The 57,671-nt window shown below is 63.6% G+C and carries 48 protein-coding genes and 1 pseudogene (1 of these 49 running past the window's edge); 17 read left to right on the top strand and 32 right to left on the bottom strand.

The features are described 5' to 3' along the window. Positions 1 to 501: the beginning of a galactofuranose ABC transporter, ATP-binding protein YtfR gene (ytfR, locus tag RIN79_RS15850; RefSeq protein ID WP_309085642.1), read on the bottom strand. Its footprint begins 1,023 nt before the window's first position; the window shows 501 of its 1,524 coding nt (coding positions 1-501); it begins with the start codon at positions 499 to 501; its stop codon lies off the left edge, out of view. A gap of 105 nt (positions 502 to 606) precedes the next feature. Further along, a complete protein-coding gene (gene ytfQ, locus RIN79_RS15845) occupies positions 607 to 1,569 on the bottom strand; it encodes a galactofuranose ABC transporter, galactofuranose-binding protein YtfQ (protein ID WP_309085641.1) in 963 nt (320 codons plus the stop codon). A gap of 254 nt (positions 1,570 to 1,823) precedes the next feature. Here ytfQ and RIN79_RS15840 point away from each other — a divergent pair, with 254 nt between their 5' ends. Both RIN79_RS15840 and RIN79_RS15835 read left to right on the top strand, forming a co-directional pair. Further along, entirely contained in the window at positions 1,824 to 3,005 is a 1,182-nt protein-coding gene (locus tag RIN79_RS15840; protein ID WP_309085640.1) for an acyl-CoA dehydrogenase family protein, read from the top strand. 11 nt (positions 3,006 to 3,016) lie between these two features. After that, positions 3,017 to 5,104, top strand: a complete 2,088-nt coding sequence (locus RIN79_RS15835; RefSeq protein ID WP_309085639.1) for an ATP-binding protein — start codon at positions 3,017 to 3,019, stop codon at positions 5,102 to 5,104. A 30-nt stretch (positions 5,105 to 5,134) separates the two neighbouring features. On the opposite strand, the gene RIN79_RS15830 is transcribed toward RIN79_RS15835, so the two are convergent. Further along, positions 5,135 to 5,797 carry an AMP-binding protein gene (locus RIN79_RS15830; protein WP_309085638.1) on the bottom strand — a complete coding sequence of 221 codons (663 nt, stop codon included), beginning with the start codon at positions 5,795 to 5,797 and terminating at the stop codon, positions 5,135 to 5,137. Positions 5,798 to 5,834: 37 nt separating this feature from the next. Between RIN79_RS15830 and RIN79_RS15825 the strand changes: the two genes are divergently transcribed. Continuing rightward, complete coding sequence (locus RIN79_RS15825) at positions 5,835 to 6,086, top strand: hypothetical protein (RefSeq protein ID WP_309085637.1); 252 nt, start codon at positions 5,835 to 5,837, stop codon at positions 6,084 to 6,086. Between the two features lie 41 nt (positions 6,087 to 6,127). Here RIN79_RS15825 and RIN79_RS15820 read toward each other — a convergent pair whose 3' ends face one another. After that, positions 6,128 to 6,991 carry a transglycosylase SLT domain-containing protein gene (locus tag RIN79_RS15820; RefSeq protein WP_375165950.1) on the bottom strand — a complete coding sequence of 288 codons (864 nt, stop codon included), beginning with the start codon at positions 6,989 to 6,991 and terminating at the stop codon, positions 6,128 to 6,130. 454 nt (positions 6,992 to 7,445) lie between these two features. Between RIN79_RS15820 and RIN79_RS15815 the strand changes: the two are divergent. Both RIN79_RS15815 and RIN79_RS15810 read left to right on the top strand, forming a co-directional pair. Then, a pseudogene (locus RIN79_RS15815) lies at positions 7,446 to 7,598 on the top strand (aldehyde dehydrogenase family protein); the annotation flags it as partial. Positions 7,599 to 7,861: 263 nt separating this feature from the next. Next, positions 7,862 to 8,932 (top strand): Gfo/Idh/MocA family oxidoreductase, encoded by a 1,071-nt coding sequence (locus RIN79_RS15810; RefSeq protein ID WP_309085636.1) that lies wholly within the window; start codon positions 7,862 to 7,864, stop codon positions 8,930 to 8,932. A gap of 6 nt (positions 8,933 to 8,938) precedes the next feature. Here RIN79_RS15810 and RIN79_RS15805 read toward each other — a convergent pair whose 3' ends face one another. Next, positions 8,939 to 10,084, bottom strand: coding sequence for a Gfo/Idh/MocA family oxidoreductase (locus RIN79_RS15805; RefSeq protein ID WP_309085635.1), 1,146 nt, complete (start codon positions 10,082 to 10,084; stop codon positions 8,939 to 8,941). Positions 10,085 to 10,202: 118 nt separating this feature from the next. Between RIN79_RS15805 and RIN79_RS15800 the strand changes: the two genes are divergently transcribed. Both RIN79_RS15800 and RIN79_RS15795 read left to right on the top strand, forming a co-directional pair. Next, positions 10,203 to 11,453, top strand: a complete 1,251-nt coding sequence (locus tag RIN79_RS15800; RefSeq protein WP_309085634.1) for a cellulase family glycosylhydrolase — start codon at positions 10,203 to 10,205, stop codon at positions 11,451 to 11,453. A 69-nt stretch (positions 11,454 to 11,522) separates the two neighbouring features. Then, positions 11,523 to 12,845, top strand: a complete 1,323-nt coding sequence (locus tag RIN79_RS15795; RefSeq protein WP_309085633.1) for an O-antigen ligase — start codon at positions 11,523 to 11,525, stop codon at positions 12,843 to 12,845. Positions 12,846 to 12,914: 69 nt separating this feature from the next. Here RIN79_RS15795 and RIN79_RS15790 read toward each other — a convergent pair whose 3' ends face one another. From RIN79_RS15790 to RIN79_RS15770, 5 genes are all read right to left on the bottom strand, one after another. After that, the gene (locus tag RIN79_RS15790; RefSeq protein ID WP_309085632.1) at positions 12,915 to 13,961 is read right to left on the bottom strand and encodes an L-idonate 5-dehydrogenase; all 1,047 of its coding nucleotides are present in this window, start codon (positions 13,959 to 13,961) and stop codon (positions 12,915 to 12,917) included. Continuing rightward, positions 13,958 to 15,364, bottom strand: coding sequence for a TRAP transporter large permease (locus RIN79_RS15785; RefSeq protein ID WP_309085631.1), 1,407 nt, complete (start codon positions 15,362 to 15,364; stop codon positions 13,958 to 13,960). Before RIN79_RS15785 ends, RIN79_RS15790 begins: the two co-directional genes overlap by 4 nt. A 3-nt stretch (positions 15,365 to 15,367) precedes the next feature. Beyond that, positions 15,368 to 15,940 (bottom strand): TRAP transporter small permease, encoded by a 573-nt coding sequence (locus tag RIN79_RS15780; protein ID WP_309085630.1) that lies wholly within the window; start codon positions 15,938 to 15,940, stop codon positions 15,368 to 15,370. Positions 15,941 to 16,007: 67 nt separating this feature from the next. Further along, entirely contained in the window at positions 16,008 to 16,982 is a 975-nt protein-coding gene (locus RIN79_RS15775) for a sialic acid TRAP transporter substrate-binding protein SiaP (RefSeq protein WP_309085660.1), read from the bottom strand. Positions 16,983 to 17,034: 52 nt separating this feature from the next. Continuing rightward, the gene (locus RIN79_RS15770) at positions 17,035 to 17,757 is read right to left on the bottom strand and encodes a FadR/GntR family transcriptional regulator (protein WP_309085629.1); all 723 of its coding nucleotides are present in this window, start codon (positions 17,755 to 17,757) and stop codon (positions 17,035 to 17,037) included. A 182-nt stretch (positions 17,758 to 17,939) separates the two neighbouring features. On the opposite strand from RIN79_RS15770, the gene RIN79_RS15765 reads away from it, so the two are divergent. Beyond that, a complete protein-coding gene (locus tag RIN79_RS15765; protein ID WP_309085628.1) occupies positions 17,940 to 18,437 on the top strand; it encodes a DUF2165 domain-containing protein in 498 nt (165 codons plus the stop codon). Between the two features lie 84 nt (positions 18,438 to 18,521). On the opposite strand, the gene RIN79_RS15760 is transcribed toward RIN79_RS15765, so the two are convergent. Beyond that, positions 18,522 to 20,432 carry a pyrroloquinoline quinone-dependent dehydrogenase gene (locus tag RIN79_RS15760; RefSeq protein ID WP_309085627.1) on the bottom strand — a complete coding sequence of 637 codons (1,911 nt, stop codon included), beginning with the start codon at positions 20,430 to 20,432 and terminating at the stop codon, positions 18,522 to 18,524. Next, positions 20,429 to 20,821 carry a hypothetical protein gene (locus RIN79_RS15755; RefSeq protein ID WP_309085626.1) on the bottom strand — a complete coding sequence of 131 codons (393 nt, stop codon included), beginning with the start codon at positions 20,819 to 20,821 and terminating at the stop codon, positions 20,429 to 20,431. The genes RIN79_RS15760 and RIN79_RS15755 overlap by 4 nt, the downstream gene beginning before the upstream one ends. Before the next feature lie 516 nt (positions 20,822 to 21,337). Here RIN79_RS15755 and RIN79_RS21610 point away from each other — a divergent pair. Continuing rightward, positions 21,338 to 22,366 carry a DUF2865 domain-containing protein gene (locus RIN79_RS21610; RefSeq protein WP_375165949.1) on the top strand — a complete coding sequence of 343 codons (1,029 nt, stop codon included), beginning with the start codon at positions 21,338 to 21,340 and terminating at the stop codon, positions 22,364 to 22,366. A 185-nt stretch (positions 22,367 to 22,551) separates the two neighbouring features. Here RIN79_RS21610 and RIN79_RS15750 read toward each other — a convergent pair whose 3' ends face one another. From RIN79_RS15750 to RIN79_RS15690, 13 genes are all read right to left on the bottom strand, one after another. Continuing rightward, positions 22,552 to 24,147 (bottom strand): hydantoinase B/oxoprolinase family protein, encoded by a 1,596-nt coding sequence (locus RIN79_RS15750; protein WP_309085625.1) that lies wholly within the window; start codon positions 24,145 to 24,147, stop codon positions 22,552 to 22,554. Continuing rightward, positions 24,144 to 25,241 (bottom strand): Xaa-Pro peptidase family protein, encoded by a 1,098-nt coding sequence (locus RIN79_RS15745; RefSeq protein WP_309085624.1) that lies wholly within the window; start codon positions 25,239 to 25,241, stop codon positions 24,144 to 24,146. The genes RIN79_RS15750 and RIN79_RS15745 overlap by 4 nt, the downstream gene beginning before the upstream one ends. 14 nt (positions 25,242 to 25,255) lie before the next feature. After that, on the bottom strand, positions 25,256 to 26,920 hold the full coding sequence (locus RIN79_RS15740) for a hydantoinase B/oxoprolinase family protein (protein WP_309085623.1): 1,665 nt from the start codon (positions 26,918 to 26,920) through the stop codon (positions 25,256 to 25,258). 10 nt (positions 26,921 to 26,930) lie between these two features. Next, positions 26,931 to 29,003, bottom strand: a complete 2,073-nt coding sequence (locus tag RIN79_RS15735; protein ID WP_309085622.1) for a hydantoinase/oxoprolinase family protein — start codon at positions 29,001 to 29,003, stop codon at positions 26,931 to 26,933. Continuing rightward, on the bottom strand, positions 29,003 to 29,503 hold the full coding sequence (locus RIN79_RS15730; RefSeq protein ID WP_309085621.1) for a GAF domain-containing protein: 501 nt from the start codon (positions 29,501 to 29,503) through the stop codon (positions 29,003 to 29,005). The genes RIN79_RS15735 and RIN79_RS15730 overlap by 1 nt, the downstream gene beginning before the upstream one ends. Next, the gene (locus RIN79_RS15725) at positions 29,500 to 30,306 is read right to left on the bottom strand and encodes an ATP-binding cassette domain-containing protein (protein WP_309085620.1); all 807 of its coding nucleotides are present in this window, start codon (positions 30,304 to 30,306) and stop codon (positions 29,500 to 29,502) included. Before RIN79_RS15725 ends, RIN79_RS15730 begins: the two co-directional genes overlap by 4 nt. After that, complete coding sequence (locus RIN79_RS15720; protein ID WP_309085619.1) at positions 30,303 to 31,193, bottom strand: ABC transporter ATP-binding protein; 891 nt, start codon at positions 31,191 to 31,193, stop codon at positions 30,303 to 30,305. The genes RIN79_RS15725 and RIN79_RS15720 overlap by 4 nt, the downstream gene beginning before the upstream one ends. After that, a complete protein-coding gene (locus RIN79_RS15715; RefSeq protein WP_309085618.1) occupies positions 31,190 to 32,023 on the bottom strand; it encodes an ABC transporter permease in 834 nt (277 codons plus the stop codon). The genes RIN79_RS15720 and RIN79_RS15715 overlap by 4 nt, the downstream gene beginning before the upstream one ends. Continuing rightward, the gene (locus RIN79_RS15710; protein WP_309085617.1) at positions 32,020 to 33,045 is read right to left on the bottom strand and encodes an ABC transporter permease; all 1,026 of its coding nucleotides are present in this window, start codon (positions 33,043 to 33,045) and stop codon (positions 32,020 to 32,022) included. The genes RIN79_RS15715 and RIN79_RS15710 overlap by 4 nt, the downstream gene beginning before the upstream one ends. An 11-nt stretch (positions 33,046 to 33,056) precedes the next feature. Beyond that, complete coding sequence (locus RIN79_RS15705) at positions 33,057 to 34,712, bottom strand: ABC transporter substrate-binding protein (RefSeq protein ID WP_309085616.1); 1,656 nt, start codon at positions 34,710 to 34,712, stop codon at positions 33,057 to 33,059. Positions 34,713 to 34,714: 2 nt separating this feature from the next. After that, positions 34,715 to 35,371 carry a cupin domain-containing protein gene (locus tag RIN79_RS15700; protein WP_309085615.1) on the bottom strand — a complete coding sequence of 219 codons (657 nt, stop codon included), beginning with the start codon at positions 35,369 to 35,371 and terminating at the stop codon, positions 34,715 to 34,717. A gap of 167 nt (positions 35,372 to 35,538) precedes the next feature. Continuing rightward, complete coding sequence (locus tag RIN79_RS15695; protein WP_309085614.1) at positions 35,539 to 36,312, bottom strand: SDR family oxidoreductase; 774 nt, start codon at positions 36,310 to 36,312, stop codon at positions 35,539 to 35,541. A gap of 99 nt (positions 36,313 to 36,411) precedes the next feature. Next, on the bottom strand, positions 36,412 to 37,326 hold the full coding sequence (locus tag RIN79_RS15690; protein WP_309085613.1) for a LysR family transcriptional regulator: 915 nt from the start codon (positions 37,324 to 37,326) through the stop codon (positions 36,412 to 36,414). Positions 37,327 to 37,531: 205 nt separating this feature from the next. Between RIN79_RS15690 and RIN79_RS15685 the strand changes: the two genes are divergently transcribed. The 8 genes from RIN79_RS15685 (at position 37,532) to RIN79_RS15650 (ending at position 49,223) form a co-directional block, all read left to right on the top strand. Next, complete coding sequence (locus tag RIN79_RS15685) at positions 37,532 to 38,341, top strand: alpha/beta hydrolase fold domain-containing protein (protein ID WP_309085612.1); 810 nt, start codon at positions 37,532 to 37,534, stop codon at positions 38,339 to 38,341. Positions 38,342 to 38,389: 48 nt separating this feature from the next. Next, the gene (locus tag RIN79_RS15680) at positions 38,390 to 39,601 is read left to right on the top strand and encodes an efflux RND transporter periplasmic adaptor subunit (protein WP_309085611.1); all 1,212 of its coding nucleotides are present in this window, start codon (positions 38,390 to 38,392) and stop codon (positions 39,599 to 39,601) included. Between the two features lie 131 nt (positions 39,602 to 39,732). After that, complete coding sequence (locus RIN79_RS15675; RefSeq protein ID WP_309085610.1) at positions 39,733 to 42,951, top strand: efflux RND transporter permease subunit; 3,219 nt, start codon at positions 39,733 to 39,735, stop codon at positions 42,949 to 42,951. 205 nt (positions 42,952 to 43,156) lie between these two features. Beyond that, complete coding sequence (locus tag RIN79_RS15670; RefSeq protein ID WP_309085609.1) at positions 43,157 to 44,158, top strand: LacI family DNA-binding transcriptional regulator; 1,002 nt, start codon at positions 43,157 to 43,159, stop codon at positions 44,156 to 44,158. A 44-nt stretch (positions 44,159 to 44,202) separates the two neighbouring features. Next, positions 44,203 to 45,438 carry a sugar ABC transporter substrate-binding protein gene (locus RIN79_RS15665; protein ID WP_309085608.1) on the top strand — a complete coding sequence of 412 codons (1,236 nt, stop codon included), beginning with the start codon at positions 44,203 to 44,205 and terminating at the stop codon, positions 45,436 to 45,438. A 58-nt stretch (positions 45,439 to 45,496) separates the two neighbouring features. Then, complete coding sequence (locus RIN79_RS15660; protein WP_309085607.1) at positions 45,497 to 46,423, top strand: sugar ABC transporter permease; 927 nt, start codon at positions 45,497 to 45,499, stop codon at positions 46,421 to 46,423. Continuing rightward, positions 46,420 to 47,277 carry a carbohydrate ABC transporter permease gene (locus tag RIN79_RS15655; protein WP_309085606.1) on the top strand — a complete coding sequence of 286 codons (858 nt, stop codon included), beginning with the start codon at positions 46,420 to 46,422 and terminating at the stop codon, positions 47,275 to 47,277. The genes RIN79_RS15660 and RIN79_RS15655 overlap by 4 nt, the downstream gene beginning before the upstream one ends. A gap of 20 nt (positions 47,278 to 47,297) precedes the next feature. Beyond that, the gene (locus RIN79_RS15650) at positions 47,298 to 49,223 is read left to right on the top strand and encodes a beta-L-arabinofuranosidase domain-containing protein (RefSeq protein ID WP_309085605.1); all 1,926 of its coding nucleotides are present in this window, start codon (positions 47,298 to 47,300) and stop codon (positions 49,221 to 49,223) included. An 88-nt stretch (positions 49,224 to 49,311) separates the two neighbouring features. Here RIN79_RS15650 and RIN79_RS15645 read toward each other — a convergent pair whose 3' ends face one another. From RIN79_RS15645 to RIN79_RS15615, 7 genes are all read right to left on the bottom strand, one after another. Next, complete coding sequence (locus RIN79_RS15645; protein ID WP_375165952.1) at positions 49,312 to 50,214, bottom strand: ABC transporter ATP-binding protein; 903 nt, start codon at positions 50,212 to 50,214, stop codon at positions 49,312 to 49,314. 47 nt (positions 50,215 to 50,261) lie between these two features. After that, entirely contained in the window at positions 50,262 to 51,299 is a 1,038-nt protein-coding gene (locus RIN79_RS15640; protein WP_309085603.1) for an ABC transporter ATP-binding protein, read from the bottom strand. Continuing rightward, the gene (locus tag RIN79_RS15635) at positions 51,296 to 52,153 is read right to left on the bottom strand and encodes an ABC transporter permease (protein ID WP_309085602.1); all 858 of its coding nucleotides are present in this window, start codon (positions 52,151 to 52,153) and stop codon (positions 51,296 to 51,298) included. Before RIN79_RS15635 ends, RIN79_RS15640 begins: the two co-directional genes overlap by 4 nt. 4 nt (positions 52,154 to 52,157) lie before the next feature. Further along, positions 52,158 to 53,162, bottom strand: a complete 1,005-nt coding sequence (locus RIN79_RS15630; protein WP_309085601.1) for an ABC transporter permease — start codon at positions 53,160 to 53,162, stop codon at positions 52,158 to 52,160. A 74-nt stretch (positions 53,163 to 53,236) separates the two neighbouring features. After that, complete coding sequence (locus RIN79_RS15625) at positions 53,237 to 55,147, bottom strand: ABC transporter substrate-binding protein (protein ID WP_309085600.1); 1,911 nt, start codon at positions 55,145 to 55,147, stop codon at positions 53,237 to 53,239. A 162-nt stretch (positions 55,148 to 55,309) separates the two neighbouring features. Then, entirely contained in the window at positions 55,310 to 56,821 is a 1,512-nt protein-coding gene (locus tag RIN79_RS15620) for an alpha-N-arabinofuranosidase (protein ID WP_309085599.1), read from the bottom strand. Positions 56,822 to 56,969: 148 nt separating this feature from the next. Further along, the coding region (locus RIN79_RS15615; protein WP_309085598.1) for a transcriptional regulator at positions 56,970 to 57,671 on the bottom strand (702 nt) is incomplete at its 5' end.

Genomic DNA, 57,671 nt, shown 5'->3' with positions numbered 1-57,671 from the left:
GACGAGGATCCGGCCGGAAAGGTCGACCGCGCGCGCGATCGCCACGATCTGCTGAACGGCGACCGAATAGGAGGAGAGCTCCCGCGTTACGTCTATGTCGAGGCCGTAGCGGGAAAGCAGCGCCCGCGCCTTCGCATTCAGCTCGCGCACGCTTACCATGCCGAAGCGGCGCGGCTGGCGGCCGAGATAGAGATTTTCGGCCACTGTGAGATTGGGCAGGAGGTTCACCTCCTGGTAAACGGTGCCGATGCCGAGCGCCTGGGCCTCGAATGTGTCGCGCGGATCAAAGGGGCGCCCGTCGAGCAGGATCTCGCCCGAGTCGCGGCGATATGCTCCGGTCAGGCACTTGATGAGGGTCGACTTCCCCGCGCCATTCTCCCCGAGCAAGGCGTGCACCTCGCCCGCCCTCAGGGTGAAATCCACCCGGTCAAGCGCCAGTGCGCCAGGAAAGCTTTTCGTGAGGCTTTCGACGCTGAGCAATGTCCCCTGAGGCTTTTCCACGGCCGGTCCTCCCGCGAAATTTCGCGCGACGCGCGGGCATCAGTTCATCACGAAGGCTGCAAGAAAGAAACAGGCGGGCCCGAAGCCCGCCTGCGGAACGCCGGCCTAGTAGCCGAGGTTCTTCTTTTCCTCGTAAACCTTCTGCGGATCGTCGGCCTGGGTGTAGAGCTTCGATTCGGTCTGGATCCACTTCGGCGGAACGGTGCCGTTGTTGAGATAAGCTTCCAGAGCGTCGAAGGCCGGACCGGCCATGTTCGGCGTGAGCTCGACCGTGGCATTGGCCTCGCCCGCCGCAAGCGCCTGGAAAATGTCCGGCACCGCGTCGATGGAGACGACGAGGATGTCCTCGCCAGGCTTCAACCCGGCTTCCTTGATGGCCTGGATGGCGCCCAGCGCCATGTCGTCATTGTGGGCATAGAGCGCGCAGATGTTCTTGCCACCGCCTTCGGCCTTGAGGAAGCTTTCCATCACTTCCTTGCCCTTGGCGCGGGTGAAATCGCCGGTCTGGCTGCGGACGATCTTGAAGTTCGCCTTGCCGGCGATCGCTTCCTCAAAACCCTTCTTGCGGGCGATGGCGGGCGAGGAGCCGGTCGTGCCCTGGAGCTCAACGATGTTGCACTCCTTGTCGCCGACATTGTTCACCAGCCATTCGCCGGCTACCTTGCCCTCGTGGACGAGGTCCGAGGTGACGGCGGTGAGATAAAGGTCCTCGGAGGCGGCCACGGTGCGGTCGAGCAGGATGACAGGGATCTCCGCATCCTTGGCTTCTTCCAGCACTGAATCCCAGCCGGTCTCAACGACCGGGGCAAGGAAGATCGCGTCCACGCCCTGGGCGATGAAGGAGCGCAGTGCCTTGATCTGGTTTTCCTGCTTCTGCTGGGCATCGGAGAACTTGAGATCGACGCCGCGCTTCTCCGCCTCCTGGCGGGTGACAGTCGTCTCGGCGGCGCGCCAGCCGGACTCGGAGCCGATCTGCGAAAAACCAACCGTCAGGGCCGAAGCCGCGGACGCACCAAGGACGGCCGACGCGAGCAGTGTCGCGCCAGCAAGAGCTGACTTGAAGAGCATGATTTCCTCCCGAATGGACGCTGCGATGCAGCGTTCGTGAACAAATCATATTGTATTACTTTTGTAAAGCGGCGGATTTCATCTCTGGTGCATCGTGACGAAAGGCTGGATTTTTGGAACTGGTACGATCCTAATGGATTAAGCACTCCAGCGGAGGGCCGGCGGTTGGAAAGTGGCTCCCTTACAGATAAGAGATCGGCGGAATTGGCCTACATGCGCGTGCTTACCCGTTTTCAGGTGTAGCCAGGCGGCGCATGAACAAGGAGCGAGCGCGCGTGGAACCACTTCCATCCAGTATTGAAGCCTTGCGTCGGAAAGCAGCCGAATTGTCCGCTTCCGTGATTGCCGTCGACTGCGACGCAGTCGATCACGATGGGAAGTGGCCCGCGCACGGTTTGAAAGCTTTGGCGGATGCAGGGCTGATGGGCCTGCATGTGCCTGAACGCCTCGGGGGCCATGGGCAGGGGCTTCTCGCGCTTGCGGTCGTCACCGAGGAGCTTGGCCGCAGTTGCAGCTCGACCGCCATGTGTTTTGGAATGCATAGCGTGGCCACGAAGGTGCTGGCGACTAAGGCGACGCCGTTTCACGAAGAACACTTTCTCCGGCCGATCGCGGAGGGCAAGCACATCACCTCCCTTGCGCTCAGCGAGCCGGGGACCGGGGCATTCTTCTTCCTGCCGCGCACCCAGTTTCGCGTCGAGGCCGAGGACGTGGTTCTGGATGGCCAGAAGAGCTTCGTGACCAGCGGAGGCCACGCGGATTCCTACGTGATGTCGGCGGTCCCGCCCGGTTCCGAGCTCGACCCGGGCACCTTCACCTGTTTCGTGGTCGAAGGGAACCGAACCGGTCTGCAGTGGCTGCAGGACTGGGAAGGCTTCGGCATGCGCGGCAACAGTTCGCGCGGCGTTCGCCTCGACCAGGTACGCATCCCGAAAGCAAATCTCCTGGGCTCGGAAGGCGACCAGATCTGGTACGTCTTCGAGGTCGTCGCCCCATATTTCATCATCGGCATGTCAGCCGTCTATCTGGGCATAGCGCAGGCCGCGCTGGACCTCACGATCGCCCATCTGAAGGAGCGCTCGCACCAGCACACCGGCGAGAGCCTGAGCAATGTACCGGTCATCGCGCACCAGGTGGCCGAGATGTGGATGCAGGTGCAGCGGTCCCGGCAGCTCGTCCACCACGCAGCTCGGCTGGGCGATGCGGGCGACCCGGAGACGGCGCTGGCGCTCTTCGCCGCCAAGGCGGATATAGCGGAGATGGCCACCTCCGTGACGCAGGAGGCAATGATCCTCGCCGGCGGCCGCGGCTACGGCAAGAACAGCGCCGTCACGCGGCTGATGAGGGATGCCCAAGCCTCGCATGTGATGGCGCCCACGACGCAGTTGCTGAAGACCTGGCTTGGCCGTTCTCTCCTGGGACTACCCCCCTTATAGGAGCACAGATCATGCACGCGGCGCGGCCTTTTCTTGTGCTCTTCATGGGCGAAGCGGCAGATGCGGCCCGGCTTCGCTCCGCCACCGCCGGCATGCCTGACCTAACGCTTGAACCGGCGGACTACGACCCCGCCGCGCCCGAGCGGCTTGAGCCGCGGTTGCGTGCCTCGCTGCCCGATGCGGCCGTGATTGGCCCCAACCTGCCCAATCCGCTGAACCTGGCGCGTCATCTTCGCCAGGTAAGCCCGCGAACGCAGATCGTCTTCCTGCTTCCACCGGAACGCATCGACCGGCTCCGGGCGAGCCTTCCCTTCGTTCCCAATCTGGGCGCATCCTGGACGGTGAGCACCGAAGCCGCGCCGGAGAATATCGCGGCAGTGCTGCGCGAAGCGGCCAGCGCCGCCCGCGAGCGGGCCAATATGGAAACGCTGTTCGGCCGCATAAACCTGCAGCTGGCCGCCGGGGCTCGCACGGCCGAAGGCCAGTTGCGCCGGACACAGCTTGCCATGTCGGAACGCTATCTGGCGACCCTCCTCAGCCAATCGCCGGACGCATTCATCGCCATAGGGGAGGAGGGGAGTCTCATCGCGTGGAACGAAGCGGCACGTCACCTCCTCGGCATCGGTTCCGACGAGGCGATAGGCCTGCCGGCCGTGCAGCTGTTCCCGGAGCAGTCCCGCGAGGAGATCGCGCATCTGATCGAAGCTGCGCGAGGCGACGAGATCATACGCCACCGGGAAATCCCCCTCAGGACGGAGGGCGACAAAGTCCTCGTCCATGGCGAGATCAGCCTGGCGCCTATCCACGACGAGAGCGGCAGGGTTGCCAGCGTCTCGATGACGGTGCGGGACATCACGGCACGCAGGCGCGCCGAAGAGGAGTTGCGCCAGCTCAACCAGACGCTGGCGCAGCGGATCGCGGAGGCGGTGGCAGAGCGCGAGCAAGCGGAAGAAGCGCTGCGTCAGGCGCAGAAGATGGAGGCACTGGGCCAGCTTACCGGAGGCATCGCGCACGATTTCAACAACATGCTGGCCGTGGTGATCGGCTCGCTCGACCTGCTGACCCGGCGCATTGGCACCGACCCGCGGGCGCGCCGCTACGTCGACGCCGCGACGGAAGGAGCGCGCAGGGCCGCTACCCTCACGCAGCGGCTCCTGGCCTTTGCGCGCCAGCAGCCCCTCAATCCCGAGCCCATCGAGGTGAACAAGCTTGTGGCGGGCATGTCGGACCTTTTGGCTCATTCGCTCGGCTCCGATATCCGCCTCGAAACGGTCCTCGCCGGCGGGCTGTGGCGGACCTATGCCGACCCCAACCAGCTCGAGAGCGCCCTGCTGAACCTGGCGGTCAACGCGCGGGACGCCATGCCGGACGGCGGGCGCCTCACGATCGAGACGCAGAACGCGTTTCTCGACGCGCGCTATGCCGCTGCGCATCTCGGCGTCGCGGAAGGTCAATATGTGCTTGTTGCCGTCACCGATACGGGAACGGGGATCCCGCCGGAAGTGCTCGGAAAGGTCTTCGACCCGTTCTTCACGACCAAGGAGGTAGGTAAGGGAACGGGCCTGGGCCTCAGCCAGGTTTATGGCTTTGTGAAGCAGACCGGCGGCCACGTGAAGATCTACTCCGAGCCTGGTCAGGGCACGACGGTCAAAATCTATCTGCCGCGCTACGTCGCCGCGGAAACCGAAGCGGACCAGGAGGAAGCCTCATCAGAGCTTCCGTCCGGCGAGCTCGAGGAGGTCGTGCTCGTCGTCGAGGATGAGCCCGCCGTGCGCCGGTTCAGCGTCGATGCGCTCACCGAACTTGGCTACCGCGTGCTGGAAGCCGACGGTGCCAAGGCGGCCCTTCGCCTCATCGACGCGCATCCGGAGATCGCTCTGCTCTTCACCGATATCGTCATGCCCGACGTCAACGGCCAGAAGCTCGCCAAGGAGGCGCGTTTGCGCCGCCCCGACCTGAAGGTTCTCTTCACCACCGGCTATACGCGCAACGCGGTTGTTCACAACGGGGTTCTCGATCCGGGCGTGGAGCTGATCGCCAAGCCGTTCACCATAAACGAACTCGCCGCGCGGGTGCGGGCTGTGCTGGATTCGCGCTGAACAGGTGACGGCGCAGAACGGCCCGCTGTCTCAGCCAGGCACGCCGAACCGGGACTTGGCGTCTTCGACCAGCTTCGCCTTCTGCACCTTACCGCTGGCGGTCAGGCCAAGTCCGTCGAAAGAGGGCACGATCGCAAAGTGCCGCGGCAGCTTGAAGCCGGCGATCCGCCGCCCCGCCCATTGCGCGATCTCTTCGACCGTTGCTTCCGCCCCTTCCCTGAGAACGATATAGGCCGCGGGCACTTCCATCAGGCGCGGGTCGGGGACGCCGACCACCTGCGCCTGCGCCACCGCGGGATGTGTGACGAAGACATCCTCGATCTCGCTCGGGGAAACATTCTCGCCGCCGACGCGGATGATCTCTTTTATGCGCGACAGGAAGCGTATGCGGCCGTCTGGGCGCATGATGCCCGCGTCCCCGGTGCGCAGGAAGCCGTCGCTGGTGAAAGCCTTGGCCGTCTCTTCAGGTCTGTCGTAATAGCCGACCATGACCGACCATCCCCGCACCTGGATTTCTCCGGACGTTTCGTAACCCAGTGGTGTGCCGCTTTCCGGGTCGGCGATGCGGACTTCGAGCCCCTCGTGGGGCCGCATCCACCCCGCTATTCTTTCCTCGCTCGGATAGGCGTATCCGAGATCGCGACATTTTGCCGCCAAGCCGAGCCGGATCGGCCAGAGCGAAGCTGCGGCCATTGCCGAACTCGCGGCTGCGGGCGGTGGGAGGGCGGTGGTGGGACTGTTCGGCGAAAGCGCCGCGGGCGCTCTGGTCCGGATGCGGATGGCCAGCGACCTGGCGCGGAAGGCCGATCTGTTTGCCTCCGAACTGGGCTTCCATGAGACGCTTGCGGACAGCTATCTGCGCGAGCCGCTTCGCCTGGTGGAGGGAGGTTTCCTCGCGCCTCCTTCGCTGCATCTGGCGTCGAGCATCGATTGGGAAAAGCTGGAGCGACTGGCACAGGCGTCCGAAACATTGCAGGCGTAACCACAGGCGCTGTGGAGCGTCACCTGCGTGAAAGGAGCCGCTCAGTTGTTCCGCAATACGATGCAAGCGCCGCCCGCGCTGCGCAGCCGCTCGCAGGTCTTTTCCGCTTCCGCCCGGCTGTCCGCACCGATGCGCACGGCATAAACGCCTCTGGCACCCCGCGGGGAGCGAGCCCGGCTTACCACAGGCCGGTGATCCGCAAGGACCTCGGGCACCTGCCGGCGCATCCGCTCCCACATGCGGATGGCGACATCGCGCCGGAAATGGCCGGCCACCTGGATGCCCCAGGGCTTGGTGTGAACGCTCGCCATTGCCGTGACGGCGCGCGCCGTCACCGGCAGCTTGCGGCAGGCCTCGTCAAAAGGTTTTTTCGGGTCCAGCGGCGGAACCACGACCTTGACGCCCGGACCGATAAGCTGGTCAGCCGGCGTGCCGACGATGTCGAGGACGTAGTTCTCCGTCTCCAGAGGGAGAAAACCGCCATTCGACAGCCAGCGCGAGACGCGGGATTCGCCGGCATTATATGCAGCCGCGGCGAGGCCGACATTCCCGAACCTGTCCTCCAGTTCCGCCAGATATTCGGCCGCGGCCGGAATGGCCTTTTCGATATCGAACGGGTCCGACAGTCCGCGCAGGCGCGCCGTCCCGGGCATGAACTGCGCGATCCCCTCCGCTCCCTTCGGGCTTACGGCATTCGGATCAAAGAGGCTTTCCTTCCAGATGAGACGCGCCAGAAAGTGCGGGGAGAGGCCTTTTTGGGTGCCGTGATCTTCGATCAGACGGCAGACACGGCTGACCAAGGGCTCCTCCTCGGCTTCGGCGGCGACAATGGGCAGCCGCATACCGGCGAACAGGAGCGCCGCCAGAACCAGGCCTATATATCGTCTTCCTGCCGACAAACGCATCGGAATCGGACGCCTCAGTTGCTGTTTATCTGTAGCCCGTGCAAGCTGCCACACCGTTAACAGGCGCTGCAGCAAACGGCAGCCTTATTATTCATCTAGTCGTCTAGACGACTAGATCATACTCCGGCGGACGCAACTTGTTCGCCTGATTTCGGATCAGCTGCCGGAACGACTGAGGCGCCGGAGCGCTATGGGTGCGCCGCCCAGCCCAGGCCATCTCCACCGGAAAGAGGCAATGGAACGGGGCAGGTACGCAGCCTATGCGCGATGAAAGGATGCTGGCGAGCCCCTCCGTCGCGGTCAGGACGAGGTCGGCGCCCCATAGCCTGCCTCCCTAGCACGTCCCTAACAAAGCTGAACGATGATGACAGGACCGATCGGAAATGTCGATCACACAAGCCAGGCGTGTCGCGTGTTCAAAAGGCGGGAAGGTCCGTCGAATCCCAAAGCCACGCTGCGCCTTGAATGCGGCTCGGCCTGGGTCAACAAGCATGGCGCCATCCAGCCGGATGCACCCTTCGGAGGCATGAAGTCGTCGGGGATCGGCGTCGAGTTCGGTGTCGAAGGCCTGAAGGAATATACTGTGCTCCAGACGGTTTATGTCTAGCCAAGCTCGGCTGGCAGACCGATCGGCCGTCAGGGGGTCAGCGCCCTCGGCCGCGTCGAGGGCGACGGCGACCACAGTGAGGGCACCCATTGGGCAAAATCGCATAACATCAATTATGGAACGGAATTGCTGGTCTTGTGCATGATGTGTCTGTGGAATGCGTGACCGTGCGGGTGCGCTTGCAGCCTCTTCCCAAGCGGAGCAGGAGCTTGAACCCGCGCGCATGAGGCATTAAGCCCGATGCAAGAGGGGCCGATGCCGAGATGAACGAGAGCGCGGGCGATAGCACATCCTTCGGCTGGGGAATCGTCGGAACCGGCGCGATCGCACATCAGTTCGCGGCGGATCTTGCTCACGCCCCCGGCGCGCGGCTCGCCGCCGTCCAGTCACGCTCCCCGGACAAGGCGCAAGCCTTCGCCGAGAGATTCCCATACACGAAGGCCTATGGTGATCTCGACGCGCTCCTTGCCGATCCCGATATCCGTGCCGTCTACATAGCCACGCCCAACGCGCTGCATGCCGAACAGGCGCTGCGCGCGATAGAGGCCGGCAAGCCCGTCCTGATCGAAAAACCCGTCGGCGTGTCGAGCGGGCAGGCGCAGGCGATAGAGAGCGCCGCCCGGGAACAGGGCGTCTTCGCGATGGAAGCGATGTGGAGCCGCTTCCTGCCCGCGATCCGCCATGCACGCGAAATAGTGCTCGCAGGCGCCATCGGCACAGTGAAGAGCCTGCGCGCCGATCTGTCTTACTACCGCCCGCAGGAGCCGGGCAGCCGCTTCTTCGCGCCCGACGGCGGAGGGGCGGCGCTCGATCTGGGCGTCTATCCGCTATCGCTCGCCATCCATTTCCTCGGGCTCCCCGAGCGCGTCTCCGGCGCGTGGCAGGCGGTGCAGACCGGAGTGGATCTGAGGATGCGCTTCGAGCTTTTCTATCCCGGGGCGAAGGCGACCGTCTCGTGCGGGCTGGATCGCACCGGCTCCAACTTGCTTGCCATCGAGGGCAGCGAGGGGACCCTGCAGATCCACGCGCCCTTCCTCAAGGCCCAGCGTATCTCGGTCTATTCCGCGCATCTGCGGCGGCTGCCGCTGCTTCGCCAGGATTTCAGAGGGCTCAACCGAGCGGCGAAGCTGGTGGACCGGATCGCCATGCCCGGCCACAGGCTCGCGGAATTCCCCTTTCCTGGCGGAGGACTTCAGTTCCAGGCCATGGCGGCCATGGAGGCGATCGGCCGCGGCGAGACCTCCTGTCCGGTGATGCCGCTTGCGCAGAGCGCGGCCGTGCTCAGGATCATCGAAACGGTTCGCGCCAACGGGCCGGTGGCCCGCCTCGACTGATCCGTCTCAAAAGCTGCTTTTCATGACATAAGGCTGCTCAAGGTCGCGGGCATTGTTGAGGGCGAGAGCGAGCTCCGTGACATGGAGGGCGCGGCTGCCGCCGAATTCCGGCTGCCGGCCGGCCCTGATGGCGTCTACCTGGGCGGCGATGCCTGCCGCAAAATCGATCTGCGAGGGAAAGGAAGGAAGGACGGGCTTTGCCGCATCGGCGGGATAGGCAAGCCGCCTGCCGGGCGCAGGCTTCCAGGGCAGCGCCTTTCCGAGCCATCCCTCGAAGCGATCCGCCAGGCGCACCGAAACTTTGCGCGCGCCCTCTGCCGGCTCCAGGAAGATTGCGGAGCGGTGGTCCCATAGGTCGCCGACAGTAAGAGTGCCCTCATCCCCCAGAACGGTCAGCGAGCGGTCGCGCGGGGCGGCGAGACCCGAGGTCAGGCGCGCGACGACGCCCGACCGGAACACCAGACATCCTACGGAGAAGTCCGGCCCCAGCATGACCTTGTCCGTGCCGGGGCCCTTGGCCGGAAAAGTGAGCGCGGAGAAGGCCGTCAGCTTCTCCACGGGGCCGAAGAGGGTGGTGAGCCAGGAGAGCGCGTAGCCCGCGTGCTCGAGCGTGCAGCCAACCTCGAATTCGTGCAGGCCCGGCCACTTCGCTCCGGATCGGGACCGCCATGTCTGCCACTTTCCGCGGAAGACCGGCCCGTCCTCCATCTCGGCATAGACGAGGCGCGGCTTGCCGATCTTCCCGGACGAGATCGTCTCGGCGGCCAGCCTGCAGGCAGCGCTGAGCGCATTGGCGGGGGCGCCGGCGAGCGTGAGGTTCCGCTCGGAGGCGAACTCCACCAACTCCTTCGCTTCCTCAAAGCGCATGGCCAGCGGCTTTTCGCAGTAGACGTGCTTGCCGTGCCGAAGCGCCCTGAAGGAGAGCTCGTAATGGAGTTCGGGGGGCGTGAGATTGACGACGATCTCCGGTTCGGGGTCCGTCAGAAGCGCGTCGAGATCGGCATAGGGCCGGACACGATAATAGTCGCAGAACTGACGCAGCCGCTCGCTATCGATATCGAAGGCGCCCGCAAGCTCCACCTGCGGGTGGTTGACCAGCGTCGTTATATAGTAGTCGGCGACGAAGCCCGTTCCCAGCAATGCGACCTTCATCCGTTTTCCTTACTCCGGCCCCTACGCCGCGCGCTGCCTTCGTGCCCGCCAGAATCGGGCATCAGACTTTCCTTTTGATGAACGGTATGACAGGAGTGCTGCAACAAGGCCGAAACCGATGGCATCTGTGCCGGCATCCATCAAGACCTGTCTCCTCGCTTTCGCGCTGCTGCTTTGCGCAGCCGCACCTTCCTCCGCCGCGAGTTTTTCGATGAAGCGGGGCATAAATCTCGACATCTGGACAACCTGGCCCGACGAGGAACGCTGGGGCGAAGAGGATGTCCTGCTGCCTTTCCCGGAATGGCGCCAGAGCTTGAAGGAAAGCGACCTGCAGGCCTTGAGGGAGGCTGGCTTCGACTTTGTCCGCATTCCCGTCGACCCCTCCCCTTTCCTCTCCGAGAAGACCACCGGCTCCCGGGACAAGCTGTTCGCCTCTGTTCTGGAATCGGTCCGCATGGTCAACGGAGCCGGGCTGAAAGCCGTCGTCGACATGCATCTCTTCCTGGCCGGCGGCAACCGCTCCATCGGCATGGCCGAGGTGATGGACGATGCGGGGATGTTCGACCGCTATGTGGATGTGGTCCGCCTGATGGGGGAGACCCTGTCCGGGGAAGATTCCTCGCTGGTCGCCTTCGAACTGATGAACGAGCCGGTGATCGACTGCGATGAAGACGGCACCAATCTCTGGCCGGAGCGCTTGAGGCGCCTCTACACGGCTGCCCGGAGCGCCGCCGCCCGGCTGACGCTGGTTCTGAGTGGCGCCTGCTACTCCGGCGCCGAGGCCCTGGCCAGGATCGACCCCACGGAATTTCCCGACGAAAACCTGATCTGGACCTTCCACTCCTACGCACCCTTCCTGCTCACCACGCAGGGCGCTACTTGGGCGGGAGACTTCATCCGGTATGTCACCGGCCTGCCCTACCCGCCCCACGCGGTCCCGCGCGCGGAGCTGGACGCGGCCCTGGAGGCGATCCGGCAGAAGATCAGGAGCGAGGCGCCCTGGGGCCGCAGAAACGCGATGCTCGCCTATCTCGATGAGCAGATCGCCACAATGGACACGAAGGAAGAGCTCGAAGCCTTGCTCGACGAGCCGTTCGAGATCGTCGATGCCTGGGCCAGGAAGTACGGTGTCGCGCCGCAGAACATCTTTCTTGGCGAGTTCGGCATGATCCGTCAGGAATATGGCAATCCCTACATCGTTCCGGCAGCGGCGCGCGCAGCCTATGCAAGGGACGTGATCCGCCGGGCGGAGAGCCGCGGTTATGCCTGGGCGATCTGGTCCTATGGCGGCGCCTTCGGCATTGTGGAGGAATTCGAAGGAAGAAAGGCGGAGCCAGGCGTGATGGAGATGATAAGGTCGCTCAGGTGACTGGGAGCATGACGCGGTTCGGGTGCCTCATCCATCTTCCGATCGGCCCAACGCTTACCGGATTCGGCAATGTCGACCGATAACATCGCCGGTCCGAGGAGGGGGTCGCCCTTCATCGCCAAGGTTCTGGCGAGCGGGCAGTTGTCCACAGCCGTTGCGGGCCTGCTCCTTGCGATCCTCCTCATCTCTTTCCGGCCGTTTCAACCGGCCGGACCGACGGCGGCCGGCAGCGGCGGCGACATCGTCAACCAGCTCGGCTTCGGCGCGGTAGGGGCGGCGGCACTCTGCGCGCTCTTGATGCTGGCGGACCGGCGCGTCCTGCTGGCGCTGCTCAGCCCGTGGTGGCTGCTGCTTTTCGGCTTTCTCGGCCTGTCGATCCTCAACACGCCCGCGCCGATGGAGACGGTGCGCAGTGCTGCGTTCACCCTCATCGGTATCATTACGGTGGCGGCGGTGCTCGCCCTACCACGCGATGCGGACAGCTTTTCCCGCGTGCTCGTCTTTGCTGGCTTTTGCGTACTCGGCCTGTCCTATTTCGGGCTCGTGGCCATGCCCGGGGCGGCAATCCACCAGGCCGGCGAGGTTGAAGCACAGCATGCGGGCCTGTGGCGCGGCCTCTTCACGCACAAGAACATCGCCGGTCCAGTCATGGCCAATCTTGCCTTTGCCGGCGTCTATCTGTGGCGGCGCGGCTGGCGCTTGTCCGGCGGGTCGATGTTTGTGCTGGCGATGATCTTCGTGTTGAATTCCGGCTCGAAGACAACCGCGGCGACAGTGCCCCTGGCCGCGTTTCTGGTCGCCTTTCCGGGTCTCCTCGGCCTCCGGTTCCTGGTGCCGGCATTCGTGATGACGGCGGTCTGCAGCATGGCGGTCGCAACGCTCGGCATCGTCTTCATAGAGCCCGTCAAGCAACTGGCGTCGGTCCTCGCGCCTGATCTCACCTACACCGGCCGCACGACGCTATGGGAGTTTGCGGGCGAGATGATCGCGCGACGACCATGGACCGGTTATGGCTTTGAAAATTTCTGGCTCACCGATATCGTGGTCAATTCCGACCACCCGTTCGACCGGGAATGGGACATCCGCGGCATCGTGCACAGCCACAACAGCTATCTGGATGTGGCGATCGCCATGGGCTTGCCGGCGTTGGGCGTGGCCATCATGGCCTTCGTGCTGGTTCCGCTGCGCGACTATCTGCGCGTGCCGCTCTACCGCGAGAACGTGTTTCTGGCCGACTTCTTCATGATGGTTGTCGCCTTCACCCTGTTCAACGCCTTCCTCGAGAGCTTCTTCTTCCGCCGTGCGGACCCTGTCTGGATGTTCTTCGCGATGGCTGTCCTGGGATTGAGACTGGTGGCGCGGTTCAGGGTTCACACCCGGGTCGGAACGTAGCTTCTGGTCGTGCAAATTAGCCGCTGACGCCACGACATTGGCTGCGTTCAGCGCCTCGATCGAAAATTCTCATTCGGCGGTGAGCACCACCTTCACGCTTTTCGAGCGGTTGAGCGCGAGGCGGAAAGCGTCGGGCGCGGTTAGGAGTGCTCGTTCGGCCGTGACGAGCTTCAGGACATCCACCTCGCCCCGGGCGATCAGCCCTACGGCTTCCTCGAACTCAGCCGCGAAGCGGAAGGTGCCCTTCAAGTCGAGCTCCTTTGCCATCACCGCGTTTGCCGACACGGGTATCTGGCCGCCCGGCAGGTTCCCCACCTGAACCACCGTGCCTCCGCGCCGGACGGTAGCGATGGCCGCGGCGAGGCCTGCAGCAGTGCCCGAAATTTCGAAGGCGATGTCGATCGGGCTTGCTGCAATGAGCGACCGCAATTCCTCATCGCCCTCGGAGAGGTCTATCGTGGGGTTGGCCCCAAGCTTGCCGGCAAAGGCGAGCGGGGCCGCTGCGATATCCGCCACGGCCACGCTGCGGCACCCCTTCAGCTTCAGAACGAGCATCGTCAAAAGGCCGATCGGCCCGGCTCCGAAGATGACGGCACCCCTGCCCGCCACCTCCCCCGCGCGCGCGACCGCGTGGAGACTGACCGCCAGCGGCTCGGCAAGGGCTGCGGCGGCAAAGGGGACATGGTCCGGCACCTTCACGCATTGAGCGGGCGTCGCGTCGAAAATGGTGGCGAAGCCGCCCTGCATGTGCGGCGTCTTCGACGCCGAGCCCATGAAATAGATATTCTCGCAGAGATTGGCGCGGCCTTCACCGCAGCGCGAGCAGTGGCCGCACCAGCGCGAGGGATTGACGGCCACGCGGTCGCCTACCTGGAGGCCGTTGGCGTCGCCGTTGATCTCGACGATCTCGCCGGCGATCTCGTGTCCGAGGATGAGCGGCGAGGCAACGACGAAGTCGCCCGTGCGGGCATGGCGGAAATAGTGCATGTCCGAGCCACAGATGCCGCCGGCGCCAAAGCGCACCCGCACCATGCCCGGCGCAAGCTCCCCTACCGGGTGCTCGACCATGCGCAGATCCTCCGGCCCGAAGAGGGTGGCTGCGACAGCCATATTCATCGGATCAGTCCCAGTTGCGTCGGCAGCCACAGCGACAGGGCCGGAAAGAAGGTGATGATCAGCAGCGCGGCAAGCAGCGGGACCAGCCAGGGCAGGATCGCCATCGTCGTCCGCTCGATGGAGAGCTTCGCGATGCGCGAAAGAACGAACATGACGACGCCCACCGGCGGCGTCAGCAGACCGATCATCAGGTTGAGCGTCAGCACCAGCCCGAAATGAACCGGATCGATCTCGAATTTCGCGATGATCGGCATCAGGATGGGAACCATGATGGTGATCGCCGCGATGGTATCGAGGAAGCAGCCAAGCGCCAGGAGCAGCACGTTCACCAGGATCAGGAAGACCCATTTGTTGTCGGTGAGCGAGAAGACGAGATCGGAGAAATACTGGGCCGCCTGGCTGACTGTGAGCAGCCAGGCGAAGATGGACGCGGCCGTGACGATGAAAAGAACGGAGGCGGTCGTCTCGATCGTGTCAAAGCTGGCCTTGGCGAGCGAGCGGAGCGTCATCGAGCGATAGCGAACCAGCCCGAGGAAGAGCGACCAGATCACCGCAGCCACCGCCGCTTCCGTGGGCGTGAACCAGCCCATCGTCATGCCGCCGATCAGGATAACCGGCGTCATCAGGGCCATGACGGCGGAAAAATCGAAATACCAGTCGAGCAGGACCAGAGCGACCAGGGCGATGATCACGGCGAGATTGGGCGACAGGCCCGCCGCCACCAGCAGGTACACGGCGACCGGGAAGGCGGCGACCACGAGCACCTCGGCTGAAGCGGCCGCGAGCCGGCGCAGACTGAACGGCGTGTCCGAGCCCCAGCCGCGGCGATAGGCGAAGAAGGCCACCGTTGCCATCATCAGGAGCATCATGACAAGGCCGGGCAGGATCCCCGCCATGAAGAGCGCGCCGATCGAGACGTTGGCCATCATGCCGTAGATCACGAAAGGCAGCGACGGCGGGAAGATCGGGCCCAGCGTGGAAGACGCCGCGGTCACGCCGACCGCCGCCTCTACCGGGTAGCCATGATCACGCATCGCCTTGATCTCCACGGTACCAAGGCCCGCGGCATCGGCGAGCGCCGCGCCGGACATTCCGGCAAAGACGACCGAGCCCAGGATGTTCACCTGCGCCAGGCCGCCCTTCATCCAGCCAACGACCGCTAGCGCGAAGGTATAGATGCGTCCGGTGACGCCAGCTGTGTTCATGAGATTGCCGGCGAGGATGAAGAAGGGCACGGCGAGCAGCGGAAAGCTTTCGACCCCCGCGATCATGCGCTGGGCGGCGATGATGTCGGGCGCCACACCGTAGATCACGAGATAAAGAAGGGATGCGGAGGCCATCGAAACGGCCACGGGCACGCCGAGGATCATCAGAAGGACGAAGGAGCCGATCAGGAGCAGCATGGTTCAGGCTCCGTATTCGTCGAACGCAGCGGGGCGCTCGAGGATCGAATAGCCGCGCCGGATATCGGCGACAAAGACCTGGATCTGGCGCAGGAGCATCAGCACAAAGCCGGCGAATACCGAATAGAAGACGATGTTGCGCGGCAGATCGATCGTCACCATCCGCTCGCGGTGGACGACGGCGGTGTAACGCCACAGGAGCCAGGACATGTAAGCGAAGAAGGCGATGGTTATGAGGCTGACCGCAAGGGCGAGAAGCCGTCCCGCCGGCGCCGGCAGATACCGGTAGACGATATCCACATGGATGTGCCGCATCATCCGCGTGCACATCACCGCACCGAGGAAGACCACGACAACCAGGCAGTTGATCGCGATCTCCTCGGTCCAGGCGAAACTGTTGTTGAGGACATAGCGGGTGAAGAATTGCAGGAACACGCAGGCCGCCATTCCCCAGAAGACGACCAACGTTACCCAGTCCTCGACCGCGTAGCGGGAAAGATCGGCAGGCGCGGCCTGCTCCTCGAAGGCGTGCGCGATCTCCTCCGCCGTGATCTGCGTGTGGACCTCTTCGTTCATCGGCGACTCCGGGTCAAAGGGAACCCGGCGCCGAGCGGCGCCGGGTGAGGATGAGGCCGCCCCGCCGCTACTGGACGGCGCGGATCGCCTCCCAATCGGCCTTCTCATAGCCGAATTCCTCGAAGGTGACCTTCTCCATCACGGCCTTCTCGAAGTCGGCGCGGTCGACCTCCGTCACGGTGAGGCCCCTCTCCTTGAACTCCTTGACCAGCTCCGTCTCGCGCGCGACGATCTTGTCAGTCGCGCGCTTGGCAGCCTCCTGCATCACTTCCGTGAAGATCGCCTTGTCCTCGTCGGAAAGCTGGGACCAGCGCGTCTGCGACACGATCGTGTTCAGGTGATCGACGATATGGCCGGTCAGCACGATGTGTTTCTGCACCTCGTAGAATTTCTTGGCCTCGATCGTGGTCAGCGGGTTCTCCTGCGCTTCGACCGTTCCCTGCTGCAGGGCGAGATAGACTTCGGCGAAGGCGATCGGCGTGGTGTTGGCACCGCAAGCGCGCGGCATCGCGAGATAGGCCGGCACGTCCGGCACACGCATCTTGAGGCCCTGCATGTCCGCGCATTTCTCGATCGGCCGGTTCGAGGTGGTGTGCCGCGTGCCGTAATAGGTGGTGGCGGTGATGTGGTGCCCCGACGCCTCCTCGTAGCCGGCCGTCAGCTCCTTGTACTTGTCGGATTTCGTATAGGCGAGCAGGTGGTTGGCGTCGCGGAAGATGAAGGGAAAATAGGTGACGCCGATCCGCGGGAACTCGCGCGCGGCGAAGCTCGAGCCGGAGATGATGATGTCCACGGTCCCCAGCGTCAGGCCCTGATTGATGTCAGACTCCTTGCCCAGCTGCGAAGCCGGGAACACGTCGATGGTGTAGCGCCCTTCGGTGCGCTTCTCGATTTCCTCGGCTGCCCAGACGGATTCGGTGTGGAAGGGCTCGGAGGTCTCGTAAACATGCGCCCATTTGAGCGCCGTCTGCGCAGAGGCGGCCACTCCAGACATGGCCAGCGCCGCTACAGCCCCAAGAAGTTTCGCATATGTGAAACGCATCATTTCCTCCCTGTCTTCATCAACAATGTTCGGCCGGTTCTCCGGGCCGTGCTCAGTGTTCCGCCACCTCCCTGGCAGCGGACGTTTCCGCGAAGCTGCGCGAAAATCTCAGTTGGGACTGGCGCAAATGCCGCTCCATCGCCGCCTTTGCCTTTTCCGGGTCGTGCGCGGCCACCGCATCGCGTATCTCGCCATGCTCATTCCAGGCGGCGTCCCAGGATTGGCGGTTCTCGAAATAGCTGGAAAGGCGCTGGAAATACGGGTTCATGCGCTCGTCGAACAGTTCCCTGACGACACGCACAAGGACCGCATTGCCCAAGATCTCGGCCATGGCCGTGTGGAATTCGCGGTCGAGGTCAATGACCTCCTCGGAAGGACGCCGGCTGGTTTTCATTCTCTTCAGCACGTCATCCAGCCGCGCCACATGATCCGCGCGGGCCGAACGCGCCGCTTCCGCCGCGATGGCAGATTCGAGGAATTCGCGAGCTCTCAGAAGCTCGAATGGGCCTTCGCCATTCTCGTCGTCAGGCGCGCCGGCATGCGGCGGTGCCGTGACATAGATGCCGGAGCCGACCCGAATCCGCACCCGCCCCTGGACCTCCAGCGCGATCAACGCCTCGCGCACCGTGGGGCGTGAGATGCCGAGCCGGTCGGCGAGCTCGCGCTCGCTGGGAAGGCGGTCGCCAATCGCATACTCGCCCCGGTCGATCAGCTGACCTAGCTGATCGGCAACCTGGCGGTAGAGCCGGCGCGGTTCGATGGCTTGAAGAGGCATTGCCCCCTAACGCTCCTCCCGTAAGCGGTCAATTGGCCTGACCACTTCAAGGTGCGGCAGAGACATGGCGGTGTCAAGGGTCGGGGTGACTCTGGACATTGCCTGGGAACTCCAGGCTCCAGCTAATGCTGTCTTAACCCGGCGGCACCAGTATCAAGCGAGACCGGTCTTGGGAGCAAAACATGCTGATCACCCGCTTGAGCAAAACCGCATTCGTTGCCGCCATCGCCTTCTTTGCAACGCTGGTTTCCTTCGGCAACATCACCGATTACGGCACCAATTTCGCCTTCGTGCAGCACGTGTTGATGATGGACACGATCTTCCCGGATGCGACCATCAAATACCGCGCGATCACCAGCCCGGTGCTGCACCACGTCGCCTACAACTTCATCATCGCGGCGGAGACGCTGACCGCGATCCTGTGCTGGATCGGCGCGTTCAGCATGCTCGGGCACCTGGGCACCGACGCGCGTTCCTTCAACCGCTCGAAGAAGTGGGCGATCGCAGGCCTCGCCGTCGGCTTCCTTGTCTGGCAGGTCGGGTTCATGTCGGTCGGCGGCGAATGGTTCGGGATGTGGATGTCGCAAACCTGGAACGGCATCGAATCCGCCTTTCGCTTCTTCATCACGATCATCGCCGTGCTGATCTTCGTGGCCATGCCGGACCAGGACGACAGGTAGGCAGGATCGGCGGTCTAGGAAACAGGCCAGGCCCGGCGGCATGGCCTGTCTCCACGATGTGCTGCTCCGCGGGGACGTCCTTGGTCAGTTCGCGTCCGGCAAGGTGAAGGCGATGACCTGGTCGCCTACGCGCGGCGTCAGGATCGAGTTGCCGCCGGCCACGAAGACCACATACTGCTTTCCCTTATAAGTGTATATGGCAGGCAGGGCGACAGCCGGAGCTTCCACCTGCGCCTTCCATAGCAGCTCCCCGGTCTTCTGATCGAAGGCGCGCACTTTCGCGTCCATGGAGGCGCCGATGAAGACGAGACCGCCCTTCGTGACCACCGGGCCGCCGATAGTCACCGAGCCCCAGGAATCGGGCATGTAGAAGCCCCATTTCTGGACGGCGCCCATGGGCTTGCGCCACAACAGATCGCCGGTCTTCAGATCATAGGCGGAAAGCTCTCCGTAAGGCGGGTTCCAGCAGGGCATGCCCAGCGGATTGAGGAACGTCGTCAGGCGGAAGCCATAGGGGCTGTCGTTCATCGGCGCGAGGCCACCGAGCTGGTGCGCCCGATCCTCGACATCCTTATTGTATTGTTCCCTGGGAATGAGCTGGTAGATCTGGACGACATGGGAGTGATTGACCACGAAAGTCTGGCTCTCCGGATCCACCGCACCACCGCCCCATTCCACGCCGCCGACCGTCGGCGGATAGACGAGCGTTCCCTGCAGGCTGGGCGGCGTAAACCGGCCTTCGTAGCGGAGCTCCTTCAACTTACGGCTGCAATAGCCGAAGCTCAGCGCGTCGGCCAGCCAGAACACGCCCGGCCATTCTGCATCAACGAGCGGCTGCGGGCGCTCCACGAAGGGCTGCGTCTTGGCCGCCATCTCCCCCGCCGCATCTGAGGCGGGAACCGGCCGCTCCTCGATCGGATACACAGGCTCGCCCGTATAGCGGTTGAGGACGTAGAGAAAGCCCTGCTTTGATGTCTGCACCAACGCAGGGATCACCTGGCCGTCTTTGTCGATATCCACAAGCGTCGGCGGTGCGTTGGTATCCAGATCCCAGAGATCGTGGTGCACGAGCTGCCGGCTCCAGATGACGTTTCCCGTCTCCGTGTCGAGCGCCGTCACCGAGGTCGCCAGCGGAATGGGATCAAGGCGGTTCCCGCCATAGAAATTCGGGCTGGGGGAACTGATCGGCAGGTAGAGGATATTGCGGTCCGGATCGATGGACATGCTGGCCCAGACATTCGCCGTGCCGGTCCTGGCCTGCATCTTCTTCGGAATGCTTTCGAACGTCCACTCCAGCTCGCCCGTCCTTGCATCGACCGCGAAGACCGTTCCCGGAGGGGCTTCGCTTTCCACCCAGTCCTTCCCCGCCCAGCCGATATAGAGCCTGTCCTTGTAGACGGTCGGCGGCTGCAGGATCGACAGCGGCCACTTGTTGTTGGTGGTGTTCCACACATTGATGTCCAGAACTCCACCCTTGCCGAAATCGGCGCAGGGCTGGCCGGTATCTGCGTCCACGGCATGGAGCTTCGCATCCATTGTGCCGATATAGATGCGTTTCTGGCAGGGCTGACCCGGAACGGGGCTTGCCGCTTCCCAATAGGCAACGCCGCGGTTCTTAAGATCCGGCTGGGTCAGCGCCTCAAGCACCGCCTTGCTCTTATAGGTCCACTTCACCTTGCCCGTGTCGGGCTCGATGGCGACGATATTGTAGAAGGGCGTGCCGACGTAAACCGTGTCGTTGACGAACAGAGGCGTCGCCGACCACACCGACATGGGCACGCCGCCGCTGCCGTCCGACACGTCCCCGGTGTGGACCTCCCAGGCTTTTTGAAGCTGGCCCACATTTTGCGGCGTAATCTGATCGGCGGGTGAATATTTCTGCGCCTTCAGGTCACCGTTGAAGGTCGACCAGGTGCTGTCCTGCGCGTTGGCAGGCGCCAGGCCGAGCGCGGCTGTCAACGCAAGGCCGGAGCACAATGAGACGGTTCGCTTCATGAGGATGCCTTTCCTTGCACCATGCTTGCGCTATGGACGGTCGGGGCACGCCGGGAAAGGATCGCGACGATCCAACCGATCAGGCAGATGGCCATGGCGACTTGTAGCCACGTGCTGGCCAGGAAATAGGCGGCAAGGCCGGTTCCCAGAATGCCCAGCAGGAGCGGAACGAGAAGTGTTCCGCGCAGCCAACCCCGCATCCCCGGCCGCAGCGCCAGTACCAGGGCGGCAAGCATGACCGCCGCGCTGGAGGTGATGACGAGCAGCGCGCCCCCCGTGCCGTTGATCCCACTCGAGTTTGAGAAATAGTTCATCGTCGATATGACGAGGCCGCCCGCAGCGCCAAGCGCGATCAGGCCGGCAGCGATGCGCATGTTCCGGGTCATCATCGCCCTCCATCCGGGCGGAGATCGCCGCCCAAGCATCCTTAGGTTCGGAATATCCGTATCCTCCTGGATACAGGTGGGACTGGGAGATATCCGTACGCTGCCGTGATACGACCGCCGGGATAAAGAAACGATTAAATCGCGCTACCGATTCGAATATATCGGCAGATTTGGACGCGATGGTCGTCCGCGCCTCCATTTGAGGCGCAGTTCTGGCCATCGAACCTTACGTTTCGCTCAGGGCAAATGCTTCGGAAGCGGGAGCCTCTACGTAGGAGAACCTAGGGGTTTACCCAAGTCAGCGTGATGCAAACCCTTCGATACACGGATAGATGCAAATTTAGCTGAAAACAAGGAAAGAGATAATTAAATATATGCACTACAACTTAGACCTGCCTAAACGAATCCCCGGCAATATGTCTATACCAGCCAGATGGACCACGCGAGGCATCCGTCGATCTGCCCGTCGACACAGGCGCTTGCAGGCCCGCTGGCGCGGGATGAGAGGACAGGAGAGGCATGATGAGAGGGACACTCTGCTTGGCAAATTGGTACGTCTCGCTGCCTTCCATCAGTCACCGCCGCGCCTGTCAGCTCGCTTTGTTGCTGGTCGTCTCCTTATCCCCCCAATTCGCGCAGGCCGAGACATGTGCAAGCCTTCAGAGGCAAATGCGGGCGGCGGCGCAGCAATCCAATTCTGCAGCATCCCCGCTTTTGCGTCAGCTGAGCGCCATTCGCGCACTCGAGCGGCAACGGCAATGCTCTTCGGAAACAGCCCGCTCGGGAGTTTTCAATGCTTGCCGGGACCTTGCCCAGAGGCGTTCGGCGGTCGAGCGTCAGATCGCGGCTTCGCCTAGTGGTGGCGGAAGAGATTTGAGCGCTCTGCGCGCCAGGATGCGCGCACTGCAATGCTCGACGGCCGCACGGTCACGAGCCGAGAGAACTGAACGCCGGTCTGTCTCCCGACCCTCTTCGAAAAGCTCTGCCTCCTCCCGATCCTCTTCCAAAAGCTCTGCCTCCTCCCGATCGTCCTCAAGAGGATCCGCGCCCAGATTCTCCTCGAGCGGGACGCTTCTCTTCTGCGTCCGCCTAGCGGACGGGTATTATTTCCCCGCACCGAATTCGCAATTTGTCGGTACGGACCAGGTAGAGAACACCGCCGACCGGTGCCGCTTCATCTGCGAAAGCGAAGCGATGGATGTTTATGTGCTCCGTGAGCCCTCGCTCGAAACGCCGGAAATGATATCCACGACCACCGGAAAGCCGTATAAGGACCTGCCGGCTGCGTTCCGCTACCGGGAAAAGGCGACCTTCAACCGCTGCAACTTTGCTCGCTACCATCAATACGCCCGGCTCCTGCGAGCGCAATCCGCAACGGTTTCGAGCATGAAGGACGTGGTTCTTCCGCTGCCGATGCGGAGGCCCATTCTGCCTGCAGCAACGAGCAGCGGGTCTGCGGTTGATCCTCAGACGGTAAGTTCGGTCGCCGACGACGCCACCCTGCCCCCGAATCGGACCGGCGCTCCGGCGCAGGTCGACAAGGAATAGTTCAAGGCCTGTCAGGCCCTCGCCGGATGGCCTAGCCGCGCGACTTGGTGAACCTCGTGCCAATTTGCCGGCTGCCGGACCGCGCCGCGTGTTGGGCACCGGATGCTAAACCATTCTGCTGGCTGAGGCGGCGGCATCGCTGCGGCTTAGAATTAGTTTACATAAACGCACGGCCTTGCGCTTGTTCATAGCGGAAGGACCCGCCCTGTGGCCGCGGCCTGGCTTTCTCCCCAGCCGCCGCCATTGGCGGTGCGAATGACTATCTCGTCGCCGGGTGCAAGCGCGACGCCGCTGGCAAAGGCGTAATCCTCACCGCTCCCATCGACGCGGATGACCGTGAGGCCGTTGGTGCCGCCGTCGCCACCACCGTTCAGCCCCCAGACGGGCATCCGGTTGCGACTGTAACCGGCGGAGAGCACCGCGTTGCCGCGCAGGCGATAGCTCACCGACAAGCCCCGCCCCCCGGAGTGCAGCCCCCTGCCCTCCGCGCTTTCGTTCAGCCGCTTGTGGCCGACCTCCAGCCCATAGCGCGCCTCGCAGATCTCGACGGGGCAGTTGAAGGTCTCGCCATGGCTGCAGGAATACATCGCATCGAGCCCGTCTCGCGCGCTTGTGGCTCCCCAGCCGCCCATCTGTGGCTCCACCATGGTGAAGCGGCGGCCCGTATCCGGATGGTTGCCTGCGATCACCGTCCCGCAGATCGAGGCGAAATGTCCCGCCGGCAGACGCTCGGGCATTGCTTCTGCCATGCAGCGCCAGAGCATGTCGTAGAGCCTGATGCGCGTTTCGAAATAGTAGCCGTGCGGCGCATTTCCCTCGGCGTGGAAGATCGTGCCTGGTTCGGTAATCACCTCGAGGGGCCGGAACGAGCCGGCATTGGCGAAGAGCGACGGATCGGCGAGCGCCTTGTAGATCATCTGCGCCGATATGACGGCGCCATCGCGGCTCGTATTGTAAGGGGCCGCTCGCTGCTTCGGGTTGCCGCGCAGATCAACGGTGAAGCGCTCGGGCGAAACGGTGATCGCGGCCTGCCAGACCGCGCCGTCGTCCTGTTCCTCCTCGATCCGGTAGGTGCCCGCAGGAAGGTTGTTGAGACCGGCGAGGCTGCGCCGCGCGCCCTCCTCAAAAAGGTTTTGCAGGGCTGCGCGACAGGTTTCCAGCCCGTAAGCCTTCACGAGCTGCTTGATGCGGCTTTCGGCCTTGCGGCTGGCCGCCACCTGCGCCCAGAGGTCACCGCGCACGAAATCGGGCAGGCGCGAATTGGCCGCGATGATCTCGAAGACGGAGCGGATCGGCTCGCCTCCCTCAAAGAGTTTCACCGCCGGCAGCCGCAGGCCTTCCTGAAAAATCTCCGACACATCGACCGCCATCGAGCCCGGCGTCTTGCCGCCGATATCGTTCCAGTGGGCAATGGATGCGGTCCAGGCGAAGAGCTCGCCATCGGCGAAGACCGGCTGCGCGATGGCGACATCGTTCAGATGCGTCACGCCCCCGTAATACGGGTCATTGGTGACGAACATGTCGCCTTCGCGGATGTTCTCGAAGCCTGTCAGTTCGACGATGCGCTTCACCGCCTTGTCGAGCACGCCCACAAAGGTCGGAATGCCGGCCCCGGAGCTGACAAGCTCGCCATGAGCGTCGGTCACACCGGTGCCCACGTCCAGCACCTCATAGATGATCGGGCTCATGGCCGTGCGCTTCAGCACCGCGAACATCTCGTCGGCTGCGGCGGAAAGACCCGCCTGGATGACCGAAGCGGTGATCGGGTCGAGAGCGCTCACATCCGCACCACGAACAGGTCGCGCGGCAGCGAGGAAAGAATCTCCGGCCCGTCCTCGCGCAGGATGACGATCTCCTCCAGCCGGATTCCGAAGCGGCCGGGGAGGTAGATCCCTGGTTCGATGGAAAACACCATCCCCTCTTCCAGCACCGTCTCGGATGTTGCGGTGATGTAAGGCGGCTCGTGCCCTTCAATGCCCAGCCCATGACCGGTGCGGTGGACGAAATATTCCCCATACCCGGCATCGGAGATCACCTTGCGCGCTGCTGCGTCCACCTCCTTCGCCTTCACGCCCGGCCGCGCGGCGCCAAGGGCAGCGCGAACTGCATTTTCCACGATCGTATGGATCTGGCCATAGCCCTCCGGCGGGCGCCCGACCACCGCCATGCGCGTGATGTCGCTGGGGAAACCGTTCTTCCGGCCGCCGATGTCGATGACGATCGCGTCGCCCTCCTCCAGCTTGCGCTCACCCGTCTGATGGTGCGGGAAGGCGCCGTTCGGGCCGCCGCCCACGATGGTGAACTGGGTCACCGCGCCCTCGGATGCGAAATGCGCGCGGATCTCGGCCGCGAGCTCCTTCTCCGTCATGCCCGGACGGATCGCGGCAAAAGCCTTCTGCATGGCGCGGTCGGCGATACCCGCATTCATCTTGATCGCGGCGTATTCGCTTTCGTCCTTGCGCATCCGGAGCGCGCCCACGGTCTCCGCCGTAAACGCATGCTTCGCGTCGGGCAAAGCGCCCAGAAGCAGGAGCGCAAAGTCCGCGCGCATGGTCTCGTCGAGGACCACCTGCCGCGCACCCGTGGCAGCCACCGCCTCCAGGGCCGCGTCGAGCGCCTTATTCGGTCCCTCGTCGTCGCTCCAGGTGTGGAAGGAAATATCCGTCTCCTCGCGCGAACCCTCCGCGTTCAGCGCCGGCATCAGGAAGGTTTCGGCCGTGCGCGATACGAGCAGCAGGCACGGGCGCTCGTCGCCATGCGGATGAAAACCCACGAGCCACTGCATGTGCGAGCCCGGGCCGAGCGCCACCAGGTCCGTGCCGGTCTCCGCCATTTTGTCCCTGAGCCGCGCCAGGCGCTTTGCAGTATCAGACATTTCTTCCCTCTTTTTTAGCCGGCAAATCCATAGACTTCGCGCGCGCGTTTCGGCGTGATGTAGCCGTTGCGGATGTCCTCCCGGATCGCTTGGCTGTCGCGCTCCTTCGGATCGCCGTAGCCGCCCCCGGTGCCCGTATGGATGCGGATCACATCGTCCTTGTTCACGGTCAGGCCGGAGACGAACGCGTAGCGCTCCTTCCCGCCGTCGCGCCGCATCACCTCGACAAAATTGGGCGAGCCCTCGTTTCCGCCGGCGAGCGCCCAAGGCAGCACCTTCGCTCGCGTATAGCCCGCGGTGAGGAAGGAGCCGTCGACGCGGATCCGGTAGTCGAGGCGGATGCCGCGGCCGCCGGTCCACTTGCCCTCGCCGCCCTCGGCGATGTTGAGCTCCATGCGGTCAACGAAGAGGCCGTTGCGCGCCTCTGAAATCTCGGCCGGGCAGTTATAGGTCTCGCCATGGAAGCCGGAGAAGATCGCGCTGTTGCCGTCGCGGCCCGGGCTCGCGCCCCACCCGCCGAGCTGCGGCTCGATGATGGTGTAGTGCCGCCCCGTGTCGGGATGCAGGCCGCCGATAAACGTGCCGCATATGGACGAGAAATGCCCGGAGGCGAGCCGCTCCGGCACGCGCTGCGCCAGGCAGCGCCACATGAGATCGTAGACCCTGACCTCCGTCTCGAAATAGAAGCCGATGGGCGACGGCTCCTTGGCGTGGAACACGGAGCCCTCGCGCGTCAGCAGCCGGATCGGCCGGAAGGAGCCTTCGTTGCAGGGCGAATAAGGATCTGTCAGCGACTTGAAGATCATCTGCGCACAAACCATCACCCCGTCACGGCTGGTGTTGGTCGGCCCGGTGTCCTGGTCCGGGTTGTCGCGAAGGTCGACCAGAAACTCCTTGTCGGAAATGGTGATCTTGACGTTGTAGACGCGGCCGTCGTCCTGCTCCTCCGAAAGCTCGAACGTGCCGTGCGGCAGCTTGGCAAGCTCGGCCAGGGAGACCTTTTCACCGAAATCCATGAAGGCCTCGATCGCCCTCTCGAAGGTCTCGACGCCGTATTTCTCCGCAAGCTCCGCGAGCCGCTTCGTGCCGATGCGCACGGAGGCGATCGCCGCCCACACATCGCCCTCCAGGAAGTCGGGCATGCGCGAGTTCGCCTTCATGATCTCGAAGACCGGCTTGATCGGCTCACCCTTGGACACGATCTTGATCGCCGGCAGGCGCAGGCCTTCCTGGTAGATCTCCGTCGCATCCGCCGAAAGCGACCCCGGCGACTTGCCACCGATGTCGGAATTGTGGGCGATATTGGCCGTCCAGGCGATGATCTTCCCGCCGGCAAAGACCGGCATGGCCACCACGATGTCGTTCAGGTGGGTGACGCCGCCGTAATAGGGGTCGTTGGTGGTGAAGACGTCGCCCGGCTCGATATCGCCCGGCTTGTCGAATTTCTTCACGATCACCTGCACGGCCTTGTCGAGCACGCCGATGAAGGCCGGGATGCCCGCGCCGGAGCTCGCGATGCGGCCGCTGGCATCGAGGATGCCGGTGCCCATGTCGAGCACCTCATAAATGATGGAACTCATCGCCGTCTTCTTCATGGCGGCGAACATCTCGTCGGCGGTAGCCTGCAGCGAGTTCTGGATGATCTCCAGCGTGATGGGGTCGGTGGTGGTCACGGTCATCTCCCCTGCCTCATGCCGCCAGACGGATATGGATGTTGCCGTAGCCGTCGATCTCGACGCGATTGCCCGGATGGATCACTACGGTCGTGCCAGGGTCCTCCACGATTGCCGGTCCGGCAAAGCTCATGCCGGGCTCCAGCTTCGTTCCGTCATAGATCGCCGCCTGGTGAATGCCTTCCAGGGCATAATCCACGTCGCGGCGGCCCTTGAGCGCCGTGTCGGCTGTGGCGCCCGTCGGCTGGCGCTTCGCCATCGTCAGCTTGCCCACCTCGGCGGCAGCGACGAGGTGGATCCCCACCATCTCCACCGGGGCGTCGAGCCGATAGGTATATTCGCGCTCATAGGTTTCGTGGAACGCCTTCTCGATCGCCGCAAGCCGGTCGTCGGTGATCGCGCCGCCGTCAAGGAGCACCTCCGTCGTGTGCTCCTGGTTCTGGTAGCGGAACTTGCCGTAGCGAAGGAACGTCACCTTGGCTGTGTCGACGCCCTCGCTCTTGAACTGCTCGCGCGCGCGGCCTTCCGTTTCCGCAAAGAGCGCCTCGATCCCGGCCGCCTCTCCAGGCTTCAGGTCGGCCAGCCGCGTAACAAAATAGTCGCGCCTCAGGTCCGACATCATCATGCCCCAGGCGGAGAAGACGGAGGCCGCCGCCGGCACCACGACCTTCTTGACCCCGAGTTCCTGCGCCAGCGCCACCGCATGCATCGCGCCGCCGCCGCCGAAGGCCACAAGCGTGAAGTCGCGCGGGTCATGACCGCGGTTCAGCGACACGAGCTTCAGCGCGTTGACCATGTTGTTGTTGGCGATGCGGATGATGCCGCGCGCCGCCTCGTCGGCATCGATGCCGAGCTTCTCGCCCACGGCGCGGATCGCCTTTTCCGCAGCGTCCATATTGGCCACCACCTCGCCACCGCAGAAATAGTCGCGGTTGATCCGCCCGAGCCATAGATTGGCGTCCGTGGTGGTGGCGTTCGTGCCGCCGCGGCCGTATGCAGCCGGCCCGGGCACGGCGCCCGCCGATTGCGGGCCCACATGGAGCTTGCCGAAATCGTCCACCCAGGCGATCGAGCCGCCGCCATTGCCGATTTCCACCAGGTCCACCACCGGCACCATGATCGGGTAGCCGGCCGTGGTCCGGTCGCGCTCGATCCAGTAGTCGGTCATGATCTTGACCTGCCCGCCCTCGATCAGCGAGCATTTTGCCGTGGTGCCGCCGATATCGAGCGCCAGCACATTGGGCTCGCCGATCAGCTTGCCGAGTTCCGCCGCGCCCCAGAAGCCCGAAGCCGGACCCGACTCCACCATGGTGATCGGGATCTCGCGGACGACGTCGAGGGACTCCACCCCGCAATTCGACTGCATGATGTACGGGTTCCTGGCAAAACCCTTTTCGCGCAAGCCGCCGGCAAGCCGGGAAAGATAGCGCTCGGCGATCGGCTGCACATAGGCCGAGAGCACCGCGGTGTTGGTGCGCTCGTATTCGCGCCACTCGCGCGTGATCTGGTGCGAGGCAACGGCAGCGCTTTCCGGCCACAGCCGCTTCACCTCGGCAAGGACCGCCTGCTCGTGCGCGGGATTGGCGTAGGAGTGCAGGAAGCTGATCGCCACCGCCTGGACCCCGTCAGCCCTGAAATCCTCCAGGATCGCCGGGAGAGCGGAAAGGTCGAGCGGGCGCAGCTCCTCGCCGCGGTAGCTTATGCGGCCGGGCAGCTCGCGGCGGAGGTAGCGCGGCACGAAAGGCTTCGGCTTCTCATAGTGCAGGTTGAAGAAGTCGGGCCGGTTGCCGCGCGCGATCTCCAGCGTGTCGCGAAAACCTTCGGTCGTGATGAGGCCGACCTTCACGCCCTTGCGCTCGGTCAGCGCATTGATCACCACCGTCGTGCCATGGGCGAGGAAGTCCACCGAGGCGGGGTCGAGCCCCGCCTTTTCCAGCACGTTCAGAACGCCCTGCTCGAAATTCGGCGGTGTCGTGTCGGACTTCGCCGTGATGATGCGGGTACCCCCCGCCTCGTCCGTCTCGAAGGCGACGAGGTCGGTGAAGGTGCCGCCGACATCGGTTGCAACGCGTATCGTCTTTCCGGCCATCACGCGGCCTCCGTTTTCTCGATGCGTTCCCTAAGCATGAAGCACGCCGCGCCAGGCAGCCTCAGCGCCTCCGCGGCCCTGACTCGCTCGGGCGTGTAGTAGCCCGCCTCGTGCAGGCAGTTGATCGTGCCGATCACGTTGCCGGCCAGCACCACCGGAATGTTGACCACCGACTCGCAGCCGAGCGACTTGATCAGCTCGTGGTCGTAGAAGACCTGCGCTATGCCCTCGATGTCGTTCGCCACGAAAATCCTGTGCTCATGCAGCACCCGGCGCGCCCAGTCCGTCGTGTTCACCGGCTTGGTGCCTGACACCGGGTAGGCATCCGGCATGTTCGAATAGAAGCGGCCGGCCACGCCCGCCTTGAAATCGAAGCTCATCATCGTGAAAAGCTTCACGCCGACAGTCTGGCGCGTGAGCTCGTAAAGCGCGTCGCAGGCGGCCTGCGGCTGGTTTTCGCCCGTCGCGAGCGCGCGCACGAAATTCGTGTAGTCGGTCATGCTTCTTCCTTTGTGAGGCTGTCTTTCAGCTCTTGTTCTTCACGGGTGACGACGGGCACGGCGCTGATCAGGCCGCGCGTATAGGGGTGCTGCGGGCGGGTGAAGATCGCTTCCACATCGTCGATCTCGACCATGCGGCCCTTCTCGAAGACCGCCACGCGGTCGGCGATGTTTCGCACCACCGCGAGATCGTGGGTGATGAAGAGGTAGGTGAGCCCGCGCCGCTCCCTGAGCTCCTTCAGAAGCCGCAGGATGCGCGCCTGGACCAGCACGTCGAGAGCCGATGTCGGCTCGTCCAGCACCACCAGGTCGGACTCGCAGGCAAGCGCCCGGGCGATCGCCACGCGCTGGCGCTGCCCGCCGGAAAGCGCGGCAGGAGCGCGCGAGCGGAAGTCCGCCGGCAGGCCCACTTCTTCCAGCAATTCTCCCGTCCTCTCCCACCGCCGCGACCTGTCGCCGATCCCGTGCACATCGAGCGGGAGCCTGAGCGAAGCCCCTACCGTGCGCTTCGGGTTGAGCGAAGACAGCGGGTTTTGCTGCACCAGCTGGATAGCGCGGCGATGGGAGAGGGCGCGGCGCCTTGGGAGGACTTCGCCGCGGTATGCGATTGTGCCGCTGGTTGGCGGATAGATGCCGAGGATCATGTTGGCGATGGTCGTTTTGCCCGAGCCGGACTCGCCCACGATCGCCAGGCACTCGCCCTCGGCCACGTCGAACGAGACACCGTCCACGGCCCGCACCTCACGGCCTCCCGTCCGGAAGGTTTTCGTGACGGAGTTCAGGGAGAGGATCGGGTTTGTCATGCCATTCCTCCCGGTTCGCCGCAGCCCTCATGCACCACGAGAGGCTCAAGGAAGCGCTCGGATTCCTCCTCGATCTCCGGAAGGCCACCGCCGGTGACGCGCGGGATCGCCCGCATCAGCGCTTGCGTGTAGGGGTGGCGCGGGTTCTCGAAGAGATCGGCCGTCCTTGCCTGCTCGACGATGCGGCCCTTGTAGATCACATAGACCCGGTCGGCGAACTCTCGCACCACGCCCAGATTGTGCGAGATGAACAGCACCGACGTGCCGTGCCGCTCGACCACATCCCGCATCAGCCGCAGGGTCTGCGCCTGCACCGTCACATCAAGTGCGGTGCCCGGCTCGTCGGCGATGAGCAGCGAGGGTTCGTTGGCGAGCGCCATGGCGATCATCACGCGCTGGTTCATGCCGCCCGAGAGCTGGAAAGGGTAGCTCGCAAGCACGCGGGCAGGATCGGGGATGAGCACTTCATCCAGCAGGCGTGCTGCCTTTTCCATGGCGGCTGCCCGATCGATCGCCGGCGCGGCGCGCCTCAGAACCTCCTGGAATTGCGCCCCGACCGTGTAGATCGGGTTCAACGACGAGGTCGGATCCTGGAAGATCATCGACATGCGCGTGCCGCGCAGCGCGTGGCGCTCGGCGGCCGAGAGTTTTTCCAGGTTCCTGCCCTCGAACTGCAGCAGGCCGCTCACGCGCGCCCCGCGCATCATCTGCAGGAGGCCGATGACCAGGCGCGCGGTCACCGATTTGCCGGAGCCGGATTCGCCCACCAGCGCCACGCGCTCGCCCTGCCCGATATGCAGCGAGATGCCATGCAGCACCTCGACCAGACCGCCATAGGTCTTGAAGCCCAGATGCAGATCGCGGATCAGAAGCGTCGGCGCCGTCATTGGTCGACCCCAAAGATCTCGCGCAGCGCATCGCCAAGCAGGTTGAAGCCGAAGACCGCAACCAGGATCGCCAGCCCCGGAAACACGGTGAGCCACCAGGAATCCGGCAGGTATTTCGCGCCCTCGGCCACCATGGAGCCCAAATCCGGTGTGGGCGGCTGCACGCCGAGGCCGAGGAAGGACAGCGACGAGGCGATCAGGATGACGAAGCCGAGATCGAGCGTCATCTTGGTCAGGATCGACGGCACGCAATTGGGCAGGATTTCGCGGAAGATGATGTGCGCCTTGGAGGCGCCGATCACCTCGGCGGCCAGCACATAGCCCTCCTCCTTTTCCGCGCGCGTCAGATTGTAGACGAGGCGCGTGTACCAGGGCCACCACATGGCCGTGACCGCAAGCATGCCGTTGGTGAGCGTGGGCTCCAGCAGGCCCATCATCGACATGGCAAGCACCAGCGGCGGGATGGAGAGAAAAACGTCGGTGATCCGCATCAGGATCGCTTCCGTCCACCCGCCGAAATAGCCGGCGACCAGCCCGACCGTAACGCCGATCGGGACGGCAACGGCGAGCACCACCACGCCCAGGATCAGCGAGATGCGGTAGGCGTAGAGGATGCGGCTGAAGAGGTCGCGTCCGACCAGATCGGTGCCGAAGATATACGGCCATTCGGGCGGCTTGTTGAAGTTGACGAAATCCACCACCGCTCCCCGATGCTCCGGGAAGGGCGCGATAAAGTCGGCGAAGATCGCCGACAGCACGACGAGCGCGATCAGCAGCACGCCGAGGGCCGAAAGCGGGTTGCCTGCGAGAATGGCCAGAGTGCGTCTCATGCGGGCCTCTGCGACAGGCGGATGCGCGGGTTGATGAGCGCGATCAGGAGATCGACAATGATGTTCACGATCAGGAACAGCGCCGAGATGATCAATACGGTGCCGACAATCGCATTCAGGTCCTTCCTGAGGATCACGGCCACGCCGTAGCGCGAAAGCCCGGGCCATGCGAAGACGGCTTCCACGAGGAAGGCATTGCCCAGCATCGCCGCGAAATCGAGGCCGATGATGGTGAGCGATGGGATGAGCGACGGCTTGAACGCGTAGCGCCGCGCGATCCGACGTTCCGGAAAACCGTAGGACCGCGCCATCTCGATGTAGGGGCGGTCGTATGTCTCCACCATGTTGGAGCGCGTGAGCCTCGCCGCTTGGCCGATCCCGGACAGCGCCAGCGCAAACGCCGGCAGCACGATGTGCGACAAGGCATTGCCGAAGGCAGCAAGATTGCCGGCAATCAGCGTGTCGACGAGCAGGAAACCCGTGACGGCCGGAATGCTGTAGGAATCGGCGATGCGCCCGGCGATCGGAAAGAGCGGGAGAAAATAGGCGAAGAGGAGCATCAGGATCACCGCCCAGACGAAGCTCGGGGCGGAAACGCCGAGGATCGAGACCACGCGCACGGTGCCGTCGATCCAGGTGTTGCGGTAACGCGCCGAGAGGATGCCGAGCGGCAGGCCGATCAGGATCATCATGGCGCCGGCCACCAGGATGAGTTCCAGGGTTGCCGGGAGGAATTGCGCGATGTCCGCCGTCACCGGCCGGTTCGTGTAAAGCGAGATGCCGAGGTCGCCGCGCGCCAGGTCGGCAAGGAAATAGCCGTACTGCACCGGCAGCGGCTCATCGAGGTGCAGGCGCTGGCGCAGCGTTTCGACCTGCTCCGGGGTGGCGTTCGGGCCGAGCGCGATGCGCGCCGGGTCGCCCGGGATCACCCGGGCGATGGCGAAGATCAGCATCGAAACCCCGATCAGAACGATCAAAGAGATTCCGAGCCGCTTCAGAACGAGGCGGAGAACTGGCGACATGGCAGTTCCATTCATTGGTGGTGCACCGGGCTCGACGGTATCGGGCCCGGTCGCGACGGGTTTTTGTACTCGCCGGTCATTTCCATGAGCCGGAAGGTGAAGCCCATTCCGTCAAGGCCGAACGCCTTTTGCGGATCGGAAAGCGCCGGCACCTTGACCCGGTTGCTCGCCGCAAAGATCGACTGCCGATCATAGGCGTAGATCGTCGGTGCGATCTCCATCAGCCGCTTGTTGAGCTCTGCATAGGCCGCCTCGCGCTCGGCCGGCTCGGTCACGGTGCGCCCCTTGTCCAGCGCCGCATCAACCTGGTCATCGTCCAGATATTCGGGCGCCTGCCACGTGCCGCGCACCGAAGAATGGTACATGGGGTAAAGCAGCGTGTCGGGATCGCCGGTCACCGCATTGGCGAAGATCTGCGAGATGTGCGGCGTCGTCTCGGGCTTCGTCACCTGCTCGGTGAAGAGCGCCCACGGGATCTTCCTGATCTCGGCCTTGATGCCCAGCTCGGCGAAATTCGCCTGCATCAGCAGCGCAAAACGCTCTTCCAGCGGCACCTCGCCGATCCACGAGATCTCCAGCGTGAAGTCGGAAGGCTTATACTTGCACTCAGCCAGATGCTGCTTGGCTGCTTCCAGATCGCGCGCGAGCAGCTGGTCGGCCGGATTGGCGCCGAACATGCCCACCGGAATGGCGCCGGTCGAGGGGCTGCCCTGGGCAACGTCCTCGGTGATCGCCACCATCCGGATCCCGGTGGCGTAGTCATAGGCTTTTGCCAGCGCCAGGCGGCAGTTCACATCGTCGAGCGGCGGCTTGGCCGTGTTCATCTTGATGTAATAGGCGCCGCCGCCTGTCTCCTTCAGAAGCTGCGCGCCCTCTCCCGCGAGCGACTTCAGCACCTCCGGCGGCATCCACTGCGAGGAGATGTCGTGCTCGCCCTGGGCGATCAGCGTGCGCACGGTGGCAGCCTCCAGCCCGTAGCGCATGCGCACCGTGTCGGGCGCTGCCGCCGGCACGCCGAGGAAGTAGCCGGCGTTCTTCTCCATCACCGTTTCTTCCTGCGGGTTGTGCGAGCTGACCTTGTAGGCGCCGGTGCCGGCGGAATTCGCGGAGAGGAAGGCCTGGCCCCAGTCCTTCATGTCGCCCTCGCCTTCGCCCAGATTCTCCATCACCAGCTTCTTGTCGATGATGGGAAGACGGACGAGCGAGGCGATGAAGGGCGAATAGGCCTCCGTCAGGTTGAAGCGCACCGTGCGCTCATCCACGGCTTCCGCGCTCTCCACTTTCTCGAACAGGAAGGAAAGCCCCTGCCCCAGCGCCTTCATGCGGTCGAAGGAGAACACCACATCCTCCGCCGTCAGCGGATTGCCGCTCTGGAATTTCACGTCCGGCCGCAGCTTGAAGACGAAATCGGTGCCGTCCGCCTCCCAGCCTTCCGCCAGATGCGGCGCGTAGCCCGGCCCGCCCTGGATAGGCATCACCAGCGTGTCGTAGACATTGAACATCAGGATGGAGTCGGCATAGTCGCTCGCCTTGCCCGGGTCGAGCTCGCCCACCGCCACCTCGTCGAGCCTCAGCACGGTCTGGGCGGAGGCAGAGCCGGCCGCCAGGCCGGTCAGCGCGGTCGCGGCAAGAAGTGCTGCCGCAAGCAGTTTTCTTGATCTGGTCATCGTCATTCCCCTTTGTTCTTCTCTTGCCTGATAGCCCCGCCTCCTCCAGCGGAGCGCATTGCGTTTCCTCCCGGCACCTCGCCGAAAACATCCATGGTGCCGACCCACAGCACTGTTGCCGGCTTGTCCGTATGATTCCAGGTGGCGTGGACACGGGAGGACGGGAAGTGAACGGAATCGTTGGCTTCGAGCACGATGCGCTCGCCCTCGAGCTCCACCGTGATCGCGCCCTCGAGCACGAACATCATCTCCTCGCCCTCATGCGAGATCGGCTCGCCGCGATGCCCTGGCGGCTCGTGGATGATCACGCTGCGCAGCACATTGCCGGGAAAGGAGGTGGAGACGCGCTCATAGGCGAGCGAATTCTCGCTGATCGCATAGACCGGCCGCTCGTTGTGGCGCGTCAACGGAGCATCGCTTTTCGGCTGCGAAAGAAAATCGCCGACATCCATCTGGAGTGCATGGGAGACCGCCACGAGGGACGAAAGGGATGGCGATGCTATGCCGCGCTCGATCTGGGAGATGAAGCCGACCGACAAGCCTGCGCCGTCGGCCACTTCCTTCAAGGTCAGCCCCAACTCGCGCCGGCGCTGACGCAGTCTCTTGCCAAGAGGCATCGAGCCGTCCGATATCTCCCGCGCTTTGAGTGCCTCGGCCATCCGCCTCTCTTTTTAGTCTTACTAAAATTGAAGCAGGACTAAAATTCAGCGTCAAGCCGAAAATGGAGGCACTGGACCCGTTTTCGCGCCGCAGTCGTTCGAGTGCGTCTACGCCCGCACGGACCCGTCAGTCACGTGACGAGCGCATTCGAGTGCCTCCCCCCGGTTCAGGCACCCTGGCCCCAGTTCATTTCCAGGCCGCCGTCGATGGTGAAACTCTGGCCCGTCACATAGTCGGAATCAGCCGATGCCAGGTACAGTGCGAGTTTTGCGATCTCCCATGGCTCACCCGGACGATTCCAGGGTATGCGCGGGAGCTCCTCCTCCATCTTGTTCGGATCCTCGGTTCGCTCCGCGGTCATCGGTGTGCGGATCAGGCCCGGAGCAATCGCGTTGACGTTGATCCGAAGTGGAGCGAGTTCCAGTGCCAGCGACCGGGTGAAGGTCAGGAGGCCGCCCTTGGCGGCGCCGTAGGCGGCGCTGGATGGGCTGGGGATCGCCTCGTGCACCGACGTGATGTTGATGATCTTGCCGCCCTCGCCGCCCTCCTTGCGCAGTCGGATGAATTCGCGGCAGCAGAAGAATGGCCCGTAGAGGTCCGTCCTGATGACCCGGTCAAAGTCTTCCGTGGAAAGGTCGGCAACGCTTGCACCGCCACCGCCCACGCCGGCATTGTTGACGAGAATGTCCGGTGTACCAAGCTCGTTGAGGACCGCGTCGAACAGGACGGCGACGCTGCTCTCATCCCTGACATCAAGCTGGCGGACCAAGGCCTTGCGGCCTGCGGCTTCCACGCGCCGCCGGGTCTCTTCAGCCCCACGCTCGTCGGAATGATAGGTGACGGCGATATCGGCGCCCGCCTTCGCAAATTCCTCCGCCATTGCCTGGCCCATGCCCGAATCCGAGCCCGTGATGACGGCAATTTTGTCCTTGAGCTGCATGAGTTGCATCCGTCCATAGTTCGTCCGATGCCTAACCGCGCGAGAGCGGGAAGGTTCGCCGCCTGGGTCTAGGAGTCGGGTTCGGGGCCGTGAGCGCCGCTAAAGCTGCCCGTCGATTCCCGAGTTGGCGAAAAGATTGGCGGCCCAGTCCACGAAGACCCTCAGCTTGTTGCTGAGGTGGCGGTTTGGCGGGTAAACCACGAAGAGCGGCATGGGATCGCGCAACCAATCGGTCAGGACCGGCTGCAGGGTTCCAGCCGCAAAGGCGTCCTTCACCATGAAGAGCGGCGCCTGGACAACTCCCATACCGGCTTGCGCCGCCGTGATGTAGGTCACCGCCTCGTTGGCGGCGACGAAGTACCGCCCGTTCACCTCGACCTCTTCGTCGCCCCGCTTGAACAGGAAGGGCTGCTGGCGTCCGGTCTGGGCACGGGAGAAGCTTACAGTATAGTGATCCCGCTCCAGATCGAGGGGGTGCTGCGGCACGCCGAACCGCGCCAGGTAGGAGGGGGCGGCGCAGGTCACCAGGCTCATGGCTGAAATGCGCCGGGCGATGAGCGAAGGGTCGGTGAGCTCACCGCCTCGTATGGCACAGTCGACATTCTCTCCCAGGATGTCGACCGGCCGGTCCGATATGCCAAGATCGATCTGGATATCCGGATAGCGATCATGGAAATCGCAGAGCGCCGGGATAAGGATCAGGTTGGCTAGCGCGCCCGAGATTTCCACCCGGATCTTGCCCTTAGGCAGGCTCTGTGAGCTCGACATGCTGCTGTCGAGTTCATCGATCTCCGACAGGAGCCGGATTGCCCTTTCATAGTACAGGGCCCCGTCGGGTGTCACGAGCACCCGGCGTGTCGTCCGGTTCAAGAGTTTGGTCCGCAGATGCGCTTCCAGGCTCTGGATCAGCTTCGTGACCGTCGCCTTTGGAATGGCGAGTGAATCGGAAGCGCGGCTGAAACTGCCGGTTTCCACGACACGGACAAAGGTCCGCATGGCAGCAAGCTGGTCCATGACGCCTCCATCTCCCCTTTCCGAGACAGGGATTATTCACCAATGGGAATAGTGTAGTCACAAATGCAGGACTTTTTCCAGAGACGAATGATTACCATCTGGTGCTGGCGCGGTGCCCTTCCGCGTCTCCGGACGAGATGGTGTCAGGAGGCGTATGCGATAGGGGCGGCGCTTGTGCCAATGCGGTCCGGATGAGCCTGAACGAATGAGCGGTGACTGGACAGAGGACGTGCTGGATGGCGCCGCCGGACCCGTTCCGGTGCGCATCTATCGCGGCAACTCCCCGGCGGAAACGCCCCCGCTCGTCCTGCATCTTTACGGCAGCACTTTCCTCGACGGCGCGCTTTCCAACGGACAGGCGATAGCGACGCTGCTCGCCAAGGCAGGGGCGGTGGTCGTGGCGGCGGATTATTCCAAGGCCAACGAGCATCCTTTCCCAAAAGCGCTGGAGTTGTCCTTCAACGTGCTGGGTTGCCTCTGCGGGCTGCGGACGAAGCTCGCCAGCAGGAAGTCTGCCCTTTATGTCGCGGGGGAGGAGGCGGGCGGCAATATTGCAGCAGGGCTCGCGCTCATGGCCCGCGATCAGCATCTGGGCGGCCTGCGGGGCCAGATCCTTCTCTCGCCCATGCTCGACCCGTCCATGGCGACAGGATCGTTCCGCAAATCGGGGGCAAACCCCAAGGGCTGCCGCTGGGCGGAAGGGTGGAACCGCTACCTTGGCTTGGCGGCAAATGCCTGCCATCCCTATGCGGTACCCGCCTATTGCGAGCGCCTCGCCGGGGTTGCCCCGGCCCTCGTCCTGACGGCGGAAGACGATCCGCTGCGCGATGAGAGCATCGCTTACGCGAAGCGCCTGCGCAAAGCCGGCGTGAAGGTTCGCGAGGAGGTGCTGCCCGGCCCGACGGGATGGCCGGCGGCTTATTCGAGGCGCCCGGATTCTCAGCCGGAATGGGGGGAGCGTGTTCGCGGCTTCTTTGCCGAGTTTTTCCAAGACACAGGAGCTTTTTCCTACTAGCGACCCAACCACCTGATCCGGCCGGGGTGCCGTCAAGGAGATAATCACATGAAGAAGAATGCTGTTCGCCGGCTCCTCTGGGGCGCCGGACTGGTCCTTATTGTCTCAATTTCCGGCCCCACGCTGGTGGCCAATCTTCCGCAGGGCGCCAAGGCCGACGCCGCCGCCACCGCGCCGGTGCAGGCCGTACCTGTGTCGGTGGCGGTCGTGGAGCCACGCGAACTCATGACCTGGGAAGAGTTTTCCGGCCGGCTTGAGGCGGTCGACCGGGTTGAAATCCGCTCGCGTGTAGCGGGCGCCATCGAGGCGGTCCATTTCAGGGAAGGCGCGCTGGTCAGGCAGGGGGACCTGCTCGTCACCATCGATCCCGCTCCTTATGCCGCAGCCGTGGCACAGGCCGAAGCGGTGGTTGCCGCGGCAAGAGCGCGTGTGGACTTGACCCGTCTGGAACTCGAACGCGGCCGCAAGCTCGCCGAGAACCGCACGGTCTCGCAAAGCGATCTCGACCAGCGGCTCAGCGCCTATCACGAGGCGGAAGCGAGCCTCAGATCGGCCGAGGCCACGCTGCAGTCGGCCAAGCTCAATCTCGGCTATACGGAAATCCGTGCGCCTATCTCGGGCCGGATCGGGAAGTTGGAGACGACCGAAGGCAATCTCGTGGCGGCGGGCGCCGGCTCGCCGGTGCTCGCGAGCCTGGTCTCGGTCGACCCGATCTATGCCAGCTTCAGCGTCGGCGAGGCCTTTGTCACCCGTGCCCTGGCGCAGCTTCCCGCCGGGCCGACGGGGGCGCCTTCCGTCGAGCAGATTCCGGTCGAGATCAGCACTGCAGACGGCGCGCCCATCCGTGGCGAGCTGCAGTTTATCGACAACGAGATCGACGGCGCGAGCGGAACGGTGCGCGTGCGGGCGGTCTTCCGCAATGCCGAGAGCCGGCTGCTGCCGGGTCAGTTCGTGCGGGTGCGCGTCGGGCAGCCGAAGCCGGAGCCCACGCTGGTGATCAGCGAACGGGCGGTCGGCACCGACCAGGACAAGAAATTCGTCTTCGTGGTCGATGCGGAGAACAAGGTCGCCTATCGCCAGATCATGCTCGGCGCGTCGGCCGAGGGCCTGCGCATCGTGGAGGAGGGTCTCAAGGCCGGCGAACGGATCGTCGTCAACGGACTGCAGCGGGTCCGCCCCGGCGCGCTCGTCGACCCGCAGCCGGTCTCCATGGTGCCGGCCGAGCAGACCTTGGCCGGCGCCGATGCGGCTCAACGGTAGAGCACTCCCTTGAATGCCAACGCCTGTCTGCACCCTCTCCAAACCTGTCGAGGTGCAGGCAGGCCGGCACGACGCTTACCCTCGCCGGCTCCATTCACCGAAGAACCGCGCTTTGAAAGGGCGGACACAAGATGAATATTTCACAGTTTTTCGTTGACCGCCCCGTCTTCGCCGGCGTGATATCCGTGCTGATCCTGGTGGCTGGCCTGTTGGGTCTGAGAGCACTGCCGATCTCCGAATATCCGCAGGTCGTACCCCCCTCCATCGTCGTGCGCGCGCAATATCCCGGCGCCGATCCGCGCGTGATCGCCGAGACGGTGGCGACGCCGATCGAAGAGGCGATCAACGGCGTCGAGGACATGCTCTACATGTCGAGCCAGGGTACCACCGACGGTGTGATGACGCTGACCGTCACCTTCAAGCTCGGCACCGACCCGGACAAGGCGCAGCAGCTGGTGCAAAACCGCGTGAGCCAGGCCGAGCCGCGCCTGCCCGAGGAGGTGCGGCGCCTCGGCGTGACGACGGTGAAGAGCTCGCCCGACCTGATGATGGTCGTGCACCTTCTGTCCCCGAATGACCGCTACGACATCACCTATCTGCGCAACTACGCGGTGCTCAACGTCAAGGACCGGCTGGCGCGCGTCGAAGGCGTCGGTCAGGTGCAGGTCTTCGGCTCGGGCGACTACTCCATGCGCATCTGGCTCGATCCGCAGAAGGTGGCGGAGCGCGGCCTTTCGGCGAGCGACGTGGTCCAAGCCGTCCGCGGGCAGAACATCCAGGCGGCGGCCGGCATCATTGGTGCCTCGCCAACGGTCCCCGGGGTGGACCTGCAGCTTTCGGTGAATGCGCAGGGACGGCTGCGGACTGTCGAGGATTTCCGCAATATCATCGTGAAGACGGGCGAGAATGGCGAGATCACGCGCCTGCAAGACATTGCCCGCGTCGAGCTAGGCGCCGCCGAATACGCGCTGCGCTCGCTCCTCAACAACAAGTCCGCCATCGCAATCGGCGTGCTCCAGGCACCCAATTCCAACGCGATCGAAATCTCCGACAACGTCAAGAGGGTGATGGGCGAACTGCAGCAGACCATGCCGGAGGGCGTGGAGTACCAGATCGTCTACGATACGACCGAATTCGTCCGTGCTTCGATCGACGCCGTGGTGCACACGCTGCTCGAGGCGATCGCACTGGTCGTGCTCGTCGTCATCGTCTTCCTGCAGACCTGGCGCGCCTCGATCATCCCGCTGGTGGCTGTGCCCGTCTCCATCATCGGCACTTTCGCGGTGATGTATGTCTTCGGCTTTTCCATCAACGCACTCAGCCTGTTCGGCCTGGTGCTCGCCATCGGCATCGTCGTCGACGACGCGATCGTCGTGGTGGAAAATGTGGAGCGCAACATCGAGGAGGGCCTCTCGCCGCGCGATGCTACCTATCGGGCGATGCGTGAGGTCTCGGGCCCGATCATTGCCATTGCTCTGGTCCTGGTGGCTGTGTTCGTTCCGCTCGCCTTCATCTCGGGCCTGACCGGACAGTTCTATCGTCAGTTCGCGCTCACGATCGCCATTTCGACCGTGATCTCCGCATTCAACTCGCTAACGCTGTCGCCGGCGCTGGCCGCGCTGCTTCTGCGTGGTCATGATGCGCCAAAGGACTGGCTCACCCGGACCATGGACGCGCTGTTCGGCTGGTTCTTCCGCGGCTTCAACCGCGTGTTCGGCGCCAGTTCGAACGCCTATAGCGGCGGCGTCAGGCGCATTCTGTCGCGCAAGGCGCTGGTCATGGGGCTTTATATCGTGCTGGTTGCGGCGACGTTCGGCATGTTCAAGGCCGTTCCCGGCGGTTTCGTGCCGGGGCAGGACAAACAGTATCTCGTCGGCTTCGCGCAGCTGCCCGATGGAGCGACGCTTGACAGGACGGAGGACGTCATCCGCCGCATGGGCGAGATCGCTTTGAAGCAGCCGGGGGTCGAGGCCGCGGTATCCTTCCCGGGCCTTTCGATCAACGGCTTCACCAACAGCTCGAATGCGGGCATCGTCTTCGTGACGCTGAAGCCGTTCGAGGAGCGGAAGAGCCCGGAACTTTCCGGCGACGCGATCGCCATGCAGCTCAATCAGCAATATGCCGGGATCCAGGACGCCTTCATCGCCATGTTCCCGCCGCCGCCTGTACAGGGAATGGGCCAGATCGGCGGCTTTAAGCTGCAGATCGAGGACCGCAACGGCCTAGGCTACGAAGCTCTCGACGAAGCCACCAAGGCGTTTCTCGCCCAGGCCTATCAGGCGCCGGAGCTTGCGGGACTGTTCTCGAGCTATCAGATCAACGTGCCGCAGCTCTATGCCGATATCGACCGCGCCAAGGCGCATCAGCTGGGCGTAGCGGTCACGGATGTGTTCGACACGCTGCAGATCTATCTGGGCTCGCTCTATGTAAACGACTTCAACCAGTTCGGCCGCACCTATTCGGTGCGGATGCAGGCCGACGCGCCCTATCGGGCCCGGCCCGAGGATATCGGCGCGTTGAAGGTCAGGTCGCAGTCGGGCGAGATGATCCCGCTTTCGGTCCTGCTCGACATCCGACCGAGCGCCGGGCCGGAGCGAGCCATCCGCTACAACGGGTTCCTCTCGTCCGACATCAATGGCGGGCCGGCGCCGGGCTATTCCTCCGGCCAGGCGCAGGCGGCCGTGGAGCGGATCGCGGCGGAGACCCTACCGCCCGGCATCAGTTTCGAGTGGACGGACCTCACCTATCAGCAGATCCTCGCCGGCAATTCGGGCATCATCATCTTCCCGCTGGCGCTGCTCCTGGTGTTCCTGGTCCTGGCGGCGCAGTATGAGAGCCTGGCACTGCCGCTCGCCATCATCGTGATCGTGCCGATGGGAATTCTGGCGGCGCTCACCGGCGTCTGGCTCAGCCAGGGCGACAACAACATCTTCACCCAGATTGGCCTGATCGTGCTGGTCGGGCTGTCGGCGAAGAACGCGATCCTGATCGTCGAATTCGCACGCGAGCTCGAATTTGCCGGGCTCTCGCCCAAGGAGGCGGCCATCGAAGCAAGCAGACTCAGGCTGCGGCCGATCCTGATGACATCCATGGCCTTCATCATGGGCGTGGTGCCGCTCGTCCTCTCCACCGGCGCGGGCGCGGAAATGCGCCAGGCCATGGGTATCGCCGTCTTTGCCGGCATGATCGGCGTGACTGCATTCGGCATCTTCCTGACGCCGGTCTTCTATGTCGCGTTGCGTGCGCTCACAGGCAACAGGCCCCTGAAGCACACAGGCGAGGGTGCAATTCCGGTTCACGCCAGCGGCGCTGGCAATTCCTCCAACGCTCCGGTTCCTCACACCCTTTGATACGGCGGCGCTTCGGCGCCGCCGCAGTTCCTTTTTCATCCTCCTCCAGCGCCTTGGGCGCTGCGCTAGCGAATGTCTCGCCGAGAGACCCGCGTAATTGGAAAAGCGGCGCGGGCGCCGCCTCCCCGGCTTGACTCGACCGCGAAGATGAGAAAAGGTTTACCCATATTGAGAAAAGCTTTGCGCATGCGCTGGGGAGGAGCGGGTGGCCGGGAGGACGCGCATATACGACGTTGCGTCGGCAGCGGGCGTAAGCATCGCCACCGCCTCCCGCGCTCTCAACGGCAGCGGACGGATGACCGCCGAAACCCGGGAGCGGGTAAAGCGCGTGGCGGCGGAGCTTGGTTTCCGTCCCAATGCCATGGCCCGCGGGCTCCTGAGCAACCGCAGCTTCACGGTCGGCTTGCTTACCAACGACAGCTATGGCCGGTTCACGCTGCCGGTGATGGCGGGCATCTCCGAAGCTCTGATCGACTGCGGGGTTTCCGTCTTCCTCTGCGCGATCGAGGACGATCCGGCGCTGGGCGCCGTTCATGTGGACGCCATGCTCGACAAGCAGGTGGACGGTATCATTGCCTCGGGCAAACGCATCGACCGGCGCCTGCCTGTCGACCTTTCCAACCTGCCTGTGCCGGTGGTCTATGCCTTCACGGAAGGGCCGGCGGATAGTGTCACGCTGGTTTCCGATGATTTCCAGGGCGCGCATGAAGCCGTGGAATGGCTGTTGCGGCTCGGCCGGAAGCGCATCGTCCATGTCACCGGCCCGGAGAATTTCGCCTCCGTTCGCCTGCGCGCGCAGGCTTATCGCAAGCTCGTCGGGGAAGGGGGAGAGGTGCTCTGTGGCGAGTGGTCGGAGCTCTGGGGCCACGCGGCCGTCGAGCGGCTGCTGTCATCGGGCGGCGATATGCCCGACGGCATCTTCTGCGGCAACGACCAGATCGCCCGCGGCGTGGTGGATGCCTGCAGGGAAAGGGGGATTGATGTCCCGCGGGATGTTTCTGTCGTGGGATTTGACAATTGGGAGATCGTGGCCTCCGTCACGCGACCGCCGCTGACCACGGTCGACATGAACTTGAGGACGCTGGGCCGGGAAGCCGGCCTGACGGTGCTGGCGCTGGCGGAAGGAAAGCCGGTCGAGCGGGGCATCAGGAAGCTGCCATGCGAACTGATCGTAAGGGAATCGTGCGGGGCGGGCCCCCGCGCGTAGTGACGCCAGGGGCCGGCGTGGTGGCCCATTTGGGAGGAGTAAAAATGCTCAAACATCTTCTGTCCGCGAGCGTTGCGACGCTCTGCCTGGTCTCCGGCGCCTCGGCGCAGGAGACCGTCAACATGTGGGTGCGGACCGGCATCGGCACCGCCTTCACGGAGCTTGTGAATGCCTACAATGCGGGTCACGAGGACAAGGTGGAGGTTACTGAAGTGCCCTTTGCGGAGATGGTACAGAAATACGCCACCGCGATCGCCGGAGGCCAGGCACCAGACGCGCTCTCGCTGGACCTGATCTATACGCCGGCCTTCGCAGCTGCGGGGCAGCTCGAGGATCTCACCGACTGGGCGAAGGGACTTCCCTATTTCAATGCCCTTTCACCCTCGCATGTGAAGCTCGGCACCTATGAAGACCGGATCTACGGCCTGCCACTGCTCGTCGAGACGTCGCTGCTTGCCTGGAACAAGGGCCTCTACGAGCAGGCGGGCCTCGATCCCGAAAAGGCGCCCGCCGATTGGGACGAGGTGGAGGGAAATGCGGAAAAGATCCGCGCATTGGGCGATGATATCTACGGCTTCTACTTCTCCGGCGGCGGCTGCGGCGGGTGCATGATCTTCACCTTCGCGCCGCTGGTCTGGGCGTCTGGGGCGGACATCCTGTCCGAGGATGGGCAGACCGCCACCCTCGACACGCCCCAAATGCGCGCCGCAGTGGCAAAATATCGCTCGATGGTCGAGAAGGACCTGGTGCCGGAAAGTGCCGCGAGCGACAACGGCGTTAACTTTCTCACGTTCAACAACAACAAGATCGGCCATCAGAGCCTGGGCGCGTTCCAGATCGGGTCTCTGATTAACGACCATCCGGAGGTCGATTTCGGGGTCACCATCATCCCCGGCATCGAGGGCGGCAAGGCCTCCTTCGCGGGCGGCGACAACATAGTGGTCACCAAAGGCACGACCAAGCTCAATGCGGTGAAGGAGTTCATCGAGTTCAGCTATTCGCCCGAGGGCCAGAAGATCCTCGCCCAGAATGGCAGTCTGCCCAGCCGCTCCGACATTGCGGACGAGGTGCTGGAGGGGCTTGATCAGCGCCTGAAGGTGGCGGTGGAGGCGATCGCCGTCGCCAAGACGCCCTACACGCTGCTCTTCAACGAGCTGATCAACAGCGCCAACGGGCCCTGGGCGACCTTCACCAATGCCGCGATCTACGGTGATGACGTGGACGCCGCCTTCGCCGACGCCCAAGCGGAAATGCAATCCATCATTGACGACGAGCGCTAGCGGAAATGCTGCGGGGCGGTCTTCCGCCCCGCATCCCTCCTTCATGGAGACACCGCAGATGGCCAACACCGCAATCGCGACCGCATCGCATGCACAAGTCCGAAGCCGCGCCCTGGGCGCCGCCGAATGGAAAGGACTGCTCTACATTGCCCCCGCCGTCCTGCTCGTGTGCATGTTCTTCGTTTTGCCGGTGCTCTTCACCGTTTGGATGAGCCTCCATGACTGGCCGTTGATGGGCGCCCCGGAATGGATCGGCCTCGACAACTATACGCGTATGCTGAACGACCGGCGTTTCATGGCTGCGCTCGGCTTCACCGCACACTACACGTTGGTGGTGACCATCGCGATCTTTGCCGTGGCCTTCCCGCTCGCCCTGTTCGTGGAGCGGCAACGGCCCTTCGTCTCGGCCTACCGGACCGTCTTCTTCCTGCCCGTGGTGGTGGGGCTCGCGACAGCCTCGCTGCTGTGGGTGTGGCTCGCCAACGTCGACAGCGGCTTGTTCGGCCCGGCGCTGAGGGCGTTCGGGCTGACCGAACGAAAACTCAACCTGCTCGCCGACTTCGACATGGCATTTGCGACCATCATCGTGATGGTGGTGTGGAAAATCGCTGGCTTCACCATGATCATCCTGCTCACCGGGCTGCAGAGCATCCCCGGAGAGCTCACCGAAGCGGCAAGGATCGACGGTGCGACCTGGTGGCAGCAGTTCCGCCTGATCACCCTGCCGCTGATGCGCAGAACGATCGCGCTCGCGCTCATCCTTTCGGTCACCGGCTCCATCCTCGCCTTCGACCAGTTCTACATCATGACCAGCGGGGGCCCCCAGAACCGAATGATCTCGGTGGTCTACCACATCTTCAACCAGTCCTTCGTCTCCTTCCGGCTGGGCTACGGCTCCGCGCTATCGATCGTGCTGCTCGTCATCCTGGTCGCCTTCAGCCTCGTGCAGCTCAAGCTGCTGCGCGTCGGGGAGGACCGACCGTGACCATAGCAGCTGGCACCAGGAAGCCCGTTTGGGGGCCGCTCGCCTATCATGCCTTCGGCCTTGGAGCGGCCTTTTTCTTCCTAGCGCCCTTCGTATGGGCATTCCTCGCCTCGCTGCGACCAGGGCCGGAAGCGAAGGAGCCGCCGCTGCCGCCATGGCCCACGACCGGCATCAGCTTCGACACTTACCGGACGCTGGACACGTTCGGCGCCGGAATTTGGCAGCACACCGCCAACTCCCTGCTGGTTTCTGCCGGCACGGTCGTGCTGACGGTGCTGGTCAGCGTACTCGCGGGCTATGGCTTCTCGCGCTACCGGTTCCCGCTGAAGAACGTGTTTTTCGTGCTCATCATTGCCACGCTGATGATCCCGTTCCAGTCGATCCTGACGCCGCTCTTCATCATCCTGGCGCGGCTCGGCCTCAACAACTCGCTCCTGGGGCTGATGCTCGTCTATGTAACGCTGCAGCTTCCCTTCTCGGTCTTCATGATGCGCAACGCCTTCGACGCCGTGCCCAAGGAGATCGAGGAGGCCGCGCGCGTCGACGGCGCAACCGACCTGAGACTGCTTGCCTCCGTCCTGATGCCGCTTGTCATGCCGGGCATAGTCACTGTCGCGATCTTCGCGTTCCTTAACGCCTGGAACGAATTCCTCGCCGCCCTCGTGCTCCTGTCGGACAATAACAAATACACACTGCCCGTCCTGATGACCGCGGTGCGCGCAGGAAGGCTGGGCGCGATCAACTGGGGCGCGGTGCAGGCGGGTGTCATGGTCATGACGATCCCTTGCCTTCTCGTCTTCCTGCTTCTGCAGCGCTACTACATGCGCGGGCTGACCGCCGGCGCCGTGAAATGATCCAAAAACCGGAGTCTCTCATGTCCGAACCAAGCCGCGGCCGCCAGTTCCGGCCACTTCCAGTGCCCAACGTGAAAGTCTCAGGTTTCTGGGGCGACCGGCAGGAAGCGGTCTGCGACAGCACCGCCGAGACGCTGCTCGATCGCTGCGTGGAGGCGGGCATGCTCGACCAGATCGACGTGAGGAAGCCAAGCCCCGGCATCGTCATACCCCGCCATAGCGGACTGGTCTCCACGCAGATGTTCTGGGACAGCGATCTCGGCAAGTCGATTGAGACCATTGCCTATTCGCTCTACCGCAAGCCCAACCCGAAGCTCGAGGCGCGGGTCGACGAGATCGTCGACATGTATGAAAGACTGCAGGCACCCGACGGCTACCTCAACTCCTGGTTCCAACGCATCGAGCCCGGGCGACGCTGGACCAATCTGCGCGACACGCACGAGCTCTACTGCGCGGGCCATCTGATGGAGGCGGCTGTCGCCTATTACCAGGCGACAGGCAAGCGCAAGCTGCTCGACATCATGTGCCGCTATGCCGATCACATGATCGCCGTCTTCGGCCGCAGGCCGGGGCGACTTCCCGGCTACTGCGGGCACGAGGAGATCGAGCTTGCGCTGGTGAAGCTCGCGCGCGTCACCGGCGAACGCAAGTATCTGGACTTGGCAAAATTCTTCATCGACGAGCGCGGACGGGAGCCGCACTTCTTCACTGAGGAAGCGCTGCGCGACGGGCGCGATCCGGAAGAGTTCGTCTTCGGCACCTACGAGTACAACCAATCGCACATGCCCGTGCGCGAGCAGCGCAAGGTGGTGGGTCATGCCGTCCGCGCCATGTACCTCTATTCGGGCATGGCCGATATCGCCACGGAGTACAGGGACGACACGCTGACCACAGCGCTGGAGGCGCTCTGGCGCGATCTGACCGACAAGCAGATGTATGTCACCGGCGGCATCGGCCCGGCCGCTTCCAACGAGGGCTTCACCGACTACTACGACCTTCCCAATGAAAGCGCCTATGCCGAGACCTGCGCCTCGGTCGGCCTCGTCTTCTGGGCGAACCGCATGCTCGGCCGCGGGCCGGACCGCCGTTATGCCGACGTCATGGAGCAGGCGCTCTATAACGGCGCCCTTTCCGGGCTCTCCCTCGACGGGCGAACTTTCTTCTACGAGAACCCTCTCGAAAGTGCGGGGAAGCATCACCGCTGGAAATGGCATCACTGCCCGTGCTGCCCGCCCAACATTGCCCGGCTGGTCGCCTCGATCGGAGCCTATATGTATGGCGTCGCCGACGACGAGATCGCTGTCCACCTCTATTGCGAGAGCGTCGCGGAAGCCACGCTCGGCAATGGAGCGAAGGTAAAGCTTGCCCAGGAGACAAGCTACCCGTGGAAGGGCGCGATCGGCATCGGTGTCTCGCTCGAAAGCCCCGCCCGATTCGCGCTCTCTTTGCGCGTCCCCGGCTGGGTGAAGGGCGCGAGCCTCACCGTCAATGGCGAGGCGATCGATCTTTCGGCGGTCACGGAGCGCGGCTATGCGCGCATTGAGCGGCAATGGGCTGATGGCGACCGGCTGCAGCTTCATCTGCCGCTTGCCGCCCGTGCCGTCTGGGCCGATCCCCGCGTGCGGCAGGATGCCGGGCGCGTGGCGGTGCTGCGCGGGCCCCTCGTCTACTGCGCGGAAGCCGCGGATAACGGGCCGGGATTGAACTCGATCGTCCTCACTGACGGCCTGGAAGGGGCGCGGGATAAAGACTTGTCCGGAATACCCGGGGCCGTGGCCATCGAAGTGCCTGCACTGCGCGAGACGGCGGAAGGCTGGGGGGACGGACTTTATGGTGAAAGCCCGCCGGAGCGGCGAGAGGACAGGGTGGTGCTTGTCCCCTATCACCTGTGGGACAACCGCGCTCCTGGCGAGATGCTCGTCTGGCTTCGGAAGGAGAACGGCTGAACTCCTGCCGCCCTCGAACTTAAGCATGCAGACACCTCAAGCCGCTCCTGCAGGACGGAGGTGACGGCCGACCCGCGCCTCACGCATTCTACAACGCGCCGGCTGTCTGGCGCGGTTCCAAGATGGGCTTGCTCAGCCGCACGAACCGCCCGTCTTCCGCCGGCTCGAGCCGGCCAGCGATAAGCGATTCGGCCGTCAGGTCTACCTCGTCCCGACCGGAGGGCTTGATCTGCCCTGCGCCCGATTCATCGAAGGAAAGGACCGAGCGCTTCAGGAGCTGTGAATAGGGATGCCGGGGCGCATCGAGGATCGGGCGGGCGGGGCCCATCTCGACCACATATCCCTTCTGCATGATGATGAGGCGGTCACTGATGTAATAGGCGGTGGCAAGATCATGGGTGATGTAGATTATCGTGACGCCCAGCTCGTCGCGCAGCCGCCGGAAGAGGTTGACGATCGCCATTCTGAGCGATGCGTCGACCATGGAAACGGGCTCGTCCGCCACGATGACCCTCGGCTTGGAGATCAAGGCGCGCGCGACTGCAACGCGCTGGAGCTGCCCGCCGGACAGCTCGTGCGGAAAACGTCCGCTTACCTCCTTCAACGACAAGCCGACCTTCCGCAGCGCCTCGTCCATGGGCGTTTCGGTCTCCGCACGGCTTCGTGCTCCGAGGAACCTGCGCGCCGTGGAGGCGAGATAGCGGTCGACCCGCTTCAGCGGGTTGAAAGCCTCGAACGGGTTCTGGAAGATAGGCTGCACGCGGGCCATGAAGGCAAGCCGTGCCGCACCGCGTCTTTCGGCGATGTTCTCGCCCTCGAACAGGACCTCGCCGCTCGTGGGCACCTCGTTGCCGAGGATCATGCGGGCGAGCGTGGTCTTGCCCGACCCCGACTCGCCGATGATGGTGAAGATCTCCGGCTTCTCGGCGGAAAGGGCGAAGCTCACCCCGTTGACGGCGCCGACGTGCCGGCGCGAAAGCATGCCGCCCATGCTGAAGGTCTTCGTCACGTCACGCAGATCGAGAAGGGGCGGCCGGGTCACTGGAGAGATCCCCGCTTTAGGTGCAAGATTTCCCCTGCGGGTATCGCTTCGTGGGCCCGGAAACAGGCGACGCGATGCTCGCCGGGCCACTCCTCCAATATCGGCACCTCCTTCCGGCAACGCTCGATCGCGATTGGGCAGCGTGGGTGGAAGCGGCAGCCCGGCGGCGGCTCGGCAAGGCTTGGAGGCCTGCCCTCCAGCGACGGCTTCGGACTTGTGTCGCCAATGCGCGGCAGGCTGGCCACCAGGTGCCGCGTATAGGGATGCCGCGCGGCCGTGAAGATCGTGCGCGTCGGCGCTTCCTCCACGATCCGGCCGGCATAGACGATCGCAAGCCGGTCGGCAATACTGGCATGCACCGCCATGTCGTGCGTGACGAAGACGACGGAGCTTCCAAGCGCCTGCTGCACTTCGCGGATCATCGCGAGCACATCCTTCTGGACGACCACGTCGAGCGCCGTTGTCGGCTCGTCGGCGATAATGAATTCCGGCCGGCAGACCGTTGCAAGAGCGATCGTGACCCGCTGGCGCATCCCTCCGGAAAGCTCGTGCGGGTAGGAATTCATCACGCCCGGCTCGAGATGCAGCCGGGCCAGGTGCGCCTCGACCGCCGCCCGAAACGCATCGCGTTTCAAGCCCATCGGTCGAAAGGCGAAATCCTCGAAAATACGGCCGATCCGTCGCACCGGATTGAGCACGCTCATCGAGCCCTGCATTATATAGGAGAGATGTCTCCAGCGGACCGCTTCGATCTCCTCCTCTGCCGCACGGGTGATGTCGAGCGGATTGCCGTTGAACCGATAGGTGACCGAGCCTTCAAGAACGCGGAGCGGCGGCCGGATGGCGGCGGCCAGCACCTTGATGAGACTGGTCTTGCCGGACGAGCTCTCGCCGGCGATGCCGTAAACCTCGTTCGCCTTTACCCGCATGGTGACGTCTTCGACGGCCCGCACCTCGCGCTCGATGCCGAAATAGTTCATCTGGTAGTAGGCTCTCAGCCGGTCGACGGTGAGGATGTCGGTGGTCACGCTCATGCTCCCATCCGGCGCAGCCGGCTGCGCGGATCGATATATTCGTTCATTGACACGGCCAGCAGGAAGAGGCCGAGGAAGGTGAGCACGATCAGGACGACCGGTATGACGATCCACCACCAGACCCCGACAACCATCGCTGAGTGGTTATTGGCCCAGTAAAGCGCGGTGCCGACGGTCGGGATGTTGATGTTGGTGAAACCGAGGACCGCAAGCGTCACTTCGAGGCCGATCGACCAGATCATATTGGCCATCGCTGTCGCGAAGACGATCGGCATCACATATGGCAGGTGCTCCTCGAACATGATCTTGACCGGCGACATGCCCGCGAAGACGGCGTGCCGGGTGAACTCGCGATGCTTGAGCCCCAGTGCCACCGAGCGTATGAGCCGCGCATCATAGGGCCAACCGAAGCAGGCCATGATGAGGGCCAGCTTGAACATGTCGAGGTCGCTGCGCAGGACGAAGTAGAAGAGGACCAGGATTGGAAAGGTCGGGAGCGCGACGAAGATGTCGTTGACGAACATCAGCACCCGGTCTGTCCAGCCCCCCAGATATCCGGCCGCCAGCCCGACCGCGATCGAGATGACGCGCGACAGAAGCGCCACCGAAAGCCCGAAAAAGAGGGTGTTGCGGAAGGCGAAGGTCAGATGCCAGAACAGATCCTGTCCGCGCGAGTTGGTGCCGAACCAGTATTCCGCGCTGGGCGGCATGTCCGGTATGGTCGTATAGATGGCCGTGGGATCGACGGGCGATATGAAGCTCAGAAGCGAGAACAGCACGATCGCGCCGACGAGGACGACACCGACGGCGAACTCCATGTTGTAGCGGATGAGATCGCGGAAAACGCTGAACATGCAGCTATTCCACCCTGATCCGCGGATCGAGCAGCGGATGGATAAGATCGATGAGAAGGATCGCGGTCGCCACCGCGATCACCGCAACACAGGAGACCGCGAGAACCACCGCCGAATCCCCGGCATTGACGGCCCGCACCAGGAGCGTCCCAAGACCAGGGTAGGAGAAGACCTGTTCGGTGATGATCGTGCCCGAGAAGATGCCGCCGAGCGACATGGCGAGCGCGGTAAGCTGCGGCACCATCGCGTTGCGGATCACGTAGGATGAGACAATCCGCTCGCGCCGCACGCCCGCCAGTTCGGCGTAGGTCACGTAATCCTCCGTGACGATGTTCGAGACGAGCGCCCGCATGCCGAGGAACCAGGTGCCTAGCCCCACGATCACCAGCGAGGCGGCCGGCAAGATGCCATGGAGCAGGATCGAGCCGACGAATTCCGGCGACCATGACGGCCTGACATTCATCGCGAAGCCCCCGGAGACCGGCAGCACCGGCCACAGGAAGCCGAAGATGATCACCATTAGGAACGCCACGATGTAATAGGGGATGGGCTGAACGCCGATGGCGACAATGCCGAAGGCCTTGAGCAGGCGCGAGTTCTGATAGTAGCCGGCAAGGCCGCCGAGGATGTTGCCGACCAGCCAGGTGAGGATCGTGGACAGGGTGAGCAACCCCACGGTCCAGGGTAGCGCCAGCCCGACTAGCTTCATCGCCGGCGTCGGAAAAGCGAGAAGAGACGGTCCTAGATCACCGACAAGGAAGCGGCGAAGGAAATTGAAATATTGCTCATGGAGCGGAACGTTGAGCCCGAAAAGCTCCGTCAGCGTCTGCCGCAGCGACTCGACGGCCTCGGGGCTGAAGGCGGACTGGCCGCTGACCCGCCCGATGATGGTTTCGACCGGGCTGATGGGACTGAGATGCGCGATGAAAAAGGAGGCCGACACGCCGGTGAAAACGACCGCGAGAAACTGCAAAAATCTCTTCAGGGCGAAAACGAGATAGGTACTCATGTGCTCCCGTCGTCCTCAGTCGGTGGCGGGAGGCGCCCGGTTTCAAGCCGGGCGCCTCGTCTCGGGAGGGAACCCTACTGCTTCGTGGGCTTCAGCTGGGTGAGGATGTATTTGGAGTTCGCCCAGTTGGTCACGATGTTGGCGTAGGGTCTTTCCTCGGCCGTCGGAAAGCCGGTCCAGTACCGGGTGTCATAGGCCGAGAATACGTTGAACGACATCACCGGGATCACCGGCATCTCGTCTACCATGAGCTTCACGAATTCATGGCCGAGTTCGAGATTGCGAGGATCGGTAAACTCCGTCTTGCGCACCTCTTCGATGATCTTGTCGAGGTTCGGGTTCTTCCAGCGCTGCCAGTTGCGGTGCGGCTGGCGCTTTCCGGGCTCGGCGACGTACTGGGAATGCCAGCTGTCGAGGAAGAAGCTCAAATCTGGATCGCCGCCCCAGGTCTCGACAGACCACGCCGTCGCCGCCTCGTAGGTGCCGAGCGGGAGGGTCGAGCGGTAGATCTCCGGATCGGCTTCCGCCGTGACCTGAATGCCCTGCTGCGACCACTGCTGGGCAATCATCGTGCCCATGCGGTTGATGACGCCCTCGGAGAAGGTGGTGAGCTTGAAGGCAAACGGCTCGCCATTGGGCATCATCCATTGGTTGCCCTGCTTGGTGAAGCCGGCCGATTCCAGGAGCTCCGTGGCCGCCTGGATGTCCTGCTTCCACCAGCCATAGCCGAAGGCAGTGCGGATCGCCTCCTCGTCGGTTGGCACTTGGTCGCCGAATTGCGGGCGGACCATGTCAGCGATCTGCAGACCGATCGTCGGATCATAGGGCTTGATCTTCTGCTTGCCCGTGTCGAGCTCGTAATTGACGAGCCAGTCCTGCAGGGGCGCATGATAGTCCTTGGGATGCGTTCCTGTCGGCGGGACGGCGATGGCCGACAGCGTGGCCGCGCCGCGATAGGAGGCCATCGAGATCGCCCGCGCATCGAGCATCAGCGCCAACGCCCAGCGCACCCGCTTGTCCTGGAACTTCTCGTTCTGGTGATTGAAGATCACCATCGGCAGCGTGGGGTCCGGATGGGCAAACGGGAAGCCCGGGAACCAGCCGCGCGAGGTGGGCGACTGCTTGACGAGGCTGAACATGCCCTCCGGCGTCAGATCGTGAATCATGTCGAGATTGCCGTTGACCATCTCGATCAAGCGCGTATCGGTCGAAGGAATGGAGCGGTAGATCACGTATTTCGGACCCGGCTCGCCCCACTCTGCAAGCGCCGTCTTGTCCCAGTCCTCACGCTTCTGCCAAATATACCAGTAGCCGTTCGGATCGTAGGAATGAAGCGTATAGGGACCAAGGCCGACGGGTGGATTGAAATCGTAGGCCGTGACGTCCTCCACCTTTGAGAAGATGTGCTCGGGCATGATCCAGGCGCCGTTCCAGCGCACCGAGAAAATGGAGTGGAAGCGCGAGTTCGGCTGCTTGAGCGTGAAATGCACGGTGTGGTCGTCGACGGCCTTGACGCTTTCGACATATTGGGAGAACGGCGCGCTCCAGACCATCCCCGGCGTCTTCATCTGCGTCTCGACCGTGAAGACCACGTCGTCGGCTGTGAATTCCTCCCCGTCGCTCCACAGAATGCCTTCGCGCAGGCGAACCGTCATTTCCGTGAAATCTTCGTTGTACTGCCAGCGCTCCTTGGCGAGCTGGTTATAGAGCGCGCCGTCGAGCCCCGCGTCGGGATCGATGAACCAGAGCGTATCGAGCACCAGCTGATGCAGGCCGTTCGACCACGCGGCGCCGTTGCCAGCAACCCACATGTTGAACATGCCCGGATTGATCGCCGGCGGCTCGGGGTTGTTGATGATCAGCGTTTCTTCGCGTGGAAATTCATTCAGCGGCGGCGCGGCGGCCTCTTCCTGACCTCTGGCGATCCCGCCAATGGCCAGTGAAGCGACGAGCAGCGACGCCAGAAGCGTCATCAGCTTTCGCATCGGTTTCCTCCCTAGGCGGAACGCCCCGGGCGTCCCGGTCGCAGGTGCTCTGCCAGCACCGACGATCATGCTTCACCAACACCGCCCGCTTGTCAACGGATAATCTGATGTAAACCTGAAACTCTGATACAGAGCTCCGGTGGCGGTCGTCCCGGGACGCACTCAAAGCTTGATGCGGATCATCTGATACGAGTATGCCGGCAGGGAGACCGTGAGGAGCCCGTCGGTGACGCTGGCGCCGGAGCCGCGGCGCGGAATTACATTCTGCTGGTTCGCAGCAGTGTTCACGGCTTCAAGATCTGAGTTCGTCATCATCTGATGGTCGGTCACCATGCCACCCGTGAAGCCCTGGAGACGGACTTCTAGGTCAACTGCCTCCTCGCCGTTCCGGTTGACGAGGAAAAAGGTGAGCGTCCCCTCCTCTTCGTTGTGGACGCCCGAGATATCGACGTATGGCACGTTGTCATCGTGTTCGCTGTCGTAGCCGGGCGACTCCACCAGCAGGTTGAGAGCCGTGCCACGCCCATAGATGGATGCGAAATAATAAGGGTAGTAGGTCGTCTGCCGCCAGGCCGCTCCGCCTTTCTCGGTCATGATCGGGGCGATGACATTCACCAACTGCGCAATGCAGGCGATCTTCACAACGTCGGAGCGGCGGATGAAGGTGTTGATGATGCAACCGACCTGAAGCACGTCTTCGAAATTATAGATGTCCTCGAGAAGCGCCGGCGCCACCGGCCAGCCATTGGCGCCATCGAGGATGGCGCGATCCTGTTTGCGGGAATGGTACCAGACATTCCATTCGTCGAAGGAGATATAGACGTCCTTCTTCGAACGCTTCTTCGCCTTCACGTAATTGATAGTGGAAGCGATTGTCTCGATGTAACGGTCGAGCTTGTGGTTGAGCGCCAGGTAGTTCCCCGTGTCCTTTTCCGGGTTGGCGAAATACATATGCAAGGAGACGTGATCCACCGTCTCATAGGTATGCTCGAGCACGACCCGCTCCCATTCGGGATAGGTCGGCATGTTGGCATTGCTCGAGCCGCACACCACCAGCTCCAGCGACTTGTCGTATGCGCGCATCGCCTTGGCGGTTTCGGCGGCGAGCCTGCCATATTCATTCGCGTCCTTGTGGCCGATCTGCCAGGGCCCGTCCATCTCATTGCCGAGGCACCAAAGCTTCACGTTCCAGGGCTCGCGCTGCCCATTCTTGGCCCGCAGATCGCTCCAGTAGGACCCGCCGGGATGGTTGCAGTATTCGAGGAAGTTGCGCGCGGCATCCAGCCCGCGCGAGCCGAGATTGACGGCGAGCATCATGCTGGTGCCGGCAGCACGGCACCAGTCGGCAAATTCATGGATGCCCACCTCGTTCGGCTCGCTGGTGTGCCAGGCAAGATCGAGCCGTACCGGACGGTTCTCTCGCGGGCCGATCCCGTCTTCCCAATTGTAGGCGGAAACGAAATTGCCGCCGGGATACCGCACGACAGGCACTTGGAGGTCGCGGACAAGCTCCATCACGTCGCCCCGGAAGCCCTTCTCGTCCGCTGTCGGATGCCCCGGCTCGTATATGCCCGAATAGATCGCGCGGCCTAGGTGCTCAAGAAAAGCGCCGTAGAGGCGGTCGTCGATCTTTGCGACGGTGTAATCCTTGTGCGCGGTGACGCGAGCTTTCACGGCGACCTCCCTCCAGCCCGATATGGAAATCGGCTTACGCGATCCATATCAAATATCCTGATTAGTTTCCGGTTCGAAGTCAACCGTGCGCGCGCGGTTTGAACCACGCGAAAGAGTTCGAGATGCGGCAGCAGCGTGGGTTCTGCCGCTACCGCTTCATGTTGATCCGCATGATGATGTCCTGGTCATAGTTCCCGAAGCCGCGCCCGAAAATGTTCACGCCGCCGGGATGCCGGGCATCTTCGCGGATTCCGATCCGCATCCGGATTGAGTGGTGACTGGAAAGGTCGAGCGCGTCGATGGTGACGCCAGAGATTTTCATCCCGTCGATATAGGAGCCGGTCCCGTTGATCGACCACGTCTTGAGCATGCCGTATTGGGAGCCCTTCAGCTTCCACCAATGCGGCGTATATACCCCGCGCTTATCGCCGAAGTCGCCCGGCGACGTCCAGGTGCCGACTTCCACCCCGTTGAGCCACAGCGTGATGTCGGACGGCCAGTTTGCGCTCGTTCCAGGCACCTCCGACGACAGCTCCATCGAGAATTCGATGCCGTCGATTGCCGCTCCCGCGAGTTTCGCGTTGTTGGGGAATTGATACTCGACATAGCCGCGGCCGAACCACAGGAGCGACGCCTTCATCCGGTCCGGATCGAGAAAATAATCCGGGACATCGAGCAGTCCGATGATACCGTCTACCGAGCACAGCCCGCAGGGCGCCTCCGTCTTGCAGGCCGTGTAGAGGCCGAGGGGCATGGCGACTTCGATCGTGTTGTCGGCTTTTGGCGGCAGCGTGTCCTTGAACACCACGAGGATTTCGTCGAACGTGGAATGGCAGATCTTCTGGTTGCC

It is taken from the genome of Chelativorans sp., assembly GCF_031180965.1.
Lineage (GTDB): Bacteria > Pseudomonadota > Alphaproteobacteria > Rhizobiales > Rhizobiaceae > Chelativorans.
This window is presented reverse-complemented; position numbering and strand designations above follow the sequence as displayed.

Coding starts and splice junctions, on each gene's coding strand:
- ytfQ (WP_309085641.1), bottom strand. CDS start 1,569: ATGCTCTTCAAGTCAGCTCTTGCTGGCGCGACACTGCTCGCGTCGGCC.
- RIN79_RS15840 (WP_309085640.1), top strand. CDS start 1,824: ATGAACAAGGAGCGAGCGCGCGTGGAACCACTTCCATCCAGTATTGAA.
- RIN79_RS15835 (WP_309085639.1), top strand. CDS start 3,017: ATGCACGCGGCGCGGCCTTTTCTTGTGCTCTTCATGGGCGAAGCGGCA.
- RIN79_RS15830 (WP_309085638.1), bottom strand. CDS start 5,797: ATGGCCGCAGCTTCGCTCTGGCCGATCCGGCTCGGCTTGGCGGCAAAA.
- RIN79_RS15820 (WP_375165950.1), bottom strand. CDS start 6,991: ATGCGTTTGTCGGCAGGAAGACGATATATAGGCCTGGTTCTGGCGGCG.
- RIN79_RS15810 (WP_309085636.1), top strand. CDS start 7,862: ATGAACGAGAGCGCGGGCGATAGCACATCCTTCGGCTGGGGAATCGTC.
- RIN79_RS15805 (WP_309085635.1), bottom strand. CDS start 10,084: ATGAAGGTCGCATTGCTGGGAACGGGCTTCGTCGCCGACTACTATATA.
- RIN79_RS15800 (WP_309085634.1), top strand. CDS start 10,203: ATGGCATCTGTGCCGGCATCCATCAAGACCTGTCTCCTCGCTTTCGCG.
- RIN79_RS15795 (WP_309085633.1), top strand. CDS start 11,523: ATGTCGACCGATAACATCGCCGGTCCGAGGAGGGGGTCGCCCTTCATC.
- RIN79_RS15790 (WP_309085632.1), bottom strand. CDS start 13,961: ATGAATATGGCTGTCGCAGCCACCCTCTTCGGGCCGGAGGATCTGCGC.
- RIN79_RS15785 (WP_309085631.1), bottom strand. CDS start 15,364: ATGCTGCTCCTGATCGGCTCCTTCGTCCTTCTGATGATCCTCGGCGTG.
- RIN79_RS15780 (WP_309085630.1), bottom strand. CDS start 15,940: ATGAACGAAGAGGTCCACACGCAGATCACGGCGGAGGAGATCGCGCAC.
- RIN79_RS15775 (WP_309085660.1), bottom strand. CDS start 16,982: ATGCGTTTCACATATGCGAAACTTCTTGGGGCTGTAGCGGCGCTGGCC.
- RIN79_RS15770 (WP_309085629.1), bottom strand. CDS start 17,757: ATGCCTCTTCAAGCCATCGAACCGCGCCGGCTCTACCGCCAGGTTGCC.
- RIN79_RS15765 (WP_309085628.1), top strand. CDS start 17,940: ATGCTGATCACCCGCTTGAGCAAAACCGCATTCGTTGCCGCCATCGCC.
- RIN79_RS15760 (WP_309085627.1), bottom strand. CDS start 20,432: ATGAAGCGAACCGTCTCATTGTGCTCCGGCCTTGCGTTGACAGCCGCG.
- RIN79_RS15755 (WP_309085626.1), bottom strand. CDS start 20,821: ATGATGACCCGGAACATGCGCATCGCTGCCGGCCTGATCGCGCTTGGC.
- RIN79_RS21610 (WP_375165949.1), top strand. CDS start 21,338: ATGATGAGAGGGACACTCTGCTTGGCAAATTGGTACGTCTCGCTGCCT.
- RIN79_RS15745 (WP_309085624.1), bottom strand. CDS start 25,241: ATGTCTGATACTGCAAAGCGCCTGGCGCGGCTCAGGGACAAAATGGCG.
- RIN79_RS15740 (WP_309085623.1), bottom strand. CDS start 26,920: ATGACCGTGACCACCACCGACCCCATCACGCTGGAGATCATCCAGAAC.
- RIN79_RS15735 (WP_309085622.1), bottom strand. CDS start 29,003: ATGGCCGGAAAGACGATACGCGTTGCAACCGATGTCGGCGGCACCTTC.
- RIN79_RS15730 (WP_309085621.1), bottom strand. CDS start 29,503: ATGACCGACTACACGAATTTCGTGCGCGCGCTCGCGACGGGCGAAAAC.
- RIN79_RS15725 (WP_309085620.1), bottom strand. CDS start 30,306: ATGACAAACCCGATCCTCTCCCTGAACTCCGTCACGAAAACCTTCCGG.
- RIN79_RS15720 (WP_309085619.1), bottom strand. CDS start 31,193: ATGACGGCGCCGACGCTTCTGATCCGCGATCTGCATCTGGGCTTCAAG.
- RIN79_RS15715 (WP_309085618.1), bottom strand. CDS start 32,023: ATGAGACGCACTCTGGCCATTCTCGCAGGCAACCCGCTTTCGGCCCTC.
- RIN79_RS15710 (WP_309085617.1), bottom strand. CDS start 33,045: ATGTCGCCAGTTCTCCGCCTCGTTCTGAAGCGGCTCGGAATCTCTTTG.
- RIN79_RS15705 (WP_309085616.1), bottom strand. CDS start 34,712: ATGACCAGATCAAGAAAACTGCTTGCGGCAGCACTTCTTGCCGCGACC.
- RIN79_RS15700 (WP_309085615.1), bottom strand. CDS start 35,371: ATGGCCGAGGCACTCAAAGCGCGGGAGATATCGGACGGCTCGATGCCT.
- RIN79_RS15695 (WP_309085614.1), bottom strand. CDS start 36,312: ATGCAGCTCAAGGACAAAATTGCCGTCATCACGGGCTCGGATTCGGGC.
- RIN79_RS15690 (WP_309085613.1), bottom strand. CDS start 37,326: ATGGACCAGCTTGCTGCCATGCGGACCTTTGTCCGTGTCGTGGAAACC.
- RIN79_RS15685 (WP_309085612.1), top strand. CDS start 37,532: ATGAGCGGTGACTGGACAGAGGACGTGCTGGATGGCGCCGCCGGACCC.
- RIN79_RS15680 (WP_309085611.1), top strand. CDS start 38,390: ATGAAGAAGAATGCTGTTCGCCGGCTCCTCTGGGGCGCCGGACTGGTC.
- RIN79_RS15675 (WP_309085610.1), top strand. CDS start 39,733: ATGAATATTTCACAGTTTTTCGTTGACCGCCCCGTCTTCGCCGGCGTG.
- RIN79_RS15665 (WP_309085608.1), top strand. CDS start 44,203: ATGCTCAAACATCTTCTGTCCGCGAGCGTTGCGACGCTCTGCCTGGTC.
- RIN79_RS15660 (WP_309085607.1), top strand. CDS start 45,497: ATGGCCAACACCGCAATCGCGACCGCATCGCATGCACAAGTCCGAAGC.
- RIN79_RS15650 (WP_309085605.1), top strand. CDS start 47,298: ATGTCCGAACCAAGCCGCGGCCGCCAGTTCCGGCCACTTCCAGTGCCC.
- RIN79_RS15645 (WP_375165952.1), bottom strand. CDS start 50,214: ATGGGCGGCATGCTTTCGCGCCGGCACGTCGGCGCCGTCAACGGGGTG.
- RIN79_RS15640 (WP_309085603.1), bottom strand. CDS start 51,299: ATGAGCGTGACCACCGACATCCTCACCGTCGACCGGCTGAGAGCCTAC.
- RIN79_RS15635 (WP_309085602.1), bottom strand. CDS start 52,153: ATGTTCAGCGTTTTCCGCGATCTCATCCGCTACAACATGGAGTTCGCC.
- RIN79_RS15630 (WP_309085601.1), bottom strand. CDS start 53,162: ATGAGTACCTATCTCGTTTTCGCCCTGAAGAGATTTTTGCAGTTTCTC.
- RIN79_RS15625 (WP_309085600.1), bottom strand. CDS start 55,147: ATGCGAAAGCTGATGACGCTTCTGGCGTCGCTGCTCGTCGCTTCACTG.